Genomic DNA, 57,671 nt, shown 5'->3' with positions numbered 1-57,671 from the left:
TGTTTCGATCCTGTATGGCAAAAAAGCCTTCTGAAGCGTTGTAAATTTCATAGTACCTGAAATCCCGACGTGGTAAGATGGCTTTATACTGATCTACGTAAGGTAGGAAACTTACACCCCCGTGAAAATAGACTTCCAAGTTGGGCCAAATATCAAAAATGCTTTGCTTATTGGTGGTCTCCAAAACGTTATTCAAAAGCACCAACATCCAAGAGGGTACACCCGCCAGGCTGGTTACATTTTCGTTTATGGTTTCGTTAACTACAGCTTGCATTTTATACTCCCAATCGCTCATTAAAGAGACCTTGTTACTCGGTGTACTGCTGTATTCTGCCCAAAACGGCATATTGTCAATCAAAATGGCGGATAAATCACCAAACACCGTTCCGTTTTTTCTATAAAGTTCTTTACTACCACCAAGCCTTAAACTCTTTCCTGTAAACATCTGTGAGTTTTCATTATTGTTGAGGTACATACACAGTAAATCTTTGCTTGCCGCATAATGGCAATCTTCCAGCGATTCATAGCTTACAGGAATAAATTTGCTCTTCGCATTGGTAGTACCGCTCGATTTTGCAAACCATTTGATGGGTGTTGGCCAAAAAATATTGTTTTCACCCATACGCGAACGTTCAATAATGGCCTGATTTTCTTCGTAAGAGGTGATGGGAAGTCGGTCTGCAAAGGTGCGGTAATTGGTGATGCTGGAAAAATCATAGGTTTTGCCAATTTCTGTATCTTTTGCTGTAATGAGGAGATCTTGAAGTAATTCGTTTTGGACCTCATTAGGGTATTTTAAAAACAATTCAATCTGATGGAATCGCTTTTTTAAGAACCATGAAGCAATAGAATTTACTAATGGAATTGGCATATTTGTAGTATCTTTAAAGACTAAAAATAATACTTTTTTTCAATATTGTCTGGGAAAAGAATCAAGACCGCTTCGCTGTTAGAACCAAGAACCGAGACATCACTCGTTGAGTGCTGAAAACATAGGTGTTAAGATTTATAACTATCTGGAATTATATTGTTTTGTTAATATTTTCAAAAAAAAATAAAAATGAGCACATTAACGAACAAAACACAGAAAAACTTCTATTAGTCTATATTCTTAGAAGGCGGATGAAATTTTAATCGGACAATAATAGCTTTATATATATTAATTCTTCTAAATAAAATTTTAAATAAATGACGTACCAAGGGGTCTTGACCAAAATGGCAACGGAGTTTTCACATCCTATCCAATACTATCTTATTTTTGAAAATGACTTTATCAACATGAATCAATTGTTGGATAAAACCATCACCATTCAATTTGTTGGTTACCAATGTCTCAACTGTGGATTGAACAAGCCAATTTACAGACAAGGTTTTTGTAAAAGTTGCTTTTTTGATATTCCACAGGCTGCAGATTGGATCATGCGCCCAGAATTGAGTACCGCACATTTAGATCAAGAAGACCGCGATTTAGATTATGAAAAAAGAGTGCAACTACAGCCTCATGTGGTGTATCTGGCCAATTCTAGCAACGTTAAGGTTGGGGTAACGAGAAAGAGTCAAGTGCCTACCCGATGGATTGACCAAGGGGCGCATGAGGCTATTGAAATTGTAGAAGTGCCCAATAGATACCTTGCAGGAATTACTGAAGTTGCCCTAAAAGCCTTTGTGGCCGATAAGACCAATTGGCGCACCATGTTAAAAAATGATATTGTAGATGAGAATTTGGTAGAATGGCGCGATCGCTTAAGACAATCAATCCCTGAGGAAGCCGCAGCGTATTATATTGCCAACAATATCGAGACGCATATAGAATTTCCTGTGATGAAATATCCTGAAAAACCTAAGAGTCTTAATTTGGCAAAGACACCCGTATACCAAGGTGTTTTAAAAGGCATCAAAGGACAGTATCTTATTTTTGAAGATGATACGGTATTTAATATTAGAGGGAATGAAGGCAGTGTGGTTGCTCTCACAATCGCTTAAGACTCTAGTTAACACTAATTTGGCAGTATATATTTTCTATAATCTCTGTTTTTTCGTAATTTAAGGTTAACCTTTTTAGAACGTCAGGTTAGGCGTTCTGATAACCCTTAAATACAGAAATGATGAAGATTCCGGCAATGCTTTACGTTGTGATAACCACATTAATGTTGGTGACGCTAACCATTATGGTGGCGATGGACATGCCTTTTAATTGGGTGTTTTACGTTACTTGTTTAGGGCAAGTATTCGTAGTGGTCATGGTTTATAAAGTACTCAGAGATCAATACACCACAGATAAGACTTTTGAAGATTTTTACGAAGATCATCCTATTGGAAAACAAAAAATCACGTCATAATAACGTGATTTTTTGTTTTGAGAGGTTAAGAAGACTACATTTCTTCTTGATCCCTTAAATTTTGTATATAGGCAGCTTTTTGTAATTGTCTTCTCTTTTTCACTGAAGGTTTAGTGAAATATTGATTCTCTCTCAAATTCTGCATCACCTTTACATTTCGGTGTTTACGTTTGTAACGTTTGATGGCGCGTTCGATGTTTTCGCCTTCCTTAATTTCGATTCTTAACATAGATAATTATTAGAGTATATAATGTATTCGAGACTATCCCAAATACGTTTTTAAAATTTTACTTTTTGAAGTGTGCTTCAGTCTTCTGATTCCTTTTTCTCTAATCTGACGGACACGCTCTCTGGTTAAATCAAAGGTTTTACCAATCTCATCCAAGGTCATTGGAGGTTGATTGGAAAGTCCAAAATTCAATCTAATCACATCACTTTCCTTTTGGGAAAGCGTGTTGAGTGCTCTGTCAATCTCCAAACTTAATGACTCGGTCATTAAATCTCTGTCAGGATTTGGAGAATCTCCAGAAGAAACCACATCATATAAACTTGAGGTTTCACCTTCTTTTAAAGGTGCATCCATTGAGATATGACGTCCAGAATTCTTCATGGACTGCTTAACATCCTTAACGGTCAAGTCTAATTCAGTCGCAATTTCCTCAGCACTGGGCGGGCGCTCATGCGCTTGCTCCAAAAATGAATAGGCTTTATTGATCTTATTGATCGAGCCAATTTTGTTCAAAGGTAATCTAACTATTCGAGATTGTTCTGCTAAAGCTTGAAGAATTGCTTGACGAATCCACCAAACAGCATAAGAAATAAATTTAAAACCTCTGGTTTCATCAAAACGTTTCGCTGCTTTCACCAAGCCAGCGTTGCCTTCGTTAATTAAATCGGGTAATGTTAACCCTTGATTTTGATATTGTTTGGCAACTGATACGACAAAACGAAGATTGGAGGTGGTGAGTTTGTCCAAAGCTTCTTGATCTCCTGTTCTAATACGTTGTGCCAATTCTACTTCTTCATCTGCTGTAATCAATGGCAGTTTACTGATGTCTTGTAAATACTTGTCGAGAGATTTGGATTCTCTGTTAGTAACCTGCTTGGTGATTTTTAATTGCCTCATCTAGTCTCTTTTATTTATATACGTTAACTGTAACTCTACAGTATAACTTTTTAATCCACAAAAGCAAATAAACTCACATTACTTTAACATAATTGGCTAAATTTTTTTACATTGCAGGTTGTTTACGTTTGTTTTAACCTGACATTTCTGTTTTTTGATCACAAATAGGTCGAGTTTCAGACGCTTTAATTCACGGTATCCTTTTTCTTCTTTTTAGAATTAAAAATATCCTTCAGGGTATTCTTGATCACTTCACTTCCCGTTTTTGTACTGTCTTTTATGATAGAAGGGGTTTGCGTATTGGTTTTGGTCGAGTCCTTTGAGGTTGTAGAGGGCGTCTGATTGGTAGTTCCGCCCAAAGCACCGCCTATTAAATCTTTAATCTTATCCGTGCCCTTTCCAATTAATTTCTGTTTTTCTATCTCAATCAGCTGTTTTGTTAAATTGGTAACACCGCTGGTTAAATCTGTGGATACTTTTGGGTTGCTGAATGATCCGGTAATATGAGCGAGTACAGGAATAGTAATTTTATTGACCTCGTTGTCATTGATTTTTCCAATTAGTCTATTAACATCACTTCCCAAATATTTTGCAGGAACATTAAACACCGCATTATAATTCATTGTATTGTCAAAACCATGTGCACCAGATACTACAATGCCAATATCTTTGTAGGCTAAGTTAAATGGCTTGACCGTTACTTTTCCGTTGGCAAATTCTAAATTGGCCTTCAGGTCTTTCAAATTTAAATCACCAAAGTTGATAAAACTTAATGCGCCTTCCAATTTTGATAATAGTGGACTTGCGCTTTCGTCAATATCTGTAGTGAGCAATTCTGCTATAGCACTCCCAGTAATGGTATTTAGATTAGGAGAGAACTCTTTGTCTAACGTCCCAGATATTTTGATGTTACTGTTTAGTTTGCCTTTAAGGGCCTTGGCAATAGGTGCCAAATTTTGTAATAATTCGAGATCAGTAAAAGATTTTGAGATGTCAAAACTGCTGGCGTCCAAATTTAAGTTGAATGAAGGTGTGTCTGCTTTGGTACTTACATTTCCTGAAACCGCTAAAACGCCATCAAATATACTTGAGCTTAAATTGTTGATTGTAGCCTGTTGGTCCTTAATAGTTAAAACACCTTTTACATTTTTTAATTTTAGGTTGTCATAAATGACCGTGTTGGCATTGGCCGTAATGGTAGATTCCAAAAATTGCGGAATTTTCAACCCTTCAGTTGTTGTAGCGGCTTTTTTAGAGGTTGCTGCCGTAGTGCTTTCCGTTTCTTTGCTCATAAAATCATTGAGCGCCAATGTATTGGAATTCAGGTTAAAGTTTCCTTTTAAATTCACTTTTTTGCTCAACATAAAACCAATCAAATTGTTGATGGTTCCGGTTGCAGTGAAATCACTCTGTCCAGTTTTCGCGCTAAAACTATTTAACGTTACGGTAGAAGGGTTAAAGGTCATATCGGCTTTTGAAATATGCAGCGGTTGGTTCATCGCATCTGAAGTAAACACCAAATTAGTAATGTTCGCATTTCCTGAAGCTTTGATTCTATCATACGCACTCGTTTCAATGGCATTCATATCAAACGCAGTATTCAATTTTGCCCTTAAAATTCCGCTCAATTCATTTTCAAGTTCTAGGGGATAGGCTTTGGTGAGGTTGGCTAAATTTAAAGTGCCATCTATATCAGCATTTACCAGCATATTACCCGTAAGATTTTTAATCATCGCTGAAGATTTAAACACATCGCTATCAATTTTGAAATTCAGGGTGTTAATTGCTACATAGGTGTCATCGGCATTTCCTGTATCATTTTTAATTTCTGTATCAATCACAATATTTTCAACACGCTTAGGCAAATCTGGATATTTAAATGAAGCATTGTCAGATTTGATGCTAATGTCTAAAGTAGGAATGGTTGTTTCAGTCATCTTACCTTTAATGATACCGTTCACATTAAAATTCCCCGTTGTTTCAACATTGTCTAAGTTTTTTGCATAGGTTGCTGGCATCACGGCTAAAAAGTCTTTAAATGATGAGCCTGTGTTTTTAAATGATAAGTCAATAAGTTGTCCTTCTTCAATAATTTGAACAAATCCACTAAATTCAACCGGCAGTTGATTTATGAGTGCTTTGTTTTCTTTAAACGTATATTTCTGTGCGTTTAAATCCATATCAATCAACGCATCCAGCTTTACATGGTTATTGTTTAAATAATTGATGCTATCCATGGTTAAGCTCACGTTGGCTTCAGATTTTGTGTCCAATTCTGAAATATTGCCTGAGAACCTGCCTTTTCCGGTATGGTTCAATTCCGTGACGTAAAATTGCATCTCAGCAGGAACGTCAATATAGGTCAGTGCGCTTCTTTTAATGCTGTAATCTTTGATGTCAAATGAAAAACTTGCAGTCGAATCTTGTACGTTCTCGCTTTCCTTTACAATATCGTAATTGACGTTTCCAAAAGCATCCGTTTTTAGAGTCAATAATGCTTCATTAATAGTAATTGAATTAATTATGATCGGTTCGTCAGAAGTTTTAAAAAGTTCTTTGACTGACATGGTGAAATTGATGTTTTTTGCGGTGGCGAAAGTTTCGTCCTGGAAGGGTTTAAAATTGGTAATCACCAAATCACTCACTTCTACGTGGGCCTGCGGAAAACCTCTGAACAAACTCAAACTTACATCGCTAAACTCCACGTTGGCGTTGAGGTTTTGATTGATAAAGTTTTTGACCATACCTTTAATTTGCGATTGAAATACAAAAGGCAGCACCAATAATAAAACAACTACTATTAGTAAGGTGATTCCGGTAATTTTAAGAAACTTCTTCATTGAAAAATTTAGTTATTACTTTTATAATTAAGATAGATAGTTCAGTAAGTATATATACGTAATGTTTATTTTAAAAGATGGGTTAGCCTTAAAGTTTAATAAAACTTTAGCGGTTTTCAATTGCTTAAGTGCTCATAACCTCAAATTTTAAATGATTGAAAATGATACCACAAAACAGCATAACATATAATTTTAACACTACAATTTTGGTCTAAAAACAAACATAACAACGGCGGTAGCTCTAAAATTGTCCCAATCAAGACTTTAGAATAGACAAATATAGTTGAAGTAAACGGTCGTAAAAAAAAATATAAATTTAATTTGAATTTTTCCACGAGGTATGGTTTTTAAAATGATTTTTTAGCCTTGAATTTATTACAAAGTGATTTTGTTTTCTTTATTTTTGGCGGTAATTATGGATCAACCTCACTTAGTTTACATTGCACTTGGTAGTAATAAAGGCGACAGATTGAAGCACCTGCAAGATGCTATTGACCTTATTTTTAAAACTATTGGAAAGATAAATATCATTGCCCGTGTTTATAACACGCCGGCATTGGGTTTTGAAACCGGTAGTGCTACTGAAGATTTTCTGAATACCTGTGTTTTTGTAGAAACGCAATTTTCTGCGGAACAGGTGATGCGTAAGCTTCTTGCTATTGAAACCAGACTTGGCCGCACAAGACATTCAGGTGCAGGTTATGAGTCGCGCACTATTGATTTGGACGTTATTTTTTATGATGATGAGATTATAACATCAGAATTGATCACAGTACCACATCCACAAATGCACAATCGTAAGTTTGTCTTGCAACCCCTCAATGATATTGCTTCAAAAGTGGTGCATCCCAAGTTTGAAAAATCAGTGGTTGAACTTTTAGAAGGCTGTGAAGACGACAGTAATATTGAGGCCATGAACATTTGGTTGAAAAACCCGATGAAAAATTACTGTTTTGGTAATTACAATTATATTGCCATAGAAGGAAATATTGGGGCTGGTAAAACAAGTTTAGCGCATCAAATTTCTAACGAGTTTAATGCCAAACTGATTTTGGAACGTTTTGCGGACAATCCGTTTTTACCGAAATTTTACGAAGAGCCACAACGGTACGCCTTTACTTTAGAGATGTCTTTTTTGGCCGATCGGTACCAGCAAATCAGTGATGATCTATCACAATTGGATTTGTTTAAGGATTTTATGGTGAGTGATTATGATATTTATAAATCGCTGATTTTTTCGAAGATTACGCTGCCTGAGGATGAATTTAGATTGTACAGGAAGCTATTCTATCTGATGTATAAAGATATTACAAAACCTGATTTGTATGTGTATCTGTATCAAAATACAGAACGTTTGCAAGCTAATATCAAAAAGCGGGGTCGTGATTACGAACAGAATATTGAAAACTCCTATCTCGAAAAAATCAATGCGGGGTACTTGGAATTTCTAAAAAATCAAACAGAATTCAACGTCAAAATTATTGATATTTCAGATCGTGACTTTGTAGAGAATCGCCAAGATTATTTATGGGTGCTGGGGGAGATTTGTCGTTAAGTACAGAGTATTAAGTACATAGTATTAAGTAGTTAGAATTAAGAGGGGGAATCCTGAAAAATTTATTAAAAACATTTCGTCCTTGCGTTTTAAAAGCATTTTCAAAGCTTTAATGCCCAACGTTCATCTTCGCAAAAATATCCCAAACTACCACCCCACAACTCACTGAGATGTTCAACGAGTGTTTGGTTCCGAATTGCGGAATTTCTAAAATGACATCACTGGCACTGACCACTTGTTGAGCCACACCCTTAACTTCGTTCCCAAAAACCAAGGCGTATTTTTGATTTCGTTCAGGTTGGAATTCGTTAAGCATGGTTGCGTTTTCAGCTTGTTCTATAGCGGCAACAATTATCCCTTCGGATTTTAATTCTTCAATAACCTCCATGGTGTTTTCTGCATATTCCCAAGCTACCGTTTCTGTACTTCCCAACGCGGTCTTATGAATGTCTTTATGAGGGGGTGTTGCTGTAATGCCACACAGATAAATTTTTTCAACCAAAAAAGCATCGCTCGTTCTGAAAACAGAGCCAATATTGTTTAAGCTTCTAATATTGTCCAAAACAATAATAAGTGGTGTTTTGTCCTTACTTTTAAATTCGTCAACGCTTAATCGGTCGAGTTCGCTATTTTTTAGTTTTCGCATGTCAGTGATTGTTTTTGCCCCAGATGCACGAATTTCATGTATTGTGACTCTTATTTTTGTATTATTTGTAAATCATGAGTGTTCGATGAAAAAAATAAAAAGTTTACCAATCCTATCAAAGCAAGATGTGCTACGAGATTTTAAAAATGATACCTTGCTTTTTGAAACCAATGTTACTTAGAGTGATTGGACAAATTTCTTTTATAATAACGATTGTCAGTCAGTCAGTTATAATTAAATCTTTGTTCCTTTCCCGATAGCCATCGGGACTATAAGCGTAGCGCCTGCCTGCCGGCGAGGCAGGGTCTTAGTTCTTTATTGGACAATACCAATTGTAAATAAATATTAAGGTCTCCATTTTCCAAACCTTCAAATTATAAGTACCTTAGCGATCCTGATATTTAGGGCAAAAATACCACTTAAAACAGAAATCCATTGGCTAAGAACGTAAAAAAAGAAACCCCGTTAATGAAACAGTACAATGCTATTAAAGCAAAGTATCCTGACGCTTTATTGCTTTTTAGAGTGGGCGATTTTTATGAAACCTTTGGGGAAGATGCGGTAAAAGCCTCCAAAATATTGGACATTATTCTAACCAAACGAGGTGCAGGAAGTGAAAGTGAAATTGAATTGGCAGGATTTCCACACCACTCTCTGAACAACTATCTACCTAAATTAGTAAAGGCAGGATGCCGGGTCGCTATATGTGATCAGTTGGAAGACCCTAAGCAAACCAAAACCATCGTAAAACGGGGTGTTACAGAATTAGTAACGCCAGGTGTCGCTTTAAATGATGATATCCTGCACTCCAAATCCAACAACTTTTTAGCAGCCGTCTGTTTTGGTAAAAATCAAGTTGGCGTTGCCTTTTTAGATGTTTCAACAGGCGAGTTTTTAGTGTCTCAAGGTAATTCTGAATATATTGATAAGTTGCTCCAAAATTTTAGGCCTAGTGAAGTGTTGGTGTCAAAGCCTAAGCGGAATGAGTTTAAAACTATGTTTGGTAATGAGTTCCATACGTTCTTTATGGAGGATTGGGTGTTTCAGGACGATTATGCTACAGAAACCTTGCTCAAGCATTTTCAAACCAAATCGTTAAAGGGGTTTGGAATTGAAGATTTGTTTGAAGGCATTGTCGCGGCAGGAGCTGTTTTGCATTATTTAAGTGAAACACAGCACCATAAATTACAACATATTACCACCATTCAGCGCGTTACACAAAATGACCATGTGTGGATGGATCGCTTTACCATTAAAAACCTGGAACTTTACCAATCGTACAATCAAAATGCTGTAACGCTGATAGATGTTATCGACAGGACCATTTCACCTATGGGAGGCCGTTTGTTGAAACGTTGGTTGGCATTGCCACTCATTAGCATTGATAAGATCAATCAGCGGCATGAAGTGGTGCAATATCTTTATGATGATGCTATTGTTTTAAAGAAAATTCAAAATCAGATCAAGCATATTGGCGATATTGAGCGTCTTATTTCTAAAGTAGCAACGGTTAAAATTAGTCCAAGGGAAGTGGTACAGTTAAAAAACGCATTGGAAGCGATTGTACCTATAAAAACACTTACGCAAAACACTAATAATAAGGCACTGCAGCATATTGGGAACAGCTTGGAACTTTGTGAAGAATTGCGCCAACGCATAAAAGCCACTTTAAATGAAGAAGCGCCGGTCAATATTTTAAAAGGAAATACCATTGCTTCTGATTTTTCTGCAGAACTAAAAGACCTGAGAGCGTTGTCTACATCAGGTAAAGATTATTTGGATGCCATGTTGGATCGTGAAAGTAAGCTAACGGGCATCACCTCGCTTAAAATAGCCTCCAATAATGTGTTTGGATATTATATAGAAGTGCGCCATACCCATAAAGATAAGGTGCCAGCGCATTGGATCAGGAAACAGACTTTGGTAAGTGCAGAGCGTTATATTACTGAAGAGCTGAAAGAATACGAAACCAAAATACTAGGCGCTGAAGAGCGCATATTGGCGATTGAGCAGCAATTGTTTTCTGAATTGGTACTGTGGATTGGTCAGTTTATCAAACCTGTACAAAAAAATTCGGCCCTTATAGCGCAATTGGATTGTTTATGTGGCTTTGCGCAATTGGCGTATGACAATAAGTACGCACGTCCGGAAATTAACGAAAGCTATACGCTGGAAATTAAAAACGGAAGGCATCCCGTTATTGAAAAGCAATTACCACATGGCGAGCCTTATATTGCCAATGATCTTTATTTAGATAGGGAGCAGCAGCAAATCATTATGATTACGGGACCTAACATGTCTGGTAAGTCGGCTATTTTACGGCAAACTGCATTGATTGTCTTATTGGCGCAAATGGGAAGTTTTGTTCCTGCGGATGCTGCTACAATAGGATTGACTGATAAGATTTTTACCAGAGTAGGGGCCAGCGATAATATTTCGATGGGCGAATCGACCTTTATGGTTGAAATGAACGAGACGGCTTCCATTTTGAACAATATTTCTGACCGCAGTTTAGTGCTGCTAGATGAAATTGGTCGGGGTACAAGTACCTATGATGGGATTTCTATTGCTTGGGCCATTAGCGAGTATTTGCACGAGCATCCAAGTAAGGCAAAAACCTTATTTGCGACACATTACCACGAGTTAAATGAAATGACCGAAACCTTTTCGCGCATTAAAAATTTCAATGTCTCTGTAAAGGAGTTAAAAAATAATGTACTGTTCTTAAGAAAGTTGGTTGAAGGGGGTAGTGAACATAGTTTTGGTATTCACGTTGCTAAAATGGCAGGAATGCCACAACAAGTCATCCATAGGGCGAATAAAATTTTGAAGCAGTTGGAAAAATCCCATAGCAGTGAAGAGTTGACCAATAAGGTAAAAACACTCGAGAATGATATGCAGTTGAGCTTTTTTAATTTGGATGATCCTCTTTTAGAACAAATTAAGGAAGAAATTGTAAATCTTGACATTGACGTATTGACGCCCGTTGAGGCCCTCATGAAGTTGAATGAGATTAAACGTATGTTGCTGAAAAAGAAACGGGCATAAATTTTTTATCTTTTTTTTGCTTAAAAGGCTTTGCATATCTAAGAAATATATTAAATTTGCCCTCGCAAACCGATAGACCTCGGGAGCAAAGTTCTTAGTTTATTAATTACAACGCGAAAATAGCTCAGCTGGTAGAGCGCCACCTTGCCAAGGTGGAGGTCGCGGGTTCGAATCCCGTTTTTCGCTCATACCAAAAGAAAACAAAAGTATGATTCCGCTGCTGCGGAACATTGTTTTAACAATGAATACTTTGTATAGCTGCTCAAGTGGTGGAATTGGTAGACACGCCGGACTTAAAATCCTGTGTCCATTAGGACGTGCGGGTTCAAGTCCCGCCTTGAGTACTAAACCCTGATAATCAAATGATTGTCAGGGTTTTTTGTTTTAAAAAATACTACCAAAAAAAGACCCAACTAAAAGTTAGGTCTTCATATGTTTAACTACGCATTGAATTAGTTATCGTCTCCAACAACTTCTTTTGCAGCTCCGTCAATAGCTTTTCCTGCTTCTTTAACTTCATTTGTTGCATTGTCAATAGCTTTCCCCGCTTTCTCTAAAGCACCTTCAGTTTTGTCAGAAACATCATCAGCAGCGTCATCAATAGCTTTACCAGCATCGTCTAATGCGTCTGCAGCATCATCCGTTGCGTTTTCAATAGCGTCATCCATATCGTCTGCTTTGTTTTCTGTTTCTCTACATGAAGTGAAAGATAAACCTAGCGCGACAACCAAGACAGTACTTAATAATAATTTTTTCATTGTTATTGTTTTAGTGTTAATGTAATTGCAAATTTATAAAACTTCAGGACGTCTCCAACAAATGCTTTAACATTTATTTAAGACCTTCGTGTCGTTTCGCATTCTATGTACGTATGTAATCCATAATTTGGATGACAGCACCCCGATGATTTTTTATATAAGTAGCGTTTAAGCAGCCTAAATCGTGCCGCCTCTGAGTGTTTTCAATCAACTCATCAAGTGTGGACCTTAATTCTAAACTGTTGTTGACTGCAATAACCCCGCCATGAGCAATCATTTCAAAAGCTTCTGGAAACTTGCTGTAGTTGTTCCCAATAAGTATAGGCGCCCCAAATACTGCAGGTTCTAAAATGTTATGTAAACCAGTGTGCCCCATAGCCCCACCCACATAAGCAATGTCAGCATAACTGTAAACTTTGCTTAATATGCCAATCGTGTCGACCAGGAAGACATCATACTCTGACAGATCCTTGCCATTTTTTTCTGAAAACAACACAGTTTTCTTCTGTAGTTGCTCTTTAAAATTATCAATCTGTTGACTTTTGATATTATGGGGGGCTATGATGAATTTGACGTTTTTTGACTTTACAGAATTGATGTACGCCACAAAGAGCGACTCATCTTCGGGCCAAGAGCTTCCTATCACCACACATAACTTACCATCTTTAAATTGCTCAATAAAAGTTAAGGAATTGTCTTGTTGCAACTGATCTGAAACGCGGTCATAACGCGTGTCTCCCGCCACTGTAACATCGTTGAAATTTAGCGACCGTAATAAGGTTCTCGAATGTTCGTTCTGCACAAAAATATGTTCAAATGTACTTAAGGCATCGCGCATCATGCTGCCGTAAAACTTAAAATAAGGCTGCTCCTTCCTAAAAACAGCAGATACCAATAGGGCTCTTAAATTCCGTTTTTTTAATTCGCTCAGATAATTGGGCCAAATATCATACTTCACAAAAACAGTCAGCTCAGGCTTTACCATGTCTACAAAATGTTGTGCATTGGTATTTGTATCCATAGGAAGATAAACAACAACGTCAGCAACCGGCGTGTTTTTCCGAATTTCATAGCCTGAAGGCGAAAAGAAGGTCAGTACAATTTTATGATCTGGGTATTCCTTTCTAAGATGTTTAAAAATGGGCAAACCTTGTTCATACTCACCCAGAGAAGCGCAATGGAACCAAAAGGTTTTATCGTTGGCTGAAAGCTGTTCGTTTAAAATACGAAACGTGTTACGACGCCCTTGGACACCTAATTTAATTTTATCATTAAATAAGGCGAGAATCTTAAGTAAAAATTCCGTGCAATAAAGTGCTATGTTGTAGAATAATTTCAAGAAAAATGATTTGCGCTAAAATACATTTCTTTCTATTATTTTGATCGAAAACGGCCTTCAATTTCAATTCTGTTGGGTGTTTCGTCCATTCAGGGGAGGCCTAATAGTGAAATTAAACCTATAGGAATGATTGGTATAAGCCACGCAATTTCGTAATTTTGCTCGTTATGACACCTTAGGGTTTCAATTATTCATTACTACAAATAATTAGATGAAAAATATACAAATGGTTGATCTTAAGGGTCAATATCAAAAAATCAAAGACGTTGTTGATGCGTCCATTTCTCAAGTACTTGATACCACCGCCTATATTAACGGTCCACAAGTGCACGGATTTCAGAAAAAATTAGAAAACTATCTTGATGTAAAGCACGTCATTCCTTGTGCGAATGGAACGGATGCTTTACAAATTGCCATGATGGGCTTGGATTTAAAACCAGGTGACGAGGTCATTACTGCCGATTTTACATTTGCCGCTACCGTTGAGGTGATTGCCTTGTTGCAATTGACCCCAGTGTTGGTTGATGTAGATCCGAAGACTTTCAATATTGATATTGACGCCATTAAAAAAGCGATCACTCCTAAAACCAAAGCCATTGTTCCGGTACACTTATTTGGACAATGTGCCAATATGGAAGCCATTATGGAAATTGCGGAAGCACACAATTTATTTGTGATAGAAGATAATGCGCAAGCTATTGGAGCCACTTATACTTATAGTGATGGTAGAAAAGCCAAGCTAGGAACCATTGGACACGTGGCCTCAACTTCATTTTTTCCTTCTAAAAATTTAGGATGTTATGGTGATGGTGGTGCTATTTTTACCAATGATGATGCTCTGGCTCATAAGTTACGAGGCATCGTTAACCATGGTATGTATGAACGTTACCATCATGATGTGGTGGGTGTGAATTCACGTTTGGATTCTATCCAGGCCGCAGTTCTCAACACAAAATTAACCCATCTAGATAACTACAATGCAGCGCGATTACAAGCTGCGGATGCTTATGATAAAGCGTTTGAAGGTCATGGGAGTATTGTAACTCCTTTTAGAGAAGGTGGGCAAGATAATCACGTCTTTCACCAATATACATTGAAAGTTAAAGATGTGAATAGAGATGCCTTGGTAAAACATTTAAATGAAAAGGGTATTCCATGTGGCGTGTATTATCCAATTCCGTTGCATCTTCAAAAGGCATATAAGGATTCTAGATATCAAGAGGAAGATTTTACGGTGACCAATCAATTGGTCAAGGAGGTTATTTCTTTACCAATGCATACGGAGTTAGACGATGATCAAATTGAATTCATCGCGTCAACAGTTATTAATTTTATAAATTCAAATTCATAGATGAAAAAAGTTTTAGTTACCGGTGGTTTAGGTTTTATTGGATCCCATACCGTAGTAGAGTTACAGGAAAAAGGTTATGAAGTGGTTATTCTTGATGATCTTTCCAATTCTTCAATTGATGTATTGGCAGGAATTACAGCAATTACAGGAAAAGCACCAATTTTTGAAAAATTGGATTTAAAGGAAAAATCGAAAGTAGAATCCTTTTTTGAACAGCATCAGGATATTGTTGGTGTTATCCACTTTGCAGCAAGCAAAGCGGTTGGAGAAAGTGTAGACAAACCATTAATGTATTATGAAAACAACATCAATACCTTGGTGTATGTCTTAAAATCACTATTGCAGTTACCAACCCAAAATTTTATTTTCAGTTCGTCATGTACGGTCTATGGCCAAGCAGAGCAAATGCCTATAACGGAATCAGCGTCAATAAAGGTAGCTGAATCTCCATATGGTAATACCAAACAAATTGGTGAAGAAATCATTGCGGATACCTGTAAGGTCAATACTTCTCTTAGTGCTATTGCATTGCGCTATTTTAATCCGATAGGCGCTCATAGCAGCACAAAAATTGGTGAATTACCAATTGGAGTGCCACAAAATTTAGTGCCTTTTATCACTCAGACTGCTGCAGGATTACGACAAGAATTGTCGGTGTTTGGAAATGATTATCCAACTCCAGATGGTACATGTGTAAGAGATTATATACATGTGGTCGATTTGGCAAAGGCGCACGTGGTAGCTTTAGAGCGCTTAGTAGGTGGCAATAACGCTACTAACTATGAAACTTTTAATGTGGGTACAGGTACAGGAAGTACCGTTTTGGAAGTCATTCAATCTTTTGAAAAAGTATCGGGCAAGAAATTGAATTACAAATTTGCGCCAAGACGTGAGGGCGACGTCATTCAAGCCTTTGCGGACACTACAAAAGCCAATACAGATTTAGGCTGGAAAGCAGAACGCAATCTGGATGAAGCACTCTTGTCTGCCTGGAAGTGGGAAAAGCACATCAGAAACATTTAAACTAACACTATCATGAAAAAATCATTCCTTCTGTGCTGTCTTTTAGTGACGGCATTTGCCTTTGGGCAAAACACCTATTTACATTGCGGTAAATTAATCGACACCAAAGAGGGGAAGATTTTAACCAATAAAACCATAATTGTTTTAGGAAAGCAGATTTTGGCTATTGAAGATGGATTTTCAACTCCTAAATCTGATGAAGATATGGTGGTAGATTTGAAGTCAAAAACCGTGATGCCAGGTCTCATTGACATGCACGTTCATATTGAAGGCGAAACAAATCCGAGAGCTTATCTTGAAAAGTATACGCTTAACGACGCTGATATTGCCTTTAATGCCCAACATTTTGCCAAGGTGACGTTGATGTCTGGTTTTACAACTGTGAGAGATTTAGGGGGTTCAGGGATTAATGTGGCGTTGAGAAACGCGGTCAATGCAGGAAAGGTGGACGGGCCGCGGATTTTTACCGCTGAAAAATCGTTGGCAACCACAGGTGGACACGCCGACCCTACCAATGGTGCCAAAAAAGGACTTTTAGAAAGTCCGGGTCCCGAAGAAGGAGTGGTTAATAGTGTTGAGGACGCTAAAAAAGCAGTGCGCCAACGTTATAAAAATGGTGCCGATTGGATAAAAATCACCGCTACTGGTGGCGTATTGAGCGTTGCTAAAAGTGGATTGAATCCGCAATTTACTGTAGAGGAAATTAAAGCCATTTGCGAAACCGCTAAAGATTATGGTATGGAAGTCGCAGCACATGCGCATGGCGATGAAGGGATGCAACGCGCCATCCAAGGCGGCGTTAAAACCATTGAGCACGGCACCATGATGAGTCAAGAAACCATGGAACTCATGAAAAAACACAATGTGTATTTGGTGCCCACCATTACTGCTGGAAAATCAGTTTCTGATAAGGCCAAAATACCTAATTATTACCCAGAGGTCATTGTTGGAAAAGCCTTGGATATTGGCCCGAAAATTCAGGACATGTTTGGAAGGGCTTATAAAAGTGGTGTTGGAATAGCTTTTGGAACAGATGCCGCCGTGTTTGCCCATGGCGATAATGCCAAAGAATTTGGCTATATGGTGGAAGCTGGAATGCCGGCAATTAAAGCCATTCAGAGCGCGACCCTTACAAATGCGATGTTGCTGAAAATGGAAGATCAATTAGGGCAATTAAAAGCAGGATATTTGGCAGATATTGTCGCTACAAATGAAGATCCTACTGAGACTATTGGTACTATGATGGATATTGTATTTGTGATGAAAGAAGGAAAAATATATAAAAATTAAGGTTTTTTGCGTTTCACATCCCTTAACAATACACCTTTTCAATTGCTAATATGATAATTAAAACGCCTAATGCTTGAGGGTGTCATAATTAAGGTGTTGATTAACATGGTTTTAGCTTTTAAAACTTGTCTTTAAGCCTCTAATGTTGTTTCTTTGTAAGCAATGAACCCTGATAAACAATGGTTATGAGGAGGTCATCAAACTTAAGTTTTGTTTTGAAAAGCATATTGTTTTGATGTCAAATTCATTTCACATTAACAAAAACAGAAAGGACTTATGAAACTGATTAGTATTAAAAGAGAAACGAAACCTGAAGGAAGATTTACACCAAAAATGGGATCTTTACTAACAAACGTCACCTACATTAAAAAGCAATTTTTAAGTATTCCTTACAAAACCTTACACAAATACAGAGAAACGTATTACGGTGAGATTAAAGATTGTGAAGATTGCAACCTTGCTCATTAAATAAATACACAAAAGTAAAAAGCCTCATGCATTATGAGGCTTTTTTTATGCGTTTACTTTTTCTAATTTCTTTTGTTGAAAACTGGCAATAACCAGTAGAATCATTCCGAAACTGACGGACATGTCTGCGACGTTAAATATGCCTGTTCTAAACACACCACCTAAATCGATATGAAAAAAATCAGTCACAGAACCATACATAAATCGGTCAAAAACATTGGCAATTCCACCGCCTACGATACAGCAAAAAGCAATCAAGCTTAATCGGTCCAACGTTTTATTGGTCAGGATATAATACACCACCCCTCCCAAAACAATTACAGGTAAAATCAGTAATAGCACCCACTTTAAAGCAGGGCTTAAATCACTTCCCATGCCTAAAAAAGCACCTTCGTTTTCTACTTTGGTGAGTATAAAGGTGTCTCCAATAAGCTCAATCACTTCGTATTGTGCTATTTTGGCCCTTACGATAAATTTTGAAATTTGATCTATGGTAATATTGGCAACAATCAATAAGATGATGCTTATGGTTCTGGATAGTTTCATCTGTTATAAATTAGGGGTAAAAGTGGCTGCTGCTGTTTGCGCGTCTCTGTTTATTTTTTTAACCAATCCTTGCAGCACATTTCCAGGACCGACTTCTGTAAACAATACAGCGCCATCTGCTATCATTTGTTGTACAGACTGTGTCCAACGTACCGGTGCCGTCAATTGTGAGATTAGATTTCGTTTTATGTCATTTTCATTAATAACTGCAGAAGCTGTCACATTTTGATAAATTGGGCAGTTAGGAGTGCCAAATGGTGTGTTTTCAATGGCCGCCGCTAACTCTTCCCGAGCGGGTTCCATTAAAGGTGAATGAAAGGCACCGCCAACAGGCAGTACCAAAGCGCGTTTGGCACCAGCCACTTTCATCGCTTCACAAGCGCGATTGATGGCATCTACTTCACCTGAAATAACTAACTGTCCTGGGCAATTGTAATTTGCCGGTACAACAACACCTTCTATTGTTTTACAAACCTGCTCCACAATAGCGTCTTCCAGTCCTAAAACGGCAGCCATTGTGCTTGGTTGCAATTCACATGCTTTTTGCATGGCCAACGCTCGTTTAGAAACTAGTTTTAAGCCATCTTCAAATGATAAAGCGCCATTGGCCACCAAAGCCGAAAATTCGCCTAAAGAATGCCCTGCTACCATATCGGGTCTAAAGTTGTCGCCTAAGGTTTTGGCTAAAATGACCGAATGCAAAAAAATAGCCGGTTGGGTTACTTTGGTTTCTTTAAGATTTTCAGCAGTGCCTTCAAACATCACGTCCGTGATACAGAAGCCCAAAATATCATTGGCTTCTTCAAAAAGTTTTTGGGCTATCGATGATTTTTCGTAAAGATCCAGTCCCATGCCCGTAAATTGGGCACCCTGACCGGGAAATATATATGCATTCATTGTATGTTCAATTTAGTTTGCAAAAATAGGAATATTTTTTAGATGGAAATTGATATGTGGGGGATCGAATTTTCCACGCTAGAATTGCGCCAAAGTATTAAATACTTATTGGTTGTTGATCGTTTTTATAATTTTTGCAGGATTGCCAGCCACCACAACATCATCAGGAAAACATTTAGTCACAACAGATCCTGCGCCGACCACTACATTATTGCCAAGGGTAACGCCTGGACAAATGGTAGCGTTACCACCAATCCAAACATTCTGTCCTATAACGATTGGTTTTGCGTATTCTACGCCGCTATTTCGTGCTTTATATTCTAAAGGATGTGTGGCCGTGTAGATCTGAACGTTAGGGCCAAGCATGGTATTGTCGCCTATAGTAACCAGACTCACATCTAAAATGCAACAATTAAAATTCATATACACATTGGCGCCCAATTGAATATTGTAACCATAATCACAATAAAATGGTGGCTCAATGTAGAGGTTTTCTGTAGGACTCTCAAAAAGCTCTTCAAGTACAGCTTTTCGATGTTCAATCTCATCTGGATGTGATTGATTATAAGTTCCAAATAAAAGTCGCGAGCGTCTCCGGTCTGCAATCAATTGCGGATCTGCTGGAGCATATATTTCGCCAGCAATCATTTTCTCTTTTTCACTTTTCATTTTAAAAATATAAACAATTAAAAATCATGGCTTTGGCTATACTTCTTGAGTTGTATACTGGTTTTATCATCTGTGTCGGGTAAAACAGTTTGCAAACCCCATTAAAACATGACCTGGTGCGAGATCTCAAAAATGACACCTTGTTTTTGAAGCCAATTTCACTTAGAGTGATTGGGCAAATTTAATTTAGAATAACGACTGTTTATCATTCAGTTACAATCAAGTCTTTGTTCTTTTCCCGATAGCCATCGGGACTATAAGCGCAGCGATCTTAATTCTTTATCGGACAATAATGATAGAGTTTATAACCCGATTATTGCAGCTTCTGCGCAACGTTCGCCATCCATAGCCGCCGAGACGATACCGCCTGCATAGCCACCACCTTCGCCACAAGGGAACAAATTTGAAATTTGGGGATGTTCTAAACGTTCATTTCTGGGAATGCTAATTGGAGATGAGGTGCGAGATTCTACACCAATAATATTTGCCTCTTCAGTATAAAACCCTTTCATTTTTTCGCCAAAGGCTTTAAATCCGTTACGTAGGCGGCCACCAATCAGTTTTGGAAGTAAGGAATGTAAGGGCGCTGATTTTAATCCGGGCTGATAGGAGGAAGGGTTGAGGTCTGATGAGAGTTTACCATTTACAAAGTCTGTCAGACGTTGCGCGGGGGCGACTTGACTTCTGCCGCCTGCGGTAAAGGCCAAACGCTCTAAATCTTCTTGATATTTCAACGCTTTCAGCACCCCAAAATGCTCGTATTTGTATAAATCTTTATCGGCATTGATTTCCACCACAATTCCGGAATTGGCAAATTGATTATTGCGCTTTGAGGGCGACATCCCGTTGACCACAACTTCACCATTGGCAGTTGCAGCGGGCACAATAAAGCCCCCTGGGCACATACAGAAAGAATACACGCCGCGTTCATTTACTTGTTCCACTAGGCTATAAGCCGCAGCGGGAAGTAAAGCGTCGCGCTCACTGCTACAGCTGTATTGAATGGAGTCAATAATATGTTGCGGATGCTCTACCCGCACACCCATGGCAAAGGATTTTGCTTCGAGAGCAATGTTTTTATCGTGTAGTAAATAGTAAATATCACGAGCTGAATGTCCCGTGGCTAAAATTACCCGTTCCACATCCATAGTTTGACCATTTTGAAGGACCAAGGCTTTGATTTCCACTTTTGAAATGATGAAGTCTGTAACTCGCGTTTCAAAATGTATTTCGCCACCGTTGTTAATAATAGTTTCTCTGACATTCTGTACCACCTTTGGCAATTTGTTAGTACCAATATGAGGATGGGCATCCACTAAAATTTGATCTGTAGCCCCGTGAAATACGAGGTTTTCAAACACCCTACGCACATCACCTCGTTTTAAACTTCTGGTATATAATTTTCCGTCACTATAAGTTCCGGCACCACCTTCTCCAAAACAATAATTGGAATCTTCATTGACAAAATGATCTTGATTGATGGCTTTCAAATCGCGACGTCTATCCTGAACATTTTTACCCCGTTCCAAAACAATCGGCTTAAAACCTAATTCGATACAACGCAAGGCAGCATACATTCCTGCTGGTCCGAATCCGATGATATGAATAGGTTTGGCGTTAGAAACATCTTTGTAGTCAAAATGATATTCAGAAGTTTCAGGCAATGGTTCATTGATGTATACAGCCACCTTATAATTGAAGACAATTGATTTTTTACGTGCATCAATAGATTTGCGCAACACTTTAATTCCTATGATATCATTGCTAGATATATCCAGAAATTGAGCCGATTTACGAGTTAAAATATCAGATTGCTTTTCTTCTTGTAGTGTTACACGAAGTTGAATGTCTTTTATCATAAACCAGTTTTAATAATAATATAAATTGAGAGTTTAATGCACACAAAATTTAATTGTTAAAGAGTAAAATTAAAGAGAAATAAATTTGAATATTAATCCTATTGAAAATTCAATATCCGCAAGATCTTTTAACTCTTTTAGAAAAAAAGATCCTCCGCCATTGAAAGACAGATCAACATGGAATAAGTTTGTTCTAATAAGTTTTGACTTCAGGCCAATTGAACCCCCTATACTATGATAAGCAAAATAATAACCATTGTCAAATACACCTGACTTCTCACTTTCAATTTTTTCACCATAGGTGTTATAAAATAACTTTAAATGGCTAAAAATTATGCCGCTTTTATTACTAATATTGTTTTTTTGATGTAAGCTTAATGAAGTAGATATTATTGCAGGCCCCTCAAAAATGTAATCTTTGTACTTAATTGTATGTGTGTTAAAAGGAATTGTGACTGAAACTGAAATATTCTTTAATATATAATAATTAATAGAAAATTTCTGAGTTATTAATGTTTCATTAATTGAGGTTGAATCACTAAGTATTTTAGTTTCTTGATCTTCTGAATTATCAAAATTTTTGTATTTAAAGATGAAATTTAGATTTGTGGATGTGCTAATTCCTAAAATGAAAAAACTATTAAATTTATGAATTATCTGTTGTGGTTCACTTACGAAATCGTTCTTATCTTTTATATATAAATAGTATGATTTTATTCGATCTTCTAATGTAAAAGTTGAATTTAACTTTAATAATTTAATTTTTGGTTTTTTATAAAAATTAGCTGAATCTAATTGGAAATCATGAAATATATATTTTTCATGTAATTTGTTATCAAATTTTAATCCTATTTTTTTAGTTGTTATTAAAATTTCATTTTTTACAATAGAATCTCTGTAAATAGGAAAAAATTGTGACTGGTTTAGAGAATTTAATGTTTCTTTATTAAGTACACTAAAGTTGTGCTCTGAATAAGTAATACTATCATAAAGAACTAATTTTGAGGGTTTTTCAATCGTATTAACCACCACCACTATTTCATTTGAATTTTCAATGCCATCAAATACTTTAAATCCTATCTTGAAAATTCCATTTTTATGTATTTCAATTTTTTGGATAGGCTCATTTTCAATAAATGTTATTTTATCATTTAATTTTATGTCAGCATTGTTAGAGTGAATATTGCGCCAGTGATAAAATATTTCCTCCGTATCTTCATCCACGGAATTAATGCCATTCAATTCAACTGTTGAATTTAATGGAACTAAAATTGTATCTCCAGTTTTTAAATTTCTTTCGAAATATTTTAAAATAGTTCTAGGCTTAGAGTTAGATTCTTTAAATAATCTTTGTAATGCATTAGTAATTTCTTTTTTATAATTTTTGTCCTTGGGATTAATAAAAAGATCTTCTGTTCCTACTAATTTGGCATAAGAAGTATTAAGGTTATTAAGACTATCTTTGGGAATAAATAATTGAAATTGAAATTCTATTAATTCGAGTAAAGTGATTGTTTTTACAACCAACAAATAACTGCTTTTATTAATTTGATTATTAATTTCTTGCATTCCAGCCATTTCAGAATCAGTCAGGTTGAAATTACTGTTTTCAGGATTGAAATATATTTGGAGGAGTTTTTCTTTTTCGGATTCAATTTTATTTTGAAGTTTTAATTGATTTAAACTAGTTGAATTAAAAAGATAATTTTGTGTTTTGTTGTTTTTTAAGCTATCAATTGAAGCTTCAATGAAAGGTTGTAAATAACCTTGACCCTCATAATAAACTGCAATTTTCTTTTCTTGTGAAAATAAGAATTGTGTAAGTAACACAAATACGAATATCCAGATCCTTTCTATAAACATCCTAAAATAATATTCTGAATTTTTTGAAAATTTTTAATTGCTAAGTCATCAACTCTTCTTTGCAGTTCGTCAAGAATTGTATTTTTTGGATTGGAACTGATATAAGGCAAATACATCTCATTAAATGTATGGCATAAGACGCCGTTATATTTTAGGGTTAAAAATCCACCGTTATAAACATAAATTCCTGAATCCTCATGTATTTCAGAAAGCTCACCGTTATAAGTTAACTCTATGACATTCTTTGAACTTTGATTTATTTTTATTTTTTTAGAATCACTTATATATTTAAATAGCTCAATACTACCTTTTATGGCGTAGCTGATTGTATTATTGTTTTCATTTGCGTTTATAATAGTTGGATTTCCGGTGTATATGGTTCCATGATTGACTCCTACATTAGAGTTGGTTACAGCACCTTCATTAGTATCTATGTTTGTTACTGTTTCTAAGTCTTTATTATTATATATTATTGGAGATAAGGAGTTATCATCAGAATATTTACTGTTGATGTATGGAACAATTATCGCTGCTAAAGCTCCGATTAAAGCAATTATTATTTCATTCTTTCTGTTTTTATTTCCTTCTTTGGTCATTCAATATTAAATAATGTAACTAATATAATCTTTTAATTACAATGCATACCTAAAGTTCGAGAATTATAAAGCTCTAAAAATCAACTTTCTGTGTTTAAAAATAATAGGCTGTTTTTCCTCATGAAGTGGTACACGGTATAGAATGTCTTTTATCATGATGCAATATTACTTAAAAACGGCTAAGAATAAACTCCAGCAAAGTAATTATTTGTTGTTTATAGGTTGCACGACACATTAAATTCCGCAGTTTATTTTACCCTAACCAATTGATGTGGTGGCTTAATTAGGGCTATTTTCCATTTGCGAAGAAATAAACGGAATTCTTGGCGCTAAGAAATACCCGGTCAAACTAGCGAACAGGATGGGGATAAAATAGGTGAAACCAGTGAGGGTAGCTAACAAGATAGTGGTACTCATGGGCGTCCTAGTTACACAAGCATTTATGGCGGCCATACAGCTTACAATGGTAAGGGACAAGCTTATAGAGGGAAGAAACTGATGGATAATCAGTCCCAAGGTTGCGCCACAAAAGAATAGTGGGATGATGAACCCACCACGCCAACCTGAGGTTACGGTAATAGCGATTGCAATAATTTTAAAAACTAAAATGGCAATTAAAAGCTGCACTGAAAAATCGCCAATAAGCAATTGACTGATTTCATGGTGTCCAAAATAGCGGGTGATGGGAAGGTAAAATACGATAATTCCAAGCATAATTCCACCAAGTGTAGTTTTGATGTAAATAGGGGCCTGTAATTTTCCGAATGCAGATTTAAAGAATTTTGTACAAAATATAAATAGCCAACCGACAATGGTTGCGGCAATGGCGAAGAGTACAGCATATCCAAAATCGAATTTATCCTGCATTTCATAAGTAGGCAAGTCCCAAATAGGACCAATACCGAGATGAACAATGATGGCAAAAATGAGATAACTAAATGAACTGGCCACAAAGGCAGGAATGATGGCTTTATAATACTCAACAGCGTATTTGTGGTGCAAAATCTCCAAAGAGAATAAACTTCCGCCCAAGGGTGCGCCAAATAAGGCTGTAAATCCTGATGCCATACCGGCAATACTCATAGAGCGAAGTTCCTCGCCTTTAAGTCGGAACAGTTTGCCTAGCCAAGTCCCCGTAGACCCGGTTACCTGTACCAAAGGTGCTTCCGGACCAAGACTTCCTCCTGAAGCGATACACAAGAGGGAAGACAACACCATGGAAGGGTTGTTTTTAGGATCCAGCTTTCCTTTATTAAACCTAATGTTGTTGACAATGAGATGGATTTCACCAGGATCGCCTATAAAATGGATGATTAATCCGGCCAATAAGCCACAAACAGCCATGGTAGGGATGACCAGCCACCCTTCAAAAAAAGCAAGTTGATGGGTTAAAAATTCTAGGATTATCCAATATACACTCGCAATGATGCCACCAAACAAGCCCAGTACTGCCCAAAGTATAAATTTCCTACTAAATACAAAGGGGTTAAATTGAATGGGTTGGTCTAAAATGTTGAGATAGGTAACTAACTTCCGTCTTCTCTTAAGCTTCACTGGTTACGTTTTATCTTCTTTGATAGGTAATAAATGAGAATGCGTATGGATGTTGCGCGTCCTTTTGGTTGTGTCTATTCTGTGTTTCAACCCATTCCGAACCTTCAATTTTTGGAAAAAACGCATCACCTTCAAAGGTTTCGTGAACTCTGGTCAATTCAATTTTATCTGCATAAGGCATCGCTTGTCTGTAAATTTCACCACCTCCAATGATAAATGGTTGAGAGTCATTTTTAGCTGCATCTAAAGCATCTTCAATATTGTGGACCACTATAACACCATTAGGAACCGTATAGTTTTGTTGACGTGTAATGATAATATGAGTTCTATTAGGAAGTGGTTTGGAAAAACTTTCGAAGGTTTTTCTACCCATAATGATACAATGGTTGGAAGTTAAGGCCTTAAAACGCTTTAAATCGTCACTCAGGTGCCAAATCAATCCATTGTCTTTGCCTATGGAATCATTTTCTCCAGCCGCTGCAATCACGGTTAGATTTTTATGAATTCGTGTTTTTTTTTCTGGGATTGCAGGCGTTGCAACAGGCTGCGTTTGTTCCACTTCGGTTTTAAGGATTTTAATACGTGCCTTCTGTTTGGATACTAATTTGCTGAGCTGTGCTTCTTCCCAATCTTTACCCATAAACTTGTGCGTTACAAACACATTAAATAAATGGAATACAAACAGGAATAACCAAGCTAAAATGGCAAACACAAACCAATCTAATCCGAAAATTTTTGTGAATTCGCCCACTCCCAAAACGGTGTTCAAAATAATTAAAAAAATGGCGCCAATTAGAAAAATGACAAAGTGAAAATACAAACGTTTTTTTTGTTTAATTCGGCGTTGGGCATTTTCTATGAGCTGTAACTGCTCTTTATCAATATGTGTGACTGGTTTCTTTTTTCCGAACATCGTGTTAAAATTTTATGTAAAGTTAGTTTTTTTTGATGACATCATAATTGAGAACCACAAATCTTTGGAACGGTCGTTATTCTACCCGCAGTGATAATGTGAACCTGTTGGAAATTAGCACAAAAGAAGTCCTTAAGTTATTTTATTGTTAAATAAACTGTGTTTCATTCTCAAGTTGAAATATTTTAGAATCCGTTTTTATGAAATTCATAAATATTTGATTTGTGGGCAGTTAAACCATAGCCACTATAAAATTGTTTTATACATTTGCTACAAAAAATAATTCATTTCTATTATGGCAATTACAAAACAATATTTAAAAAGTAAACCTATTTGCAAAGTCACCTTTTCAGTGTCTGCTGCAGACGCTTCAAAAATAACTGTATTGGGAACTTTTAATGAATGGAATGCGGAACGAGCGTTGGAGCTTAAGAAGTTGAAGAACGGAACATTTAGAGGCACTTTGAATTTAGAAAAAGACAACTCCTATGAGTTTAGATACTTAGTAGATGGCACATTCATCAATGATGAGCATGCAGATGCTTATAAAACCAATGAATTTGGTGGCGAAAACGCCGTGTTGAATTTGTAATCACCTTTATCAAATAACATTATTGTCCGATAAAGAATTAAGATCGCTGCGCTTATAGTCCCGATAACTATCGGGAAAAGAACAAAGACTTGATCGTAACTGACTGATAAACAGCCGTTACTCTAAATTAAATTTGCCCAATCACTCTAAGTGAAATTGGTTTCAAAAACAAGTTGCCATTTTTAAGTTCTCGAACCAGATCATGCTTTAAGGAGATTTGCAAACTTTTCACCTGTTTTACCGGACACTGATGATCAAATAATTAGAAAGAGCGTTTTCTCTTCGGGAAAACGCTCTTTTTAATTCTAAATTTACGTGAAACAAGCATATTAAAGTTACACTGCAACGATGCCTTTAATATGGGGGTGTGGATTGTAGTCTTCTAGAGTGAAATCTTCAAATTTGAACTCGAAAATATCTTTGATCTCTGGATTTAATTTCATTTTTGGAAGCGGTCTTAACTCACGAGATAGTTGCAGTTCTAATTGTTCCATATGGTTGTTGTAGATGTGTGCATCACCAAACGTATGAATGAATTCTCCAGGTTCATAGCCGCATACTTGCGCCAACATCATGGTAAACAGTGCGTAAGATCCAATATTAAAAGGTACGCCCAAAAAGATATCAGCACTGCGTTGGTACAACTGGCAGGATAATTTCCCGTCTGCTACATAAAATTGAAAAAAGGCATGGCACGGTGGAAGTGCCGCTTTACCATTGGCCACGTTTTCTGAAAATGATTTTGAGGTGTCTGGTAATACAGAAGGATTCCACGCAGAAACCAACATACGTCGGCTATTTGGGTTAGTTTTAAGCGTCTCTACAATATCCTTAATCTGATCTATCTCATCGTTATTCCAGTTGCGCCACTGGTGGCCGTACACCGGGCCTAAATCGCCATTGGTATCCGCCCATTCATTCCAGATCCTAACCCCGTTATCGTTGAGATAGTTGATGTTGGTATCACCCTTCAAAAACCAAAGCAATTCGTAAATAATCGATTTTAAATGGACTTTTTTGGTGGTCACCATTGGGAAGCCTTCGCTCAGATCAAAGCGCATTTGATATCCAAACACACTTTTGGTTCCAGTTCCAGTGCGGTCTCCTTTTTGAGTACCGTACTCTAATACGTGCTTTACTAGGTCGTGATATTGTTTCATGGCAACTTCCCACGAACGTGGGAATCTCATTAAATTAAACTTTCATTTTACTTCGGGAGCAAAATTAAAGAAAGTTAAGAACTTCTCGAAGTTATATGTGCATTAAAGTTAGAAGTGAAGTAAGTTACGTGTACTTAAGTTGTAGGATATTAAATTTGAACGTTCATTAAAGTTAGCAACAAGCCACGTAAGATTCCTGCCTTCGCAGGAATTACATTACCCAATAATCATCCCGGCAATCGTGGCCGACAATAGAGAGGCTATGGTACCGCCTATAAGGGCTTTCAATCCAAATTCAGATAAGGTTTTACGCTGTCCCGGTGCTAAAGAACCGATGCCTCCAATTTGAATGCCTATGGATGCAAAATTGGCGAATCCGCATAACATATAGGTGGCCATAATGATTGATTTTTCAAATTTTAAATGGGTTGCACTGGCTACGTTTTTCAGCTCTGCCAATTGGATATAGCCAACAAATTCACTTGCAGCCAATTTTATACCCAATAATTGTCCCATGAGTGCCATATCTTCCTTTGCAACACCAATGAGCCACATTAACGGCGAAAAGATGTAGCCTAATATAAATTCTAAGGACAAGGCCAAATAAGGTGTGTTATTGGCAATGAGCGTATTTAAACCTGTCACGCTTCCCAGTTTACCAAAACCATAATTGATCATGGCTATAAAAGCGATAAAGACCAAAAGCATGGCGCCTACGTTTGCGGCTAATTTTAAGCCTTCAGTAGTTCCGTTTGCAATAGCATCTAAAACGTTAGAGCCAATATTATCTTGTGTAACGTGAATTTCAGTGTTGATTTCTTTTTGTTGTGGATACAACATTTTTGAGATGACAATGGCACCAGGAGCCGCCATAACAGATGCAGTTAACAAGTGCTTTGCATAAAATAGTTTTAGCGCTTCATCTTCACCACCTAAAAACCCGATATAGGCGGCCAGTACACCACCTGCTACTGTGGCCATTCCACCAATCATGACCAATAAAATTTCAGACTTGGTCATTTTCTCTAAATACGCTTTGATCATTAAGGGGGCCTCAGTTTGACCTAAGAAAATATTACCGGCAACACTTAAACTTTCAGCTCCTGATATTTTTAAGAGTTTTGTCAGTACCCAAGCCATACCCGCGACGACCTTTTGAATGACTCCTAAATAAAACAATAGAGAGGTTAGGGCTGAAAAGAAAATGATGGTTGGCAAGACTTGAAATAGGAAAATGAACCCAAAGCTGCTGATATCCATCATGCCTCCAAGTAGAAATTCACTTCCTGCCTGGGTGAATTCTAAAACTTTTACGAACATTTTTCCGACAACCTCAAATGTTTTTTGAATGAAAGGGATTTTTAAAACCCCAATGGCCAATAGCAATTGCGCTGCAAGCCCGAAGCCTATGGTTTTCCAATTGATGGCTTTTCTGTTTTGACTCAGCAGATAGGAGATCAACAACAAGACGAACATCCCCAAAGCGCCGCGTAATAAACTGGACGTTGAAAATCCCTGACTTGGTATGATGCCGCTAGTAGCCGCTTCAGTTACCGCTAAGACCTCTTTAGGAGTTGAAAAAATATAATTAACCTCTTTGTTGTCTTGAAGTACCAATGTTGAATCTGTGAGTGTTTCAACAGTAAAATGCTTGATTGTTTCAGAAGGGGTGTCGTAATAAAGAACCAGTAATTTGTTTTGGGTAATATAGTTGCCTTCCGTATGGCTGCTATCTTTTGCGGCTAAGAAGAAGGTGAAATCGCCATCTTTAAGAGATAGCCCATCTGTATTTTTATTAATGTTGTAAAGATTGACACCTTGATCATTTTGAACTGCTTCAAATTGCCATTTCTTCTCTATGCTTTGCCCTATTAGTGTTGTTATTCCAAAAAAAATAGCTGTAAAAGCTAAAAAGAAATGTTTCATTTGGCAGATCGTTTAACGTTTTGAAATTTCATCTCTTATTTTTGCTGCCATTTCATAATCTTCACTTAAGACGGCCTGTTCCAATAAAGAATGCAGTTCTTCAAGCGTTTTGTTCTTGTAATTATCCTGAAAGGTGGATTCAATTTCTTCAGCTACCAAATCATCCAAAAGGATGCTATCCTGTTGCTCGTCTTCTTTTTGCGGATTGATCTTTAAGTAGATTCCTGCCTTATCCAAAATATTTTTATACGTAAATATTGGGGCTTGAAAACGAAGTGCCAACGCAATGGCATCACTAGTCCTGGCGTCTATAATTTCTTCAATTTTATCACGCTCGCAAATGAGACTGGAATAAAATACCCCATCTACCAATTTATGGATGATGACTTGTTTGACAATAATGTCAAAGCGATCAGCGAAATTTTTAAAAAGATCATGGGTTAAAGGACGCGGCGGACGGATTTCCTTTTCGAGTGCAATGGCAATGGATTGCGCTTCAAATGCACCAATTACAATAGGGAGTTTGCGATCGCCATCTACCTCATTCAAGATCAAGGCATATGCGCCATTTTGCGTTTGGCTATAGGATATTCCCTTTATGTTCAATCGGACTAAACTCATATAATTTAAAAGGCAAATAACTGTTTAAATTGGGACTTTACCAACTGTGATCCACATAATTTTTTGGGAAGTTCCCGATAGAAAATAGAATTTTGAAAATGTTTGCCACAAATACATGAATCCTGGATTGGATTTTGGTCATGTATTTGTGGCAACAATTTTATGTACCAGTCGCGTTGCTGCTACAAGTTAAGAAATTTATGCGTTTTGTGCCTTAAATTCTTTTAATTTTTCTATGAGTTTAGGAACCACTTCAAAGGCATCGCCCACTACACCGTAGTCTGCTGCTTTAAAAAATGGGGCTTCAGGATCAGAGTTTATAACCACCTTAACTTTAGAGGCATTAATACCTGCTAAATGTTGAATGGCACCTGAGATGCCTATAGCAATATATAAATTAGAGGCTACAGGTTTTCCTGTTTGGCCAACGTGTTCGCCGTGAGGTCTCCAACCTAAATCAGACACTGGTTTTGAACATGCCGTGGCTGCTCCTAAAACTTCTGCTAATTCTTCAATCATTCCCCAATTTTCAGGACCTTTTAGGCCCCGTCCGCCAGAGACTACAATCTCAGCATCTGCAATAGTTACGGTGTTGGTTGCTTTGTCCACAGATTCTACATGAACGCCATTTTCAGGAATAGACGGGGCGAAATCTTCAGCAGTAGCACTGCCTGAATGCTCTTTTAAGCCGAAAGCATTTTTTGAAACACCTACAATTTTTACATCCGTATCAATGGTTGAAAAAATAAATGCTTTATTGGTAAAAGCAGTGCGTTTAACAGTGAAGGGAGAGGCGCTTGTTGGTGCTTCTACTACATTAGATGCATAGCCCGCGTCTAAACCTACGGCCAATAACGGCGCTAGGTATTTACTGTCTGCACTTGAACTGACCACCACCACTTTGGTGCCTTCTTTTTCAGCGGCTTGCTTAATAATGTTGGCATAGGTTTTGGCGTTAAACATATCCAATTTTGAATCGTTAACCTTTAACACTTTATCAACGCCATAGCTTCCCAATTCTGAAACATCACTGGCATTTATAGTAATTGCAGTAACCGTCGTACCCATTTGGTCAGCAACGGCTTTTGCGTAAGATGCCACTTCAAAAGCGACTTTCTTAAATTTTCCTTGTTCGGATTCTGTATATACTAAAACTGACATAAAATTTTGTTTTTAAAATTTTTCCTGAACTAGATTCAGGAACTCATTGTTAATTTCTGAAAAATTTCGAAAGATCCCAAATCAAGTTTGGGATGATTTAGTCTGCAACTAAATCACTTTCGCCTCGTTATGAAGTAAGCTCACTAATTCGTCCAGATTATCAGGAGACACCAATTTAACGGCGCCTTTAGGTTCTGGTTTTTCAAACTTCACCGTTGAGGTTTCTTTGGTAGCCTCTACCGGCTCTACCACGTTTAATGGTTTTTGACGCGCCTGCATAATACCTCTCATGTTTGGAATACGCAAATCACTCTCTTCCACGATTCCTTTTTGTCCCCCAATAACTAAAGGTAAGGTTGTGGATACCGTTTCCTTACCACCATCAATTTCTCGCACTGCTTTGGCATTGGCGCCATCTACTTCAAGACTGATACAGTTGGTTACAAAGTTAGCACCAAGCAATTCGGCCAACATGCCGGGAACCATGCCTCCATTGTAATCAATAGATTCACGCCCAGCGATAATTAAATCGTAACCCCCATCTTTAACTACGTTTGCCAATTGTTTTGCTACGGCAAATCCGTCAGTTGCAGGCGTGTTAACGCGTATGGCACTATCAGCTCCAATCGCTAATGCTTTACGTAAGGTCGGTTCGGTTTCAGGTCCACCCACGTTGATCACATCCACGGAGGCACCTTGTTTTTCTTTAAACCACATGGCACGGGTCAAACCAAATTCGTCATTTGGGTTGATTACAAATTGCACACCATTGGTGTCAAACTTAGTATCACCATCAGTGAAATTAATTTTTGAAGTCGTATCAGGTACGTGACTAATACATACAAGTATTTTCATGTTTTATAATTTATTATATTATTAGTTTTTTAGCATAATGAGGTTCGAAATCAAAATTGAACCTCAATTGACCACTGAAAACTGTATTCTATTCAATAGGATACGAAGTTAATTATTTTAGACGACATTTTTACTATGCATGCATAATAAATTTTAAATAATTCTTTTCGTTTTAGTTTTTCTTTTATTCTTACTTTTGCTAATCGATTTAAATTTTAGAAATGAAGACAATTCAATTTAGAGAAGCTATCTGTGAAGCCATGAGCGAAGAAATGCGCCGTGATGAGACCGTTTATTTAATGGGTGAGGAAGTTGCAGAATATAATGGTGCCTACAAAGCATCCAAAGGAATGTTGGACGAGTTTGGTGCCAAACGTGTTATTGATACGCCTATTGCAGAGCTTGGTTTTGCTGGTGTAGCCATCGGCTCGACCATGACGGGATGCCGTCCAATTGTGGAGTATATGACCTTTAATTTCTCTTTGGTAGGGATTGATCAAATTATAAATAACGCTGCAAAAATCAGACAAATGTCTGGTGGGCAATTTAATTGTCCTATTGTTTTTAGAGGTCCAACAGGTTCTGCAGGTCAGTTGGGAGCAACGCATTCTCAAGCTTTCGAGAACTGGTTTGCCAACACGCCAGGACTAAAAGTAGTGGTGCCATCTAATCCTTACGATGCAAAAGGCCTTTTAAAATCGGCTATTCGCGATAACGATCCTGTAATTTTTATGGAGAGTGAGCAAATGTATGGTGATAAAGGTGAAGTGCCAGAAGGAGAGTATACAATTCCTATAGGAGTTGCTGAAATTAAACGTGAGGGCACAGATGTGACCATCGTATCTTTTGGTAAAATTATTAAGGAAGCTTACAAAGCTGCTGATGAATTAGAAAAGGAAGGAATTTCATGTGAGATCATTGATTTGAGAACCGTCCGTCCTTTAGATAAGGAAGCGATTTTGAAATCGGTTAAGAAAACCAATAGGTTGGTGGTATTGGAAGAAGCATGGCCATTTGGAAATGTTGCTACAGAGATCACTTATATCGTACAATCAGAAGCGTTTGATTATTTAGATGCTCCAGTTGTGAAAATTAATACAGCAGATACACCTGCGCCCTATTCTCCAGTTCTTTTGGCAGAATGGTTGCCTAATAGCGATGAGGTCGTGAAAGCTGTCAAAAAAGTAATGTATAAATAAATCGCTCCCGATAGCTATCGGGATTGCGTATCCAAACTTCATTGACAATGGTGTCAATGAAGTTTTTTTGTCTTATGAAACTAACTCTACGTCTCCTGTTTTTTTTCTTCGGAATGTGTTCCGTCTTCGCTCAAACCAAAGTAAGCGGTGTTGTGTTTGATGAGAGTAATGTGTCTGTAGCCTATGCCAATGTGTTTTTCAAAGGATCTACTGAAGGCACGATTACTAATGAAGAAGGCCGGTTTTATCTAGAATCTGACAACACTTATGAGACGCTTATGGTTTCCTTCCTTGGGTATGAAAGCTTAGAGATTCCGTTGCCAAAAAAAGTCAACTACGACCTCAAATTCATCTTAAAGGAAGCTGCAGGGCAATTGGACGAAGTGTATATTGTTACCGGAAAACAATCCAAAAAAGAGAGTGAAAATCCTGCCATTGCCATCTTAAAGAAAATTTGGGAACGCAAACGTCAAAACGGATTGCGCCAATTTAAGCAATACGAATATGACAAGTATGAAAAGGTAGAGTTTGACATCAACACCATTGATAGTGCTTTAATTAAAAGCAAGTTGTTTAAAGGGATGGAGTTTGTTTTTGATCAAGTAGACACGAGTAAAGTGACCGGAAAAACCTACCTGCCTATATTTATCAATGAAGCGCGCAGTAAGGTGTTTGGTGATAATCTTAAAAGTAAGGAAAAGGAAGATGTTAAGGGTAATAAAAATTCAGGATTTAGCAACAACCAGATGATCATTGATTTTGTGGATGATCTCTATTCTGACTTTGATATTTACGATAATTACCTCAAATTTTTCGATAAAAGTTTTGTGAGCCCACTGTCAAAAACTGGCGTCAACACCTATAATTATGTGCTTTCTGATAGTGCTTTTATTGATAACAAATGGTGTTATAACATTATTTACTATCCACGACGTAAAAATGAATTGACCTTTAAAGGCGATTTTTGGGTTAACGATACCACCTTCGCTATTAAGGAAATCAATATGCAGGCGTCAAAAAGTGCTAATATTAACTGGGTAAAGGAAATTTATATTGAACAGGAATTTGAGGTCCTAAATGATTCTTTATTCTTGATTAAGCGCGATTACTTTATGTCTGACTTCGCTTTTAATAAAAAGGAGCAATCGCGAGGCATCTACGGAAAACGGACCACCCTCTATGATAATTATGCTTTTGATATTCCTAAGGAAGACAAGTTTTATAGCAAGGAAGTGTACAGTTATAATGAAGACGTTTATAATAGAGACGATGAATTTTGGGATCAGAACCGAATGGAATCCTTAAGTCAGGATGAAAAAGGCGTCTATAAAATGTTGGACACGCTTAAAACCGTCAAAAAGTTTAAACGTTTATATAATGTAGGGACTATTTTGGCGTCAGGATATGTGGAATTTACGGATATCAATTTTGATTACGGACCCATTTTTTCCACTTTTGGCTATAATGAAGTTGAGGGCATCCGAATAAGAACCGGTGGTAGAACTTATTTTGGACCTAATGATCTTTGGCGTATGGAAGGCTTTTTGGCTTACGGCTTTAATGATGATAAATTTAAATACGGCATCTCAGGAAAATGGCTTATCGATAAAAAGAACCGATTTATCATCTCCGCAGGAAATAGACGGGATGTAGAACAAATAGGCGCCAATTTAACTTCGTCAACAGATATTTTAGGGCGTAGTTTGGCCTCATCCTCTCTTATTGGAACCAGTACCAACGATAAATTGACTAACGTCAATTTGACAACGGTAGCGATGGACTTGGAGCCTGTAAGGAATCTTGTGTTTAGGTTAAGTGGTACCTATAGAACCTTAAGCTCAGCTTCAGAAACTTTTAGCTTGGATTATTATACAGATGAAACGCAAACCACCACTGCGTCAGAGATTGAACAGTATGAAAATGCCTTTTCAGTGTCCTATTTTCCCGGTCGTAAAATGACTGGGTTTGGAGTAGAACGTCGACATGCTAATGACGGGTATCCAAGTTTATTTGCGCAAGTCACTAGAGGCGACAAATCGATTTTAAACAGTGATTTTGATTATACCAAAGTTCAGTTTTCTTATATTCAACCTTGGCAGGTTGGTGGTTATGGCAGATTAACCACGACAATTGAAGCGGGAAAAACATTTGGTGAGGTACCTTTGGGCTTACTCAATGTTGTACCCGGTAACCAGTCTTATTTTTCCATTTACAACACCTTTTCACAACTGGATTATTATGAGTTTGTGACCGATACCTATGCCTCATTGCATTTGGAACACAATTTTAATGGACGCTTCTTTTCACGAATTCCATTTTTGCGAAAATTGAATCTTCGTGAGATTGTGGGTCTCAGGGGTGTTTGGGGAGAAGTTTCGCAAGCCAACCGAGCTTTAAATGCCTCAGGGTTAACCTATCTAGCACCAACGGATAAAATGTATTATGAATATAGTGTGGGCGTTGGTAATATCTTTAAAATCTTCCGTATTGACTTCAACTTTAGAGGTAATTATCTTGAGAATCCAGATGCGCGTTCTTTTGGGGTTACTGGTAGTTTTGGGTTTAATTTTTAGAGTCCACCGCAAGCTCGATTGAGAGTGTTATTTGAGGGTTTCTGGTTAATTGGCCACATAGTATGCCACAGAGACCAACTCTATTGCTGTTGGGTTTTCCTCTTCTGGTTTTAACGCATATTCTTGGTCAAATGTTAGGGTGCAGCTTGAATTGGCAGCAATCTTATTACAAGAAACCGTAGCGAGTTTTGAGTAATTGCCATAATATTCAAAACTGTCTCCATCTACTCTTGTGGTCAAAAAGGCTAAGCCCTCAACAGCATAATTATTGGGATTATTAAGTTTAATCTCAAATTTTAAACGAGAGGTCTTATGCCCTGTATCAGGAATAAATGTAAAGTACAATACTTCATAAGAAAAGTTTTGTAATTCAGGCGGACCAGAATTTTCCGGTTCAACAAAGTCGCAAGCAACTTCTTCTGTCACATTATAAGCCTCAAATTGATTGTTTACAACCTTATAATGTGGTATAGCTATCATTTTAGTACATGTATCATCATCTTCTGATCCACAGCTGCTAACCACGAATAAAACCATTAATGACAGAACAAGAGAGAAACTTTTTTTCATAAGTTTAAGGTTGATTTTATTACTGTAAGGCTTGATTATTTGCCGACTAATGTAGGAAAAAAAACCAAATGATTTTTACGCTTTAAAAAAACAGAGAAAATAAATTGAACCTGAGTCCTATCGTGGAAAATTTTAAATATTAAAATCCATAAATAGGAGGTGATGCGCGCGAAAAACCCATTATACTAGAGTTGTAATATTCTTATTGAGGCTATCTAATTGCGTTTTGATTTGATGGTTCTTAATAATCCAGTCCCGAAGTCCTTTAAATTTCCAGCCAATCTCAAATGTGGACTCGGAATTTTTTCGAGGATCATTTCTAACTTTCCGAGTGCAGAGTCCACATTTTGTTCATTCAGTTCACTCAATTTAATACGTTCAACTATTTGAATGTGTGGGTCTAAACTTGGAATGCCTTTGACAAATAATCTGTAGATATATCCAATTTCTACCACCTGACTGTTTTGAAAATAGCTTTTTTTACCGTTCATGTTTTTATACGGCTCCACATGAATGATAAAATCAGATTTTTCAGCTCCTGAAACGTAGCCCTTTTCAAATTCTGACTGTTTTTCGATACGCATTTGGTCAAGAATCAGATTTTTTTCTTTCTCAAATGCCATTTCTTTTGCTCTTAAAGCACTCATGCCTTTTTGTTTTTGATGGGCAATAAAAATCAAAAGTATAAGGATCCAAATGAGTGATGAACCTAGTATTCCTATTAAAATATCTTGTGTCATATGAGAGTTCTAGTAATTCAGATTATTAATCAATTCGGCAAATTTTTTTGAAATATAATATCGTTGTGTTTAAATTGAGGTTGAATTAACCACTACCAAAATACAATGTTTTCATCAAAGGCACAATAATTGCGTCAAAGCGTTTATGGTTGGCAAAAATTACAAATTGAGTCCTTTATCCTAAATATAATAAGGTTGAACGAGACGCCTTAAAATAACTCTCACCTACAATTGTTTATCACAAAGAGTTGCATATCTTTGCACGCCGAAAAAATGAAGATTGAATAACATAAGCCGCTACTAAAAAGGCTACTAAAAATAAATACTATGAGTCCTAAAGGAAAAAAAACTTTTGATGTATTAATCGAAATACCAAAAGGAAGCCGTAACAAATATGAATACGATTTTGATTTAAAAAAGATCCGTTTTGATCGTTTGTTGTTTTCTTCCATGATGTATCCTGCTGATTATGGTTTCATTCCGGAAACTCTAGCTTTGGATGGAGATCCATTAGACGTTTTGGTGTTAGGTACTGAACCTACCTTTCCTATGTGCGTTGTTGAAGTAAAACCTATTGGTGTGTTCCATATGGCTGATGAAAAAGGAAACGACGAGAAAGTAATCTGTGTACCAGTTTCTGATCCTATTTGGAATAGTCTTAACGATTTATCTGACGTGAATGCTCATCAAATTAAAGAAATTGAGCATTTCTTTCAAGTGTATAAAGATTTGGAAAAGAAAAAAGTTGATGTAGGTGGATGGGGAGATGCACAAGAGGCCTATGACATCCTTAATAAATGTGTTCTCCGTTACGAAAACAGTGAGCATAAAACCAACGGAAATTTTACTATTTAATGTAATTCCTTTCTTATAAAAATTCGGAACCTCTTATATAACATAAGGGGTTCTTTTGTTTATCGGTGAATTTAATTACTTTAGCAACCGTTTAACATTAATCAATCTAAAATAATGATATGGGATCACTAATGATTTATATGCCTATTGTAATGGCGGCCTTAGGCTTAATTTATATGCTTGTAAAGAAGTCTTGGGTCATGAAACAAGACGCTGGAGATGGTAAAATGAAAGAGATTTCGGATCATATCTATGAAGGCGCCCTTGCTTTTTTAAATGCTGAATACCGTTTACTGGCAATTTTTGTGGTGGTTGTTAGTGTTTTGCTTGCTATTGTATCAGTAGTTGTACCAACAACACATTGGCTAATAGTAATCGCATTCATTTTTGGAGCAGTGTTCTCGGCTTTTGCAGGGAATATTGGGATGAAAATCGCAACTAAAACAAACGTTAGAACCACTCAAGCGGCGAAAACAAGTTTACCAAACGCTCTAAACATTTCATTTGGAGGTGGAACTGTAATGGGGCTTGGCGTTGCTGGATTAGCGGTATTGGGATTAACATCCTTCTTTATATTTTTCTTTTGGTTCTTTATGGGTAGTGCCTGGACCAATACTATGGACATGACCATTGTTCTAGAAACGCTGGCTGGCTTTTCACTTGGGGCAGAATCTATTGCATTATTTGCTCGTGTTGGTGGGGGTATCTATACCAAAGCAGCCGATGTGGGTGCCGATTTAGTGGGAAAAGTGGAAGCTGGTATTCCTGAAGATGATCCGCGTAATCCTGCAACTATTGCAGATAACGTGGGTGACAATGTTGGTGATGTTGCGGGTATGGGTGCTGATTTGTTTGGTTCTTATGTAGCCACCGTTTTGGCAGCTATGGTTTTAGGAAACTATGTAATTAAAGATATGGGCGGCGCCATTACTGACGACTTTGGAGGTATTGGCCCGATATTATTACCAATGGCTATTGCTGGTGTTGGGATTATCATTTCCATTATCGGAACATTTTTAGTTAAAATAAAAAGCAACGATGCCAAGGAAGCACAAGTTATGGGCGCCTTAAATCTTGGTAATTGGGTGGCTATCGCTTTGGTTGCAGTGTCCTGTTTCGCCTTAGTAACATGGATGTTGCCAGAAACCATGCAAATGAATTTCTTTGGTGAAGGGCTTCAAGATATATCTTCTATGCGTGTGTTTTACGCCACTTTGGTAGGATTGGTTGTTGGTGCTGTAATTTCATCAATTACAGAATTCTATACAGGACTGGGTAAAAAACCAATCTTAAAAATTGTACAACAATCAAGTACGGGTGCAGGAACCAATATTATTGCAGGTTTAGCAACGGGGATGATCTCCACATTTCCATCAGTATTGTTATTTGCGGGGGCTATTTGGACATCTTATGCCTTTGCTGGGTTTTACGGTGTAGCTTTGGCGGCTTCGGCAATGATGGCTACTACCGCTATGCAATTGGCTATTGACGCTTTCGGACCTATTTCTGATAACGCAGGAGGAATTGCTGAAATGAGTGAGCAAGACCCTATTGTAAGAGAACGCACGGATATCTTGGATGCGGTTGGAAACACCACTGCAGCTACAGGTAAAGGGTTTGCGATCGCCTCTGCAGCATTGACCTCTTTGGCATTATTTGCCGCTTATGTAACTTTTACAGGAATTGATGGAATCAATATTTTTAAAGCACCGGTTTTGGCCATGTTATTTGTTGGCGGGATGGTGCCTGTAGTATTTTCGGCTCTTGCGATGAACGCCGTTGGTAAAGCAGCAATGCAAATGGTAGAAGAAGTGCGTCGTCAGTTTAGAGAGATTCCAGGAATTATGGAAGGCACGGGGAAGCCACAATACGATAAATGTGTGGCCATATCAACCGAAGCCTCATTAAGAGAAATGATGCTCCCAGGATTATTGACTATCGGATTTCCGTTGCTGATTGCATTCGTCCCGATGATATTCGGAATGAATAATTTGGCCATTGCGGAAATGTTAGGTGGCTATATGGCTGGTGTGACCGTAAGTGGTGTGCTATGGGCGATTTTTCAGAACAATGCTGGTGGGGCTTGGGACAATGCCAAAAAATCCTTTGAGGCTGGGGTGTTAATCAATGGTGAGATGACCTATAAAGGCTCTGAGGCGCATAAAGCGGCAGTAACGGGTGATACGGTTGGAGATCCATTTAAAGATACTTCAGGACCATCCATGAATATTTTAATTAAGTTGACCTGTTTAATTGGTTTGGTAATTGCGCCAATTTTAGGCGGACACACCCTAGAAGGTACAGTTACAAGTACGGAGTTTGTTGAGGTCACTAATGGCGTTACGGATGCTCTTGATATTGAAATGGTAACGGTTGATGCAGATAATGCAAAGGCGGTTGTGACAAGAACCTATACTGAAGATGGCAAAGTAATGAAAGAAGAGCGTGTTTTGGAAGGCACTTTAGAAGAAGTAAAGGCTGCCATTGACCATCTTAAAAAAGATATTTGATACACATGATTTGTCGTCATGACTGTCCGGTTAAATAAGTGAGGAGTTTACAGTCTGTTCAAGCAAGATGTGGTGCGAAATCTTAAAAATGATACTATGCTTTCTTTAACTAATCTCACTGAGAGTGATTGGTCGAATTTAATTTTGTATGACGATTGTTTATCGGTTAATTATAATCAAATCTTTGTTCTTTTCCCGATAGCTCGGGACTAAAACCGAAGCGCCTGCCGGCCGGCGAGGTAGGATCTTAATTCTTTATTGAACAAACATAATTTGTAATATAATTCTTAATAAAGGCTACATCGACATGATGTAGCCTTTTCTATTTTTTGTTAACTTAGTATTTATGAATTATGATGATTTAACCACCTTGGGTATCGCTTTTGGTTTGGGCTTATTGGTGGGCTTACAACGTCAAAAAAGCAAAAGTGAAATGGCTGGTGTTCGGACATTTACCTTGATCTCCATGTTAGGGGTCATGGCGGGTTTTCTTTCTCGGGAATATGATAATCCTTATATCCTGCCAATTTTAGGTTTATGCGTGGCCGCCATGTTAATGATGGCGAACTACATTAAAATTAAGAAATTTGATCAGGCAGACGTGGGCCAGACCACTGAAGTTGCGGCGCTCTTAATGTTTGCCATTGGGGCTTACCTGGTTATGGGCAGTCAGTTGGTAGGGATTTTTGTAGGCGCTACTATGGCTGTACTACTCTACATTAAAGAGAAACTCCATGACTTTATAGACAGCTTAAGCAACAAAGATTTATCGGCTATCATGACCTTGGCGGGAATCAGTTTGATCATCCTTCCCATTTTACCAGACCGAACTTTTGGTCCTTTAGATGTCATCAACCCAAAAAATATTTGGCTCATGGTCACGCTTATCGTAGGAATAAGTGTTGTGGGCTATTTTATTTATAAATTGGTAGGGAAGAAAGTAGGCATTATTTTTAATGGCATTTTAGGCGGATTGATCAGTAGTACGGCCACCACGGTAAGTTACGCTAGGAAGACTAAAGACCAAAGGTCCATTAGCAAGATGGCCGTTTTTGTAATTACTACGGCTTCAATGGTATCAATGATTCGTGTTCTTATTGAAATTGCGGTGATAGTTCCAGAAAAATTGGGGGCACTCTTTTTACCAATTCTTGCAGAAATAATTGTAGTGGCACTCTTGGCTATAGGTCTATTTTATATCGTAAATAAAGATACGACAGATGAAAAAATGCCAGAACCTGAAAATCCAGCACAATTTAAAAGTGCCATTATTTTTGGTTTGTTGTATGGTTTTATTTTACTACTGGTGGCTTTTACCAAAAAACAATTCGGGGAAAATGCGTTGTATATCGTTTCCATTATTAGCGGACTTACTGATGTAGATGCTATTACCTTGTCACTTTCGCAAATGATGAAAGCAGACCGACTAGAAACGGATTTAGGTTGGCGTTTGATCTTATTAGCGACAATCTCAAACCTTGTTTTTAAAGGGGTCATGGCAATAGTGATAGGCGCAAAAGAAATGGCCAAATGGATTATGATGGTTTTTGGAATAGCCTTAACTTCGGGATTATTAATACTCTGGCTTTGGCCTGATACTTGGCATTTATAATATGGGATTATTAAAAAAAGACCCTTTGCAGGTCATCGTTTTTCAAAGTTATGGAACCGCATCACATTTGTATGTGCGAGGACGTGCACTGGAAGACGAATCTATCAATTTGGAAGGGAAGCATCCCATAAAGCTTTTGATCAATGCCTATAAGCGTTTTGAAACGGATGAAATAAAGCATACTATCTTACTCCTGAAATTACCTAACGGAAAGATTTTTGAGACGGTTACAGATAATAAAGGTTATTTTCTGATTGATTTGACAATACATGGTTTGGATGCTTTGACCAATGAGGAAGGGTGGCTATCTTTTGAATTGGCTTATAAAGACTTCACATCTACCAGGATTATTCAGCTAGAAAACCGATTTCCTGGTGAGATGCTAATACCTTCAAAAGATATTTCATTTGGTGTTGCTAGCGATATTGATGATACCATTTTACATACGGGCTTGGTATCTACACTCAAGTGGCGAGTAGTCTATAATACGTTTTTAAAGCGTGCTTCAAAACGCTCGCCGTTGGAAGGTGCAGCAGAATTTTATCACCTCTTACATCGCGGAAGCACGGGTAAAGAAGCAAACCCGATATTTTACGTCAGCCATAGTCCTTGGAACATGTACCGATATTTAGAGTTCTTTCTAACAAAGAACAATTTTCCTAAAGGACCGATATTACTTCGTGATTTTGGTAATTTTATGAACCGGAAAAAAAACAAGGAAAAACCTCAGAAACAGCGCGAAATTTTAAATATACTTAAAACCTATCCGCAGCTGAATCTCATCTTGATAGGCGATAGTGGAGAGCATGATGCTGACATTTATTTGGAAATTGCTGAAGAAAACCCAGACCGGATTTTAGCCATTTATCTTAGAAGTGTAAAACATAAAAAGAAAATGTTGCGTGTAAAAGGATTATATGAAAATTATAAAACTATTCCGGTGCTTTTGGTAGATAGCAGTAAGGGGGCGATGGAACATGCTCGAGAGAATGGATTTATTAGTGAAACCCTGCTTTGAAAAATTGCGAAGCAATGCATTCAAAACAGAGAGTTGAACTAATCCCACTTTTTAGCGGGGTCTCAGGTTTAAAACTTGGCCAAGGAAAAAGACCTCACAGGTTTCTAAAACCTGTGAGGTCTGAATGGCCGCGCCAATCAGCTATAATCAGCATCATCAGCGTTCCATCGAAATCTACGATTTCATCATCTTGAAATATTCGTAAATCTCATATTGTGAGCGTACTTCAGGTTTCTTGCCAAGCTTTACATACTGGTTAGTCTGTTCTGCATCAATAATACGAGCCTTGACGGTATCGGCCAATTGGATGTCGATAACATCTCTTATTATTTTAAAGTTGTCGGGATCCAAAACGGGCGTTACCACCTCAATACGATGCGTTAAATTACGTGTCATCCAGTCAGCTGAGCCAATATACATTTTTTCATCGCCTGCATTGCCAAAAATATAGACCCGGCCGTGTTCTAAAAAGCGATCCAAAATACTGGTCACCTTTATGTTTTTACTCTGCCCTTTGATGCCAGGTACCAAACTGCACATGCCTCTTATCAATAACTGGATTTTCACCCCTTTGTTGCTGGCCTCATAAAGTAGCTTGATCATTTTTTTGTCTTCAAGACTATTCATCTTCAAAATGATGTATGCTTCTTTACCTGCCTGGGCTAAGTGGATTTCCTTTTCCACCAAACTCACAAATTTATTACGCATGGTAAATGGAGATACCAATAGTTTTTTTGCTTTTGGAACTAGGAATATTCCTTCAAGTACTAAAAACAATTTGTTAAGATCCTCTGTGATCTTTTTGTTGTTAGTCATCAAACCAAAATCGGTATAGAGTGTAGAGGTTTTTTCGTTAAAATTACCCGTTCCTATATAGCAATAGGGTTTCAGCTCTTCAGCTACTTGACGTTCTATATACAAAATTTTAGAATGCACTTTAATGCCTGGGTAACTGTACAATACCTGAGCGCCATTTTCTTTAAAAATTTCACCCCACTTCAAATTGTTATGTTCGTCAAAACGGGCTTTCACTTCAATGAAAATAATCACTTTTTTGCCGTTTTTTGCGGCTTTGGCTATAGCATTATTTAAACGTGACTCTTCAGCTACACGATACAATGTCATTTTTATGGTGGTCACCTGCGGATCGTCAGCAGCCTCTTCCAACAATTTAATCACGGGCTCAAAGGTCTGATACGGATAATGCATCAGTTGGTCTTTAGTGTCAATAGCCTCAAACATAGAGGCATACTTAGATGTTACCGGATGGTCAAGAGGAGGAAGGGGTTTAAAAGATAAATCCTTATCTGTAGGATTTGGAAATCCGAAAAAATCTTTAAAATTATGGTAAGTACCACCTAAAACCACATCTACATGCGAAACGTCCAAAGCCTTTTTTAAGACATTTTGAAAGTTCTTAGGCATGCGTTGGTCAATTAAAACTCTTGTTGCCTGACCTGTTTCTCGCATTGGAAGTGATTCCTTGATCTTTTCCATCAAGTTGCCAGAAAACTCATCTTCAATATAAAGTTCAGCATCTCTTGAGATTTTTATTGCATAATAAGACAAATCGAGTTCTGGCTGTGATTTGTATAAATTGTATTTGATAATATCATCAATAAAGGTGATATAATGTTGGCTATCTTCCGAATCGGAATCAGCTGGAAACACAAAAAAGCGAGGTTCATCTTTAGGAATCTGAACAACTTGAAAGGTGTCTTCAGAGACCAACGCTGTGATGTAGGAACTTTCATTTTCTACAAACACCTCATCCTTGATCGAAAACATAGAATTTTCTAAGTCGATTTTCGCTTTTAAAGTAGCTTCAAAATAGTCTTCAGCCACTTTTTTCTGACTTTCTGAAAAGTTTATATATTTTATCAAATGGATGCCTTCCTTTTTTAAATCAGGAATGATTTCATTTTGAAAAAGCTGTCCAAATTCTTCCTGAAGTAAATTGACTTGCACCTTAATTTCGGCGAGAACGCGATTGGGTTTAGTAACCAATTTTTTACGAAGCGATTTGTCCAAATCCTTAACTTGTCTAATATCTGAAACTCGAACCCTAAAAAACTCATCTAAATTAGATGAAAAAATGGCCATGAACTTTATACGTTCATACAACGGATTCCTCTTGTCTGCAACCTCTTGTAACACACGGTGATTAAAGCGTAACCAAGAGAGATCACGATGGTAATATTTAGAATTATAAAGTGGTAATGCCATAAATTGTGTCGCTATACTATCTCCTTTTATGGAGCTGTTAAATTTTTTTTAAAAGTAATTTAAGGATGGAAAATTACAATTTTAAGAACAGAAAAATGTTAGAAAAATGATAAGGTCTTAAAATAATCCATTTATCTCGGCATCAATGGTATTGATAATGCTACCCAGATCTTCAGGATTTGATACAAAATCTAAATTATCAACGTCAATAATAAGAAGTTTCCCTTTCTTGTAGCCATGAACCCAGGCTTCATAACGTTCATTCAATCGGCTTAAATAATCTATACTGATGGAATTTTCATAGTCACGGCCGCGGCTATGGATTTGTTTTACCAAGTTAGGAATTGAACTGCGTAGGTAAATAAGCAGGTCAGGACCTTGTACAAAAGACTCCATAAGTTCAAATAATGAGCGGTAATTTTCAAAATCACGGTTGGTCATTAAGCCCATGGCATGAAGATTAGGCGCAAAAATATGGGCGTCTTCATAAATGGTTCTGTCCTGAATGATATCCTTTCCGCTTTCGCGAATTAAAGAAATTTGTCTAAAACGGCTATTCAAAAAATAAACTTGTAAGTTAAAACTCCAACGTTCCATTTGATTGTAGAAATCGTCCAAATATGGATTGTCAACAACATCCTCTAATTGGGGTTCCCATCGGTAATGTTTGGCTAATAATTTTGTAAGCGTGGTTTTCCCTGCACCAATGTTTCCGGCTATTGCAACATGCATATTTATTTCAGTTTTAGTTGGAATTGATAAAGCGTTTCATCGGCGTAAATATACAAGCTTTCATTGGTTACTAAAAACTGTTTTATCAACATTTCAGGCAGTTGGATGGGTACGGGTTGGTCTGTATTTTTGGGGAGATAAAATAGTCCCTTTTTAGTTTGGATGATCAAATTGCCATTGTCTTCTGCTATTTTTAAGAACTTTTCATTTTTCATTTTTGCAACCGTACTTCCAAAATAGTTGTAGGTATACAGGAAGTTTTCCGTTAACAACCAACTGTAATTGTAATTGCTTTTCAAATCCAAGACTTTGGATTGTACGGGCATGGTTGTTGCTCTTTGTTGGTTTAATCTAAAATCAAAAAGTTCTAATTGTTGGATATCTTGATTAAAAATCCAGATGGTGTTGTCATATCCCGTAGATACATGTGTTATGTTTTTGTAAGGCTGAATGGTATTGAAGTCGATTTTATAAATTTCAGATAACCGATTGTCTAGGATCATTACGGTATTAAAATTTTTGTAAAACACATTGATTTTTAGCGGATTGAAAACATTGGCTGAGGTGATTGGTCCCAACTGCACATTGCTATACGTATAACTGTGTTCTGGTGATGTTTTATAAAAGGTGTTGCCTAAGGCGTAAAAAAGCGTCCCGAAATTGTCAATGGTGATCAATTGATCTGCCTTTAGTGGAACGGTTTTCAAAGCAGTAGTCGCTATCCTTTCTTGTGAAAGGAGTGATGTTGAAACAAAAATCAAAACGTACATTAGATTTTTCATAGTGTGCCGATAATGAGACTCGATATCCTTAATTATTTATCTCCATGGAGATAATTTGAGTCTCGAATATGATTGTTTATGATTTTCGTTATTAAATATTTCTGGTATTCGCTTTCGTAAAAAATAAACCAAGTGGTTCTACTATTAGATTTATAGAACATATACTTTGAACCAAAATGATGTAATTTTTGAGGTGTTTTTTGTGAAGGAAAAGTTTCAATGCTTTCTTTAATGAAATCAATAATTCTATCGACATAGACTTCGGCTGATTGTTTCGGAGAAAAATAGTCTTTGGAATAGAGGTCGAAAATCAAATCATCAAATTCTTTAATGACATTGTCTTGAAAAATAATCATTTATTTGAGCTGTAATTCTGTATTCGCTTCTTGATTTCACTTCTGAACTCTTCTAATTTGAGACCAGTCTGGAAATTATTTCCAAAATCATACGTGTTCTGTTTCTTTAATTCGTCTATTTTATCTAAAATCACGTCATTTTCTAAACCCATCAACCACTCAATAAGTTCTTTCTTTTTTGCCAACTGTTCCATTTTAATTATGTATTTGTTATCAACTCGTTACAATTTACAAAAATCAAACCATAATTAGCAGATTAACTTATAACCAAACCCCCTAACATTTAAAATTTGAATTTTTTCATCGGCGCTCAACTTCTTACGGAGCTTAGATATAAAAACATCCATACTTCTGCCGTTGAAAAAATCATCATCTCCCCAAAGCTTATTAAGAATAAGCTTGCGGTCTAAAACCTGATTTTTATTTTTTATAAGATGAAACAATAACTGTGCTTCCCGATGTGTAAGTTGCGTAATCCCATCATTTCTCAATTTAAGCGTTTGTTTTGGGAAATTAAAGGTGTAATCGCCTAGCGTTAATATTTCTGTTGTCTTTTGAAGATTGGTTCTCTCTAACAGATTATTTATTCTAACGATCAACTCCTCCATACTAAAAGGTTTTTTTAAATAATCATTGCCACCAATGGTAAAACCTTCAACGACGTCTTTGGTTTGTGATTTTGCAGTCAAAAAGATGATGGGAATGGTGCGGTCCAAGGTTCTAATTTCCTTGGCTAAGGTAAAACCATCTTTTTTTGGCATCATCACATCCAGCACTAAAAGTTCGGGTTTTTGCTCTTGATAAACGTGTTTTGCTTTTTCGCCATTGTCGCAAAGCAGAACCTTAAAGTTTCGTGTTTCTAAACTCTCTTTTATGATATGCCCTAAAGCAGGTTCGTCTTCGGCTAAAAGTATAGTGATTGGTTTATTCATTTGGGAGGCTGATTTTAAAAGTGGTCAGTTGATTATCTAAATTCAACTGGATGGTGCCGCCGTGATTTTCAATAATTTTTTTGGAGTAATATAATCCTATTCCGAAACCTTTAACATCATGTGTGTTTCCTTTGGGTACACGATAGAATTTTTCAAATATCTTATCTTTGTTGATGTTTTTTAAGCTGTTACCATTGTCAGCTATAGAAATTGCGGTTGCAAATGAATTTTGCTTAAGCTCAATTGTAATTTTCTCTCCACCATACTTAATCGCATTGTCGATAATATTATTGATGGCGTTTTCAATATGAAAAGTATCGACGTTGGCAGAAATGGTATCATTAGCATTATGAAAATTAATCTTTTTTCCTTCGTTTCGTAAATCGTGTTTTTCAACTAATTGTTGAATAATCTCAACCATATTTATGTGTTCTTTATGCAATTCTAGGTTGTCACTATCCAAGGTTGCCGTTTCCAATAATTTTTCGACCATCACATTGAGCTTCTCCAATTGATCGTTGGAAATACTCAAATAGTTTAGTGTTTTAACCTTATCATCTAGTGCATTAAAGTTCTTTAAGCCTTCAAGCGCCACGCCAATTGTTGAAATAGGCGTTTTAAACTCGTGGGTGATATTGCTGATGAGATCATTTTTAACTTCTGCCACTTGTTTTTGGTTTCTGATGATGTTGAGTAAATAAAACAAACAGGATATGATGGCCGCGGCAAGAAAGAATGAAATCAAAATGCCAGTAAAACTTAACTTTAAAGCATCTTTCAGCGGATTTTCGAATTCTAAAACGACAAGCTCCTTTGGTTTTAGGTAGGTCGATTTCGAACTGACCGACATTAGTTCTTCACTATTTAAGTCTGAATTTAAACTATAAACAAGTGAATCACTTTTAAAATGTTTAATATTATAATTAGGAGAAATATTCTTCTGTTCAAACTGGATTTTCAATAAAGAATCCACCTGGGCATACTCCAAAGTATTACGATCCATTGAAATCATAATGGTATTTAATCTTTTGAGCTTAGTAATGCTGTCATATACTTTTTTACCTTTTAATATCTGAACGACTTCGCCCTGCTTCCCTTTTTCAACATGATATCCAATAGTATTGTCGGATAACTGCGTAAAACCAGAAACACTGTCTAAAAGTGTCTTACCTGCCGATAGTAGTGTTTTGTTCATTTCTTCTTTCACACTCAAAATCATTGAATCAATATTAGTCTGAGATTCAAATTTAAGGGAAGAAATTTTCATGGATTCGAATTGGGTTCCTTTCTTTAATAAATTTGATAGGTTGGAATTTTTAACAGTGGTATCAGCTTTTGAGGATGTGTCAGGCTTTATGATGGTAAAAAAGCTGGATTTGGCAATTTCGGCATAATATTCCTCCAAAGCATTATCAATGCTTAGCTGAATTTCATTGGTTACGCGTTGCTTATTCAGTTCGTAATTAGTATAGTTCCAATAAACTTGCACACCAATTGTAATGACGATGGTGGCCGTAATGGCATATAAAATCCATAAATAATTCTTTGTCGTCATAGATCAAAGGTAATGAGTTGGGTGTGATCAGTGTATATCGGTTAACACTCGTTAACACTCATTAACGCAATTTGATTGAGATATGATCAATCTTTGTAATCTGTAATATAATTAATCAAAACGTATAGAATGATGAAATGCACACAAAAAGTAACACAAAAAGTATTAGTAGTGGCAGCCTTGTTTATGGTTTTGCTAATGAATGCTCAAGATTTTCAAGGCGTCGCCACCTACAAATCTCATCGTAAAGTTGACTTTAAAGTCAAGGAAGGCAATGAAAACAAAGAAGTTCAAAAACAAATTCAAGAACAATTAAAAAGACAATTCCAACAGGAATACACATTGACCTTCAATAAAAATGAATCGCTATATAAGAAAAACGAAAAATTGGAAGCGCCAATGCCTTCAAGCAGCGGTATTAAAATTACAATTTCAGACGGTTCGGACATCATTTACAAAAACATTAAAGAACAAAGGTTTACCAATCAAACAGAAATTTACGGAAAGCAATTTTTAGTTAAGGATTCTTTAGCAGGAAAAACTTGGGAACTACTCAACGAAACCAAAAACATTGGGCAGTACACCTGTTTCAAGGCACAGTTTAAGGCAGAGGTAAAAACACAAACGCTTACTGAAGATAACGGTATGGAAACAATAACGAAAGAAGTTATAACTACAGCATGGTACACGCCACAAGTGCCTATAAGTAATGGGCCTGCACGGTTTTTCGGACTTCCAGGGTTAATCTTGGAAATAAATGATGGTGATTTAACTCTGGTTTGCACTAAAATTGTAATCAATCCTGCAGAAGAAATCGCCATTGTTGAACCTAAGAAGGGAAAGGAAGTCACACAACAGGAATTTAACGAGATTCTAGAAAAGAAAAACAACGAAATGATGGATCAAATGAATTCTAGAAGTAAAAACGGGAATACGGTGATATTTAGTTCAGGCGGATAGTTTTAAGATAAATTTAACGTTTAGCCGTTTAACTATTCAATCTTTAGAGAGTCAAACGGCAACGGTATGTCATCTGAACAGCACATCCCGTTATTAAACTTTAAAATATGAAATTAGTCACAATTACATTTTTTTCATTTCTAATGCTTTTAGGTTCTGGGAGCTTAATGGCGCAAGAATTTCAGGGAAGGGCAATTTATATGTCCAAAACCAGCATGGACATGAGCAACTTTGGTGGTGACCAAATGAGCGAGCAACAGAAGAAAATGTTTGCGGAACGCATGAAGAATATGCTAGAGAAAACTTACGTCTTAAGTTTCAATAGGACAGAGTCCATTTATAAAGAAGAAGAAAAATTAGCAGCTCCAGGCGGTGGTGGCGGTGGCCGAATGGGCGGTATAATGGGTAGTTTTACCGCGGGTCCTCAATATAAAAATGTAAAAGATCAACAACTCATTCAAGACCAAGAGTTTTTTGGGAAGCAGTTTCTAATTAAGGATTCGATCCCGCAACTGGAATGGAAAATGGAAAATGAGTCCAAACAAATTGGTCAGTATTTAAGTTTTAAGGCAACGGCCGTTAAAAAGGGGAATGATTTGGATGTCACTAATATGAGTCGTCGTAATAGAACTGATGAAAGCAGGAAAGATTCTACTAAAACGAATTCGGCCGATGCCCTTGAAGTGCCAAAGGAAATAATAGTTACCGCTTGGTATACGCCACAAATTCCGGTCAACCAAGGTCCTGGTGAATATTGGGGTCTTCCGGGTCTGATATTAGAAGTCAACGCAGGTCGTACTACAATTTTGTGTACGAAAATTGAAATCAATCCAACAGATAAACTGGAGATTAAGGCGCCATCAAAAGGCAAGGAAGTTACCAAAACGGAATACGAAGCTATCGTAAAAGAAAAAACAGAAGAAATGCGGGAAATGAACGGCGGTAGAGGTCGTGGCCGTAACTAACTTCCCTGATCTAACTTAACTAACCACATCAAAATTTTTAGAATGAAACATTTCATTACACTGGCGCTACTTTTAGTAGTAGGCACGGCTGTTGCTCAAATAAAAGTAGAAGGCGTTGTAAAAGATAGTATTGGCAACCCATTAGAGCTTGCTAATGTTATCGCCATAAATCAAGAAACCAAGGGTTTGGAGTCCTACGGTATTTCTAATGCGCAGGGCCAGTACAAACTCGCTCTGACCAAAAATAACACCTATACCATTCAAGTGAGTTACATAGGGATGAAGACTTTTGAAGAGGTTTTAGCGATAAAAGAGGCGGATCTCACCAAGAATTTCACTTTAAAAGATGACAACACGCTAGATGCGATTCATCTGACCTATGATATGCCAGTAACCATTAAGGGGGATACACTGACGTATAATGCCGATTCGTTTAATAAAGGCACAGAACGAAAACTTGAAGATGTTTTAAAGAATTTGCCTGGCGTAGAAATTAATGCCGATGGGAAAATTGAAGTAGAGGGTAAAGTGGTCAATAAATTAATGGTCAACGGAAAGGACTTTTTCGATGGCGATTCAAAATTAGCCACTAAAAATATTCCATCAAACGCTGTAGACAAAATACAAGTACTGCGCAATTATGCTGAAGTTGGTCAGTTGAGCGGGGTGCAAAATAACCAGGATAATGTGGCCATTAATATTAAATTAAAAGAAGGCAAGGAGAACTTTTGGTTTGGTAATGTAACCGTTGGGGGAGGTGTTGCGCCTTCGCCAAATGACGAGTTGTATTTGGTACAGCCCAAATTGTTTTATTACAGCCCCAAATACAGTATCAACGTTATTGGTGACATCAATAATACTGGCGAGGTTGCACTTACAGGACGTGACATTAGAAATTTTGGAGGTGGTTTTAGACGCCCAAGCAGCAATAGTGGCACACGCATTAATTTAGGCGATAATGGTTTGGGGAGTTTAACCAATCTTGGGAATGCCCAAACCATAGAATCAAAATTAAGTGCCTTTAATTTTAGTTACGCACCAAACAAAGATCTGGATATTAGCGGATTTGCAATATATAACAGCAACAGACTAAAAACGCGCCAAGAGAGTTTTGTGCGTTATACGGATTCAGATTTGGGGATTCCGGATGAAGAAAAGGTAGAGATTGGGAGGGAAGCAACAAGTCAAGGGTTGGGGAAATTGAGTCTACGTTATAAACCTAATGTAAATAATCAGTTGGATTATGATGTATTAGGTCGAATTTCCAACGATTCTGAAGCCAACGGAATAGTTTCATCGGTAGTTGGAAATACCAATCAATTAGATGAAGCGAAACCCTTTAGTATCAATCAAAATATCAATTACTATTACACTTTAAATGAAAAGCACATTTTTGCTTTTGAAGCCCAACATTTATTTAAGGACGAAGATCCGTTTTACAATGCCCTTTTGGTGAATGATCCTACCAATAATGATGGAGTACCAAATGAACGTGATGCTTTTGATAATACGGCAGCTGGTTTAGGGTTTAACAGAGATCAATTGGCTTATAACTTAAATCAGGAACGACGTATTAAATCCAATCAACTGGATGCCAAGCTAGACTATTATTATATTTTGAATGCAAAGAGTAATATCAATTTCACCTTAGGTACGATTTTGAGCAATCAACAATTTGATTCCAATATTTTCCAATTTTTAGATGATGGTTCCTACTTTGATCCTGAAGCAAACATAACCGATAGTGACGGTAACGTGTTGCGCAATGAAAACGATACCGAGTACAGTTTTAGCGATGTCTATTTAGGGGTGCATTACAGATTGAAATCTGGAATATTCACCTTTACTCCTGGGTTCTCTCTTCATGCTTATGGAAATAATAATACGCAATTTGGAGAAAGGTATGAAGATAATTTTTTCAAGATCTTACCAGATTTCGAAACGCTGATTCAATTTAAGAAGAGCGAAAGTTTAACCTTTCGTTATAGCATGCAAAACTCATTTACAGATGTTACAAAGTTAGCTGAAGGTTTAATTTTGAATAATTATAATAGCATTCAATACGGTACACCAGATTTACAAAATGCCTTATCGCACAATTTAAGTTTACGCTACTTTAGTTTCAATTTGTTTAATTATACCAACATTTTTGCTGTTTTAAACTATAATAAAAATATAGATCAAATTAGATCCATCACTCAGTTTGACAATGTGATTAGAACCAGTACCTATTTCAATTCAAATTTTGCGGATGAAAGTGTATCAGCATTTGGCCGTGTACAACGCACCTTTGGCAAGTTGAGAGCGGGATTTGGTGTTAATTATAATTATAGTAAAAGCAATCAATTTATACAGGACAGAAGATCGGTTAATGAAAGTTTTTCTCAAAGCTATACCCCAGAATTAAGAACTAATTTTAAGACCGCTCCTAATATTTCTCTAAAATATCAATACCGAGTAACAAACAATAATCAAGGCACTAATGATACGCAGTTTATTACTAGTGCACCGTCTGTAGAATTTGACGCCTATATTTGGAATGCCTTCACCCTTAGAACGGATTATTCTTATACAAAGCAAACTAGTGATATTGGTCCGTCAGATTCTTACCAAACCTGGAACGCAAGTTTAGCCTATAGAAAAGATAAGGATGCTAAATGGGAATATGAGCTAAGAGCGTCCAACTTATTGAATATTGATTCCAATATCAACAATGGATCTAATAATATTTCAGTTTACAGTTCAGAAACCTTTGTCTTGCCGCGTTTTGTAACTTTTAGAGTTATTTATACATTGTAAGCAAAATAAAAATTCACCAATTCAAATCGGCAATTTCATATGAGATTGCCGATTTCTATTTTTGGAATAGTAGGGTCTGCTTATAATCAACTGGTGTTAAAACAACATTATAGATTCCCAATGAAAATTTCAATTGAAATCCTCGTCTTGAATAGGCACGAGAGCGAAGGTTATATAAGATTCTCAAAACAATGGAAATCTTAAATACTTCTGCGAAAAATATCAGTATTTGAAATTCTTTTATCAAGTGGTTTGGGACACTATCTTAAATAATAGTTGTATTTTCAGTCGCTTAATTTACTATATAAAACTTCTAGAAATGAAAAGACTATTTTTAGGCCTATTCCTTTTGTGCGCTATGCTAACTGTAACCGCTCAAGAGAAAAATGCAGTTATTGAAAACATGATTAAAGAAGCCACTGAAAATTCCCAGTTGGAAAATTTAGGGCATGAATTACTGGACGTTATTGGTCCGCGTTTGGTGGGCACACCTGAAATGAAACAAGCTCACGATTGGGCTGTGGCAACGTATGAAAAATGGGGAATCCCAGCAGAAAACCAACAGTATGGCGAATGGAAAGCTTGGCAACGTGGTATCAGCCATATCGATATGGTATCACCTCGTATTCAAAGTTTGGACGGTATGCAATTGGCATGGAGCCCAAGTACAGGTCCAAAAGGCATAACTGCTGAGGTGATTACCCTTCCCACCGTAAAAGATTCAATGGAATTTAAAAATTGGTTGAAAAATGCCAAGGGTAAGTTCGTAATGATTTCGGAGTACCAAATTACAGGAAGACCAGATTATAACTGGGAAGAATTTGCAACGCCAGAATCTTTTGAAAAAATGAAAAAAGATCGCGATTCGTTGTCTAAAAATTTTCAGGATAATATGCGAAGAACAGGATACAATTCTCGTTCTATCATTGAAGCTTTAGAAAATGTAGGCGCTGTAGGTATTGTATCTTCGTATTGGTCAAAAGGATTTGGAGCGAATAAAATATTTGCTTCAAGAACCAAGAAAATCCCAACCATTGATCTGGAGCTGGAAGATTATGGCATGCTGTACCGTTTGGCAGAATATGGTGATAAACCGAAAATTAAAGTGGTAGCGGAGTCTAAAGATTTGGGCGTAGCACCCACATTTAATACAGTGGCACAAATAAAAGGAAGTGAAAAACCAGACGAATATGTGATTCTTTCAGCACATTTTGACTCTTGGGATGGGGCTACAGGTGCAACAGATAACGGCACTGGTACTCTTGTGATGATGGAAGCCATGCGTTTATTGAAGAAATTTTACCCTAACCCAAAACGTACCATCTTAGTGGGGCACTGGGGAAGTGAAGAACAAGGTTTAAATGGTTCTCGTGCTTTTGTTGAAGATCATCCTGAGATGATAGAAAATATCCAAGCGGTATTCAATCAAGACAATGGTACAGGACGTGTGGTAAATATGAATGGTGCAGGATTTTTACATTCTTATGAGTATTTGACCCGTTGGTTAAGTGCAGCGCCTAAAGAAATCACAAAGCATATTGAAACGCATTTCCCTGGCTCTCCAAGTGGCGGGGGTTCAGATAACGCCTCTTTTGTAGCGGCTGGCGCACCTGCATTTAACTTGAGTTCCTTAAACTGGTCTTATTGGAATTACACCTGGCACACCAACAGAGATACGTATGATAAAATTGTATTTGACGATGTGAGAAGCAACGCCATCTTAACAGCTATTTTAGCGTATATGGCTAGTGAAGACGATACCAAAGTTTCAACTGAAAAAATCATATTACCGGTAAGTGAACGTACAGGAAAGCAACTAGAATGGCCAACACAACGTTCTCCAGAACGTAAAGGCGGATTGGATTGATTTTCAAGAATAGAGTTCATAAAAAGAAGGAGTCTCAAAACTAAAACAAGTCCTTGAGAATTGCATATTTGAGATGTGTTCTCCGGTAGGAGTCCGAATGTAAAACAGAAAAAGAGGCTATTTCATGAGTTATGAGACAGCCTCTTTTTGTTTATAAGTCTTAATTCTAAAAGCGCAGCGGTCTTAATTATAGCAGCGCAGCGGTCTCTATTCTATTCAGAAATTCCAAACGCAGCCTTCACTTTCTCTACATAATCCAATTTCTCCCAAGTAAACAACTCTACGTCAAGAGTGACAGTTTTCCCATTAAATTGCTCAAAAGTTTTAGAAACTGTTTCATTAACGCGTCCCATATGGCCATAAGCAGCCGTTTCACTATACATGGGTTGACGTAAATTTAAACGTGTTTCAATGGCGGCTGGACG

The 57,671-nt window shown here is 37.1% G+C and carries 49 protein-coding genes and 2 tRNA genes (2 of these 51 running past the window's edge); 21 read left to right on the top strand and 30 right to left on the bottom strand.

Annotated elements, in window-relative coordinates; all coding sequences use genetic code 11:
- Positions 1–871 carry the 5' portion of a GH3 auxin-responsive promoter family protein gene (locus JEM65_RS06765; protein ID WP_199598181.1) on the bottom strand. Its footprint begins 644 nt before the window's first position, so 871 of the gene's 1,515 nt are visible here — the first part of the coding sequence; the start codon lies at positions 869–871; the stop codon falls past the left edge of the window.
- 317 nt (positions 872–1,188) lie between these two features.
- Between JEM65_RS06765 and JEM65_RS06760 the strand changes: the two genes are divergently transcribed.
- Together JEM65_RS06760 and JEM65_RS06755 are read left to right on the top strand one after the other, a co-directional pair.
- Positions 1,189–1,983, top strand: a complete 795-nt coding sequence (locus tag JEM65_RS06760) for a DUF2797 domain-containing protein (RefSeq protein WP_199598180.1) — start codon at positions 1,189–1,191, stop codon at positions 1,981–1,983.
- Between the two features lie 119 nt (positions 1,984–2,102).
- On the top strand, positions 2,103–2,339 hold the full coding sequence (locus JEM65_RS06755; protein ID WP_306465080.1) for a hypothetical protein: 237 nt from the start codon (positions 2,103–2,105) through the stop codon (positions 2,337–2,339).
- A gap of 34 nt (positions 2,340–2,373) precedes the next feature.
- On the opposite strand, the gene rpsU is transcribed toward JEM65_RS06755, so the two are convergent.
- From rpsU to JEM65_RS06740, 3 genes are all read right to left on the bottom strand, one after another.
- On the bottom strand, positions 2,374–2,568 hold the full coding sequence (gene rpsU / locus JEM65_RS06750) for a 30S ribosomal protein S21 (RefSeq protein ID WP_133757260.1): 195 nt from the start codon (positions 2,566–2,568) through the stop codon (positions 2,374–2,376).
- A gap of 33 nt (positions 2,569–2,601) precedes the next feature.
- Positions 2,602–3,465, bottom strand: a complete 864-nt coding sequence (locus tag JEM65_RS06745) for a sigma-70 family RNA polymerase sigma factor (protein ID WP_199598179.1) — start codon at positions 3,463–3,465, stop codon at positions 2,602–2,604.
- A 185-nt stretch (positions 3,466–3,650) separates the two neighbouring features.
- Positions 3,651–6,305 carry an AsmA-like C-terminal region-containing protein gene (locus tag JEM65_RS06740; protein ID WP_199598178.1) on the bottom strand — a complete coding sequence of 885 codons (2,655 nt, stop codon included), beginning with the start codon at positions 6,303–6,305 and terminating at the stop codon, positions 3,651–3,653.
- 415 nt (positions 6,306–6,720) lie between these two features.
- Here JEM65_RS06740 and folK point away from each other — a divergent pair, with 415 nt between their 5' ends.
- Complete coding sequence (gene folK, locus JEM65_RS06735; RefSeq protein ID WP_199598211.1) at positions 6,721–7,860, top strand: 2-amino-4-hydroxy-6-hydroxymethyldihydropteridine diphosphokinase; 1,140 nt, start codon at positions 6,721–6,723, stop codon at positions 7,858–7,860.
- A gap of 109 nt (positions 7,861–7,969) precedes the next feature.
- On the opposite strand, the gene JEM65_RS06730 is transcribed toward folK, so the two are convergent.
- Positions 7,970–8,506: an RNA methyltransferase gene (locus tag JEM65_RS06730; RefSeq protein ID WP_199598177.1), complete on the bottom strand. Its 537-nt coding sequence runs from the start codon at positions 8,504–8,506 to the stop codon at positions 7,970–7,972.
- Positions 8,507–8,941: 435 nt separating this feature from the next.
- On the opposite strand from JEM65_RS06730, the gene mutS reads away from it, so the two are divergent.
- The 3 genes from mutS (at position 8,942) to JEM65_RS06715 (ending at position 11,898) form a co-directional block, all read left to right on the top strand.
- Complete coding sequence (mutS, locus tag JEM65_RS06725; RefSeq protein WP_199598176.1) at positions 8,942–11,554, top strand: DNA mismatch repair protein MutS; 2,613 nt, start codon at positions 8,942–8,944, stop codon at positions 11,552–11,554.
- Positions 11,555–11,667: 113 nt separating this feature from the next.
- Positions 11,668–11,740 (top strand) — tRNA-Gly (locus tag JEM65_RS06720).
- Positions 11,741–11,814: 74 nt separating this feature from the next.
- Positions 11,815–11,898 (top strand) — tRNA-Leu (locus tag JEM65_RS06715).
- A 108-nt stretch (positions 11,899–12,006) separates the two neighbouring features.
- Here the strand turns inward: JEM65_RS06715 and JEM65_RS06710 are convergent.
- Positions 12,007–12,312: a hypothetical protein gene (locus JEM65_RS06710; RefSeq protein WP_199598175.1), complete on the bottom strand. Its 306-nt coding sequence runs from the start codon at positions 12,310–12,312 to the stop codon at positions 12,007–12,009.
- 103 nt (positions 12,313–12,415) lie between these two features.
- Entirely contained in the window at positions 12,416–13,651 is a 1,236-nt protein-coding gene (locus JEM65_RS06705) for a 3-deoxy-D-manno-octulosonic acid transferase (RefSeq protein ID WP_199598174.1), read from the bottom strand.
- Positions 13,652–13,862: 211 nt separating this feature from the next.
- Here JEM65_RS06705 and JEM65_RS06700 point away from each other — a divergent pair, with 211 nt between their 5' ends.
- The 4 genes from JEM65_RS06700 to JEM65_RS06685 all read left to right on the top strand — a co-directional run bounded on the left by JEM65_RS06700 (position 13,863) and on the right by JEM65_RS06685 (position 17,783).
- Positions 13,863–15,002 (top strand): DegT/DnrJ/EryC1/StrS family aminotransferase, encoded by a 1,140-nt coding sequence (locus JEM65_RS06700; RefSeq protein WP_199598173.1) that lies wholly within the window; start codon positions 13,863–13,865, stop codon positions 15,000–15,002.
- Positions 15,003–16,025 carry a UDP-glucose 4-epimerase GalE gene (galE, locus tag JEM65_RS06695; protein ID WP_199598172.1) on the top strand — a complete coding sequence of 341 codons (1,023 nt, stop codon included), beginning with the start codon at positions 15,003–15,005 and terminating at the stop codon, positions 16,023–16,025.
- Positions 16,026–16,037: 12 nt separating this feature from the next.
- Positions 16,038–17,315: a metal-dependent hydrolase family protein gene (locus JEM65_RS06690; protein ID WP_199598171.1), complete on the top strand. Its 1,278-nt coding sequence runs from the start codon at positions 16,038–16,040 to the stop codon at positions 17,313–17,315.
- Positions 17,316–17,591: 276 nt separating this feature from the next.
- Positions 17,592–17,783 carry a hypothetical protein gene (locus JEM65_RS06685; RefSeq protein WP_199598170.1) on the top strand — a complete coding sequence of 64 codons (192 nt, stop codon included), beginning with the start codon at positions 17,592–17,594 and terminating at the stop codon, positions 17,781–17,783.
- Between the two features lie 45 nt (positions 17,784–17,828).
- On the opposite strand, the gene lspA is transcribed toward JEM65_RS06685, so the two are convergent.
- From lspA to JEM65_RS06645, 8 genes are all read right to left on the bottom strand, one after another.
- Positions 17,829–18,329, bottom strand: coding sequence for a signal peptidase II (lspA, locus tag JEM65_RS06680; protein WP_199598169.1), 501 nt, complete (start codon positions 18,327–18,329; stop codon positions 17,829–17,831).
- 3 nt (positions 18,330–18,332) lie between these two features.
- Positions 18,333–19,226 (bottom strand): ACP S-malonyltransferase, encoded by an 894-nt coding sequence (gene fabD, locus JEM65_RS06675; protein WP_199598168.1) that lies wholly within the window; start codon positions 19,224–19,226, stop codon positions 18,333–18,335.
- Positions 19,227–19,331: 105 nt separating this feature from the next.
- The gene (locus JEM65_RS06670; RefSeq protein ID WP_199598167.1) at positions 19,332–19,895 is read right to left on the bottom strand and encodes a sugar O-acetyltransferase; all 564 of its coding nucleotides are present in this window, start codon (positions 19,893–19,895) and stop codon (positions 19,332–19,334) included.
- Positions 19,896–20,197: 302 nt separating this feature from the next.
- Positions 20,198–21,754, bottom strand: coding sequence for an NAD(P)/FAD-dependent oxidoreductase (locus JEM65_RS06665; protein ID WP_199598166.1), 1,557 nt, complete (start codon positions 21,752–21,754; stop codon positions 20,198–20,200).
- A gap of 69 nt (positions 21,755–21,823) precedes the next feature.
- Positions 21,824–23,584, bottom strand: a complete 1,761-nt coding sequence (locus tag JEM65_RS06660) for a hypothetical protein (protein ID WP_199598165.1) — start codon at positions 23,582–23,584, stop codon at positions 21,824–21,826.
- A 23-nt stretch (positions 23,585–23,607) separates the two neighbouring features.
- Positions 23,608–24,213 carry a hypothetical protein gene (locus tag JEM65_RS06655; RefSeq protein WP_199598164.1) on the bottom strand — a complete coding sequence of 202 codons (606 nt, stop codon included), beginning with the start codon at positions 24,211–24,213 and terminating at the stop codon, positions 23,608–23,610.
- Between the two features lie 279 nt (positions 24,214–24,492).
- Positions 24,493–25,767 carry a chloride channel protein gene (locus JEM65_RS06650; protein WP_199598163.1) on the bottom strand — a complete coding sequence of 425 codons (1,275 nt, stop codon included), beginning with the start codon at positions 25,765–25,767 and terminating at the stop codon, positions 24,493–24,495.
- 10 nt (positions 25,768–25,777) lie between these two features.
- Complete coding sequence (locus JEM65_RS06645) at positions 25,778–26,680, bottom strand: dihydrofolate reductase (RefSeq protein WP_199598162.1); 903 nt, start codon at positions 26,678–26,680, stop codon at positions 25,778–25,780.
- A 295-nt stretch (positions 26,681–26,975) separates the two neighbouring features.
- Between JEM65_RS06645 and JEM65_RS06640 the strand changes: the two genes are divergently transcribed.
- The gene (locus JEM65_RS06640) at positions 26,976–27,272 is read left to right on the top strand and encodes an isoamylase early set domain-containing protein (RefSeq protein ID WP_199598161.1); all 297 of its coding nucleotides are present in this window, start codon (positions 26,976–26,978) and stop codon (positions 27,270–27,272) included.
- Positions 27,273–27,607: 335 nt separating this feature from the next.
- Here JEM65_RS06640 and JEM65_RS06635 read toward each other — a convergent pair whose 3' ends face one another.
- The 5 genes from JEM65_RS06635 to JEM65_RS06615 form a co-directional block, all read right to left on the bottom strand.
- The gene (locus JEM65_RS06635) at positions 27,608–28,432 is read right to left on the bottom strand and encodes a thymidylate synthase (protein WP_199598210.1); all 825 of its coding nucleotides are present in this window, start codon (positions 28,430–28,432) and stop codon (positions 27,608–27,610) included.
- A gap of 216 nt (positions 28,433–28,648) precedes the next feature.
- On the bottom strand, positions 28,649–30,358 hold the full coding sequence (locus JEM65_RS06630; protein ID WP_199598160.1) for a nucleoside transporter C-terminal domain-containing protein: 1,710 nt from the start codon (positions 30,356–30,358) through the stop codon (positions 28,649–28,651).
- A gap of 12 nt (positions 30,359–30,370) precedes the next feature.
- Complete coding sequence (locus JEM65_RS06625) at positions 30,371–30,979, bottom strand: bifunctional nuclease family protein (protein WP_199598159.1); 609 nt, start codon at positions 30,977–30,979, stop codon at positions 30,371–30,373.
- 198 nt (positions 30,980–31,177) lie between these two features.
- Positions 31,178–32,140, bottom strand: a complete 963-nt coding sequence (locus tag JEM65_RS06620) for an electron transfer flavoprotein subunit alpha/FixB family protein (RefSeq protein WP_199598158.1) — start codon at positions 32,138–32,140, stop codon at positions 31,178–31,180.
- 108 nt (positions 32,141–32,248) lie between these two features.
- Entirely contained in the window at positions 32,249–32,995 is a 747-nt protein-coding gene (locus tag JEM65_RS06615) for an electron transfer flavoprotein subunit beta/FixA family protein (RefSeq protein ID WP_199598157.1), read from the bottom strand.
- 221 nt (positions 32,996–33,216) lie between these two features.
- Here JEM65_RS06615 and JEM65_RS06610 point away from each other — a divergent pair, with 221 nt between their 5' ends.
- Both JEM65_RS06610 and JEM65_RS06605 read left to right on the top strand, forming a co-directional pair.
- Positions 33,217–34,194 carry a pyruvate dehydrogenase complex E1 component subunit beta gene (locus JEM65_RS06610; protein WP_199598156.1) on the top strand — a complete coding sequence of 326 codons (978 nt, stop codon included), beginning with the start codon at positions 33,217–33,219 and terminating at the stop codon, positions 34,192–34,194.
- 74 nt (positions 34,195–34,268) lie between these two features.
- Complete coding sequence (locus JEM65_RS06605; protein ID WP_199598155.1) at positions 34,269–36,767, top strand: DUF5686 and carboxypeptidase-like regulatory domain-containing protein; 2,499 nt, start codon at positions 34,269–34,271, stop codon at positions 36,765–36,767.
- A gap of 45 nt (positions 36,768–36,812) precedes the next feature.
- Here JEM65_RS06605 and JEM65_RS06600 read toward each other — a convergent pair whose 3' ends face one another.
- Both JEM65_RS06600 and JEM65_RS06595 read right to left on the bottom strand, forming a co-directional pair.
- Complete coding sequence (locus JEM65_RS06600) at positions 36,813–37,337, bottom strand: hypothetical protein (protein ID WP_199598154.1); 525 nt, start codon at positions 37,335–37,337, stop codon at positions 36,813–36,815.
- A 215-nt stretch (positions 37,338–37,552) separates the two neighbouring features.
- A complete protein-coding gene (locus tag JEM65_RS06595; RefSeq protein ID WP_199598153.1) occupies positions 37,553–38,077 on the bottom strand; it encodes a hypothetical protein in 525 nt (174 codons plus the stop codon).
- 327 nt (positions 38,078–38,404) lie between these two features.
- Here JEM65_RS06595 and JEM65_RS06590 point away from each other — a divergent pair, with 327 nt between their 5' ends.
- The 4 genes from JEM65_RS06590 (at position 38,405) to JEM65_RS06575 (ending at position 44,072) form a co-directional block, all read left to right on the top strand.
- On the top strand, positions 38,405–38,932 hold the full coding sequence (locus JEM65_RS06590; RefSeq protein ID WP_199598152.1) for an inorganic diphosphatase: 528 nt from the start codon (positions 38,405–38,407) through the stop codon (positions 38,930–38,932).
- Between the two features lie 119 nt (positions 38,933–39,051).
- The gene (locus tag JEM65_RS06585; RefSeq protein WP_199598151.1) at positions 39,052–41,442 is read left to right on the top strand and encodes a sodium-translocating pyrophosphatase; all 2,391 of its coding nucleotides are present in this window, start codon (positions 39,052–39,054) and stop codon (positions 41,440–41,442) included.
- A gap of 346 nt (positions 41,443–41,788) precedes the next feature.
- Positions 41,789–43,054, top strand: a complete 1,266-nt coding sequence (locus JEM65_RS06580) for an MgtC/SapB family protein (RefSeq protein WP_199598150.1) — start codon at positions 41,789–41,791, stop codon at positions 43,052–43,054.
- Position 43,055: 1 nt separating this feature from the next.
- On the top strand, positions 43,056–44,072 hold the full coding sequence (locus tag JEM65_RS06575) for an App1 family protein (protein WP_199598149.1): 1,017 nt from the start codon (positions 43,056–43,058) through the stop codon (positions 44,070–44,072).
- Between the two features lie 174 nt (positions 44,073–44,246).
- Here the strand turns inward: JEM65_RS06575 and ppk1 are convergent, their stop codons facing one another.
- The 7 genes from ppk1 to JEM65_RS06540 all read right to left on the bottom strand — a co-directional run bounded on the left by ppk1 (position 44,247) and on the right by JEM65_RS06540 (position 50,655).
- The gene (gene ppk1, locus JEM65_RS06570; protein ID WP_199598148.1) at positions 44,247–46,298 is read right to left on the bottom strand and encodes a polyphosphate kinase 1; all 2,052 of its coding nucleotides are present in this window, start codon (positions 46,296–46,298) and stop codon (positions 44,247–44,249) included.
- 117 nt (positions 46,299–46,415) lie between these two features.
- Positions 46,416–47,030: a deoxynucleoside kinase gene (locus JEM65_RS06565; protein WP_199598147.1), complete on the bottom strand. Its 615-nt coding sequence runs from the start codon at positions 47,028–47,030 to the stop codon at positions 46,416–46,418.
- A 2-nt stretch (positions 47,031–47,032) separates the two neighbouring features.
- Entirely contained in the window at positions 47,033–47,812 is a 780-nt protein-coding gene (locus tag JEM65_RS06560) for a hypothetical protein (protein WP_199598146.1), read from the bottom strand.
- Between the two features lie 32 nt (positions 47,813–47,844).
- Entirely contained in the window at positions 47,845–48,168 is a 324-nt protein-coding gene (locus JEM65_RS06555; protein WP_199598145.1) for a hypothetical protein, read from the bottom strand.
- Positions 48,165–48,353 (bottom strand): hypothetical protein, encoded by a 189-nt coding sequence (locus tag JEM65_RS06550; protein WP_199598144.1) that lies wholly within the window; start codon positions 48,351–48,353, stop codon positions 48,165–48,167. The genes JEM65_RS06555 and JEM65_RS06550 overlap by 4 nt, the downstream gene beginning before the upstream one ends.
- Positions 48,354–48,416: 63 nt before the next feature.
- Positions 48,417–49,100 carry a response regulator transcription factor gene (locus JEM65_RS06545; protein ID WP_199598143.1) on the bottom strand — a complete coding sequence of 228 codons (684 nt, stop codon included), beginning with the start codon at positions 49,098–49,100 and terminating at the stop codon, positions 48,417–48,419.
- Positions 49,093–50,655, bottom strand: coding sequence for a sensor histidine kinase (locus JEM65_RS06540; RefSeq protein WP_199598142.1), 1,563 nt, complete (start codon positions 50,653–50,655; stop codon positions 49,093–49,095). The genes JEM65_RS06545 and JEM65_RS06540 overlap by 8 nt, the downstream gene beginning before the upstream one ends.
- A gap of 129 nt (positions 50,656–50,784) precedes the next feature.
- On the opposite strand from JEM65_RS06540, the gene JEM65_RS06535 reads away from it, so the two are divergent.
- The 4 genes from JEM65_RS06535 to JEM65_RS06520 all read left to right on the top strand — a co-directional run bounded on the left by JEM65_RS06535 (position 50,785) and on the right by JEM65_RS06520 (position 57,246).
- The gene (locus JEM65_RS06535) at positions 50,785–51,615 is read left to right on the top strand and encodes a GLPGLI family protein (protein WP_233530549.1); all 831 of its coding nucleotides are present in this window, start codon (positions 50,785–50,787) and stop codon (positions 51,613–51,615) included.
- 107 nt (positions 51,616–51,722) lie between these two features.
- The gene (locus tag JEM65_RS06530) at positions 51,723–52,580 is read left to right on the top strand and encodes a GLPGLI family protein (RefSeq protein WP_199598141.1); all 858 of its coding nucleotides are present in this window, start codon (positions 51,723–51,725) and stop codon (positions 52,578–52,580) included.
- Positions 52,581–52,622: 42 nt separating this feature from the next.
- Complete coding sequence (locus tag JEM65_RS06525; RefSeq protein WP_199598140.1) at positions 52,623–55,379, top strand: TonB-dependent receptor; 2,757 nt, start codon at positions 52,623–52,625, stop codon at positions 55,377–55,379.
- A 319-nt stretch (positions 55,380–55,698) separates the two neighbouring features.
- A complete protein-coding gene (locus tag JEM65_RS06520; protein WP_199598139.1) occupies positions 55,699–57,246 on the top strand; it encodes a M20/M25/M40 family metallo-hydrolase in 1,548 nt (515 codons plus the stop codon).
- A gap of 212 nt (positions 57,247–57,458) precedes the next feature.
- Here JEM65_RS06520 and metK read toward each other — a convergent pair whose 3' ends face one another.
- A protein-coding gene (gene metK / locus JEM65_RS06515; protein WP_199598138.1) for a methionine adenosyltransferase crosses the window boundary here: on the bottom strand, positions 57,459–57,671 show its 3' portion. 1,083 nt of this gene lie beyond the right edge of the window; 213 of the gene's 1,296 nt are visible here — the last part of the coding sequence; the start codon falls outside the window, past its right edge — the gene reads right to left on this strand; its stop codon occupies positions 57,459–57,461.

Origin of the sequence: Gelidibacter salicanalis (assembly GCF_016469035.1) — a bacterium.
In the GTDB taxonomy this organism is placed as follows: domain Bacteria; phylum Bacteroidota; class Bacteroidia; order Flavobacteriales; family Flavobacteriaceae; genus Gelidibacter; species Gelidibacter salicanalis_A.
Note: the sequence above shows the minus strand (reverse complement) of the source record. Positions and strands in the feature narration are given on the sequence as shown.

Excerpts from the sequence above, each read along its gene's own strand:
- JEM65_RS06760 (WP_199598180.1), top strand. The coding sequence starts at position 1,189 with ATGACGTACCAAGGGGTCTTGACCAAAATGGCAACGGAGTTTTCACAT.
- JEM65_RS06755 (WP_306465080.1), top strand. The coding sequence starts at position 2,103 with ATGATGAAGATTCCGGCAATGCTTTACGTTGTGATAACCACATTAATG.
- rpsU (WP_133757260.1), bottom strand. The coding sequence starts at position 2,568 with ATGTTAAGAATCGAAATTAAGGAAGGCGAAAACATCGAACGCGCCATC.
- JEM65_RS06745 (WP_199598179.1), bottom strand. The coding sequence starts at position 3,465 with ATGAGGCAATTAAAAATCACCAAGCAGGTTACTAACAGAGAATCCAAA.
- JEM65_RS06740 (WP_199598178.1), bottom strand. The coding sequence starts at position 6,305 with ATGAAGAAGTTTCTTAAAATTACCGGAATCACCTTACTAATAGTAGTT.
- folK (WP_199598211.1), top strand. The coding sequence starts at position 6,721 with ATGGATCAACCTCACTTAGTTTACATTGCACTTGGTAGTAATAAAGGC.
- JEM65_RS06730 (WP_199598177.1), bottom strand. The coding sequence starts at position 8,506 with ATGCGAAAACTAAAAAATAGCGAACTCGACCGATTAAGCGTTGACGAA.
- JEM65_RS06710 (WP_199598175.1), bottom strand. The coding sequence starts at position 12,312 with ATGAAAAAATTATTATTAAGTACTGTCTTGGTTGTCGCGCTAGGTTTA.
- JEM65_RS06700 (WP_199598173.1), top strand. The coding sequence starts at position 13,863 with ATGAAAAATATACAAATGGTTGATCTTAAGGGTCAATATCAAAAAATC.
- galE (WP_199598172.1), top strand. The coding sequence starts at position 15,003 with ATGAAAAAAGTTTTAGTTACCGGTGGTTTAGGTTTTATTGGATCCCAT.
- JEM65_RS06690 (WP_199598171.1), top strand. The coding sequence starts at position 16,038 with ATGAAAAAATCATTCCTTCTGTGCTGTCTTTTAGTGACGGCATTTGCC.
- JEM65_RS06685 (WP_199598170.1), top strand. The coding sequence starts at position 17,592 with ATGAAACTGATTAGTATTAAAAGAGAAACGAAACCTGAAGGAAGATTT.
- lspA (WP_199598169.1), bottom strand. The coding sequence starts at position 18,329 with ATGAAACTATCCAGAACCATAAGCATCATCTTATTGATTGTTGCCAAT.
- fabD (WP_199598168.1), bottom strand. The coding sequence starts at position 19,226 with ATGAATGCATATATATTTCCCGGTCAGGGTGCCCAATTTACGGGCATG.
- JEM65_RS06670 (WP_199598167.1), bottom strand. The coding sequence starts at position 19,895 with ATGAAAAGTGAAAAAGAGAAAATGATTGCTGGCGAAATATATGCTCCA.
- JEM65_RS06665 (WP_199598166.1), bottom strand. The coding sequence starts at position 21,754 with ATGATAAAAGACATTCAACTTCGTGTAACACTACAAGAAGAAAAGCAA.
- JEM65_RS06655 (WP_199598164.1), bottom strand. The coding sequence starts at position 24,213 with ATGACCAAAGAAGGAAATAAAAACAGAAAGAATGAAATAATAATTGCT.
- JEM65_RS06645 (WP_199598162.1), bottom strand. The coding sequence starts at position 26,680 with ATGTTCGGAAAAAAGAAACCAGTCACACATATTGATAAAGAGCAGTTA.
- JEM65_RS06640 (WP_199598161.1), top strand. The coding sequence starts at position 26,976 with ATGGCAATTACAAAACAATATTTAAAAAGTAAACCTATTTGCAAAGTC.
- JEM65_RS06635 (WP_199598210.1), bottom strand. The coding sequence starts at position 28,432 with ATGAAACAATATCACGACCTAGTAAAGCACGTATTAGAGTACGGTACT.
- JEM65_RS06630 (WP_199598160.1), bottom strand. The coding sequence starts at position 30,358 with ATGAAACATTTCTTTTTAGCTTTTACAGCTATTTTTTTTGGAATAACA.
- JEM65_RS06625 (WP_199598159.1), bottom strand. The coding sequence starts at position 30,979 with ATGAGTTTAGTCCGATTGAACATAAAGGGAATATCCTATAGCCAAACG.
- JEM65_RS06620 (WP_199598158.1), bottom strand. The coding sequence starts at position 32,140 with ATGTCAGTTTTAGTATATACAGAATCCGAACAAGGAAAATTTAAGAAA.
- JEM65_RS06615 (WP_199598157.1), bottom strand. The coding sequence starts at position 32,995 with ATGAAAATACTTGTATGTATTAGTCACGTACCTGATACGACTTCAAAA.
- JEM65_RS06610 (WP_199598156.1), top strand. The coding sequence starts at position 33,217 with ATGAAGACAATTCAATTTAGAGAAGCTATCTGTGAAGCCATGAGCGAA.
- JEM65_RS06605 (WP_199598155.1), top strand. The coding sequence starts at position 34,269 with ATGAAACTAACTCTACGTCTCCTGTTTTTTTTCTTCGGAATGTGTTCC.
- JEM65_RS06600 (WP_199598154.1), bottom strand. The coding sequence starts at position 37,337 with ATGAAAAAAAGTTTCTCTCTTGTTCTGTCATTAATGGTTTTATTCGTG.
- JEM65_RS06595 (WP_199598153.1), bottom strand. The coding sequence starts at position 38,077 with ATGACACAAGATATTTTAATAGGAATACTAGGTTCATCACTCATTTGG.
- JEM65_RS06590 (WP_199598152.1), top strand. The coding sequence starts at position 38,405 with ATGAGTCCTAAAGGAAAAAAAACTTTTGATGTATTAATCGAAATACCA.
- JEM65_RS06585 (WP_199598151.1), top strand. The coding sequence starts at position 39,052 with ATGGGATCACTAATGATTTATATGCCTATTGTAATGGCGGCCTTAGGC.
- JEM65_RS06580 (WP_199598150.1), top strand. The coding sequence starts at position 41,789 with ATGAATTATGATGATTTAACCACCTTGGGTATCGCTTTTGGTTTGGGC.
- JEM65_RS06575 (WP_199598149.1), top strand. The coding sequence starts at position 43,056 with ATGGGATTATTAAAAAAAGACCCTTTGCAGGTCATCGTTTTTCAAAGT.
- ppk1 (WP_199598148.1), bottom strand. The coding sequence starts at position 46,298 with ATGGCATTACCACTTTATAATTCTAAATATTACCATCGTGATCTCTCT.
- JEM65_RS06565 (WP_199598147.1), bottom strand. The coding sequence starts at position 47,030 with ATGCATGTTGCAATAGCCGGAAACATTGGTGCAGGGAAAACCACGCTT.
- JEM65_RS06560 (WP_199598146.1), bottom strand. The coding sequence starts at position 47,812 with ATGAAAAATCTAATGTACGTTTTGATTTTTGTTTCAACATCACTCCTT.
- JEM65_RS06555 (WP_199598145.1), bottom strand. The coding sequence starts at position 48,168 with ATGATTATTTTTCAAGACAATGTCATTAAAGAATTTGATGATTTGATT.
- JEM65_RS06545 (WP_199598143.1), bottom strand. The coding sequence starts at position 49,100 with ATGAATAAACCAATCACTATACTTTTAGCCGAAGACGAACCTGCTTTA.
- JEM65_RS06540 (WP_199598142.1), bottom strand. The coding sequence starts at position 50,655 with ATGACGACAAAGAATTATTTATGGATTTTATATGCCATTACGGCCACC.
- JEM65_RS06535 (WP_233530549.1), top strand. The coding sequence starts at position 50,785 with ATGATGAAATGCACACAAAAAGTAACACAAAAAGTATTAGTAGTGGCA.
- JEM65_RS06530 (WP_199598141.1), top strand. The coding sequence starts at position 51,723 with ATGAAATTAGTCACAATTACATTTTTTTCATTTCTAATGCTTTTAGGT.
- JEM65_RS06525 (WP_199598140.1), top strand. The coding sequence starts at position 52,623 with ATGAAACATTTCATTACACTGGCGCTACTTTTAGTAGTAGGCACGGCT.
- JEM65_RS06520 (WP_199598139.1), top strand. The coding sequence starts at position 55,699 with ATGAAAAGACTATTTTTAGGCCTATTCCTTTTGTGCGCTATGCTAACT.